Source organism: Kocuria subflava (genome assembly GCF_012163155.1).
GTDB lineage: Bacteria > Actinomycetota > Actinomycetes > Actinomycetales > Micrococcaceae > Kocuria > Kocuria subflava.
Genome location: NZ_JAAVUN010000001.1, coordinates 173,015 through 229,840 on the forward strand (window position 1 = coordinate 173,015; position 56,826 = coordinate 229,840).

General features: G+C 64.3%; 53 protein-coding genes and 2 tRNA genes (2 of these 55 only partly in view). 25 read left to right on the top strand and 30 right to left on the bottom strand.

Going from position 1 to position 56,826, the window contains the following annotated elements:
- The 4 genes from GTW58_RS00760 to tadA all read right to left on the bottom strand — a co-directional run.
- Positions 1-296: the 5' portion of an FAD-binding and (Fe-S)-binding domain-containing protein gene (locus GTW58_RS00760; RefSeq protein ID WP_198673399.1), read on the bottom strand. It extends 2,575 nt beyond the left edge of the window; only the first 296 of its 2,871 coding nucleotides appear in the window; it begins with the start codon at positions 294-296; the stop codon falls past the left edge of the window.
- 174 nt (positions 297-470) lie between these two features.
- Entirely contained in the window at positions 471-803 is a 333-nt protein-coding gene (locus GTW58_RS00765; protein ID WP_047692593.1) for a 2Fe-2S iron-sulfur cluster-binding protein, read from the bottom strand.
- Between the two features lie 262 nt (positions 804-1,065).
- A tRNA-Ser gene (locus GTW58_RS00770) sits at positions 1,066-1,155 on the bottom strand.
- A 67-nt stretch (positions 1,156-1,222) separates the two neighbouring features.
- Entirely contained in the window at positions 1,223-1,774 is a 552-nt protein-coding gene (gene tadA, locus GTW58_RS00775; protein WP_119932142.1) for a tRNA adenosine(34) deaminase TadA, read from the bottom strand.
- Between tadA and upp the strand changes: the two genes are divergently transcribed.
- From upp to GTW58_RS00795, 4 genes are all read left to right on the top strand, one after another.
- Positions 1,773-2,408, top strand: a complete 636-nt coding sequence (gene upp / locus GTW58_RS00780; protein WP_119932143.1) for a uracil phosphoribosyltransferase — start codon at positions 1,773-1,775, stop codon at positions 2,406-2,408. The two genes, tadA and upp, sit on opposite strands and share 2 nt — an antisense overlap.
- 581 nt (positions 2,409-2,989) lie before the next feature.
- Entirely contained in the window at positions 2,990-3,805 is an 816-nt protein-coding gene (locus GTW58_RS00785; RefSeq protein ID WP_119932144.1) for a winged helix-turn-helix domain-containing protein, read from the top strand.
- A 40-nt stretch (positions 3,806-3,845) separates the two neighbouring features.
- On the top strand, positions 3,846-4,400 hold the full coding sequence (locus GTW58_RS00790) for a SixA phosphatase family protein (protein WP_119932145.1): 555 nt from the start codon (positions 3,846-3,848) through the stop codon (positions 4,398-4,400).
- 75 nt (positions 4,401-4,475) lie between these two features.
- Positions 4,476-5,474, top strand: a complete 999-nt coding sequence (locus tag GTW58_RS00795) for an aldo/keto reductase (protein ID WP_232817914.1) — start codon at positions 4,476-4,478, stop codon at positions 5,472-5,474.
- 166 nt (positions 5,475-5,640) lie between these two features.
- Here GTW58_RS00795 and GTW58_RS00800 read toward each other — a convergent pair.
- From GTW58_RS00800 to GTW58_RS00825, 6 genes are all read right to left on the bottom strand, one after another.
- Positions 5,641-5,713 (bottom strand) — tRNA-Arg (locus GTW58_RS00800).
- 114 nt (positions 5,714-5,827) lie between these two features.
- Positions 5,828-6,799 carry a siderophore-interacting protein gene (locus tag GTW58_RS00805; RefSeq protein ID WP_119932146.1) on the bottom strand — a complete coding sequence of 324 codons (972 nt, stop codon included), beginning with the start codon at positions 6,797-6,799 and terminating at the stop codon, positions 5,828-5,830.
- Between the two features lies 1 nt (position 6,800).
- Positions 6,801-7,646: an ABC transporter ATP-binding protein gene (locus GTW58_RS00810; protein ID WP_119932147.1), complete on the bottom strand. Its 846-nt coding sequence runs from the start codon at positions 7,644-7,646 to the stop codon at positions 6,801-6,803.
- Positions 7,643-8,686 (bottom strand): FecCD family ABC transporter permease, encoded by a 1,044-nt coding sequence (locus tag GTW58_RS00815; protein WP_232817915.1) that lies wholly within the window; start codon positions 8,684-8,686, stop codon positions 7,643-7,645. Before GTW58_RS00815 ends, GTW58_RS00810 begins: the two co-directional genes overlap by 4 nt.
- Entirely contained in the window at positions 8,683-9,720 is a 1,038-nt protein-coding gene (locus tag GTW58_RS00820; RefSeq protein WP_119932148.1) for a FecCD family ABC transporter permease, read from the bottom strand. The genes GTW58_RS00815 and GTW58_RS00820 overlap by 4 nt, the downstream gene beginning before the upstream one ends.
- Positions 9,717-10,814: an ABC transporter substrate-binding protein gene (locus tag GTW58_RS00825; protein ID WP_119932149.1), complete on the bottom strand. Its 1,098-nt coding sequence runs from the start codon at positions 10,812-10,814 to the stop codon at positions 9,717-9,719. The genes GTW58_RS00820 and GTW58_RS00825 overlap by 4 nt, the downstream gene beginning before the upstream one ends.
- Before the next feature lie 368 nt (positions 10,815-11,182).
- Between GTW58_RS00825 and GTW58_RS00830 the strand changes: the two genes are divergently transcribed.
- Together GTW58_RS00830 and GTW58_RS00835 are read left to right on the top strand one after the other, a co-directional pair.
- Positions 11,183-13,036, top strand: coding sequence for a phosphoenolpyruvate carboxykinase (GTP) (locus GTW58_RS00830; RefSeq protein ID WP_119932150.1), 1,854 nt, complete (start codon positions 11,183-11,185; stop codon positions 13,034-13,036).
- A 175-nt stretch (positions 13,037-13,211) separates the two neighbouring features.
- Positions 13,212-14,687, top strand: a complete 1,476-nt coding sequence (locus GTW58_RS00835) for a sugar ABC transporter ATP-binding protein (protein WP_157980416.1) — start codon at positions 13,212-13,214, stop codon at positions 14,685-14,687.
- An 82-nt stretch (positions 14,688-14,769) separates the two neighbouring features.
- Here GTW58_RS00835 and GTW58_RS00840 read toward each other — a convergent pair whose 3' ends face one another.
- Both GTW58_RS00840 and GTW58_RS00845 read right to left on the bottom strand, forming a co-directional pair.
- Complete coding sequence (locus tag GTW58_RS00840) at positions 14,770-15,138, bottom strand: roadblock/LC7 domain-containing protein (protein WP_119932152.1); 369 nt, start codon at positions 15,136-15,138, stop codon at positions 14,770-14,772.
- A 212-nt stretch (positions 15,139-15,350) separates the two neighbouring features.
- Positions 15,351-16,748: a phosphomannomutase/phosphoglucomutase gene (locus GTW58_RS00845; protein ID WP_119932153.1), complete on the bottom strand. Its 1,398-nt coding sequence runs from the start codon at positions 16,746-16,748 to the stop codon at positions 15,351-15,353.
- A gap of 198 nt (positions 16,749-16,946) precedes the next feature.
- Between GTW58_RS00845 and manA the strand changes: the two genes are divergently transcribed.
- From manA to GTW58_RS00860, 3 genes are all read left to right on the top strand, one after another.
- Positions 16,947-18,116, top strand: a complete 1,170-nt coding sequence (manA, locus tag GTW58_RS00850) for a mannose-6-phosphate isomerase, class I (RefSeq protein ID WP_119932154.1) — start codon at positions 16,947-16,949, stop codon at positions 18,114-18,116.
- 137 nt (positions 18,117-18,253) lie between these two features.
- A complete protein-coding gene (locus GTW58_RS00855; protein ID WP_119932155.1) occupies positions 18,254-19,135 on the top strand; it encodes a shikimate dehydrogenase in 882 nt (293 codons plus the stop codon).
- Positions 19,136-19,239: 104 nt separating this feature from the next.
- Positions 19,240-20,346, top strand: coding sequence for a hypothetical protein (locus GTW58_RS00860; RefSeq protein WP_119932156.1), 1,107 nt, complete (start codon positions 19,240-19,242; stop codon positions 20,344-20,346).
- A 10-nt stretch (positions 20,347-20,356) separates the two neighbouring features.
- On the opposite strand, the gene GTW58_RS00865 is transcribed toward GTW58_RS00860, so the two are convergent.
- Complete coding sequence (locus tag GTW58_RS00865; RefSeq protein WP_157980417.1) at positions 20,357-20,539, bottom strand: hypothetical protein; 183 nt, start codon at positions 20,537-20,539, stop codon at positions 20,357-20,359.
- A gap of 249 nt (positions 20,540-20,788) precedes the next feature.
- Here GTW58_RS00865 and GTW58_RS00870 point away from each other — a divergent pair, with 249 nt between their 5' ends.
- The 3 genes from GTW58_RS00870 to GTW58_RS00880 all read left to right on the top strand — a co-directional run bounded on the left by GTW58_RS00870 (position 20,789) and on the right by GTW58_RS00880 (position 22,835).
- Positions 20,789-21,328: a type 1 glutamine amidotransferase domain-containing protein gene (locus tag GTW58_RS00870; RefSeq protein WP_119932157.1), complete on the top strand. Its 540-nt coding sequence runs from the start codon at positions 20,789-20,791 to the stop codon at positions 21,326-21,328.
- Positions 21,329-21,503: 175 nt separating this feature from the next.
- A complete protein-coding gene (locus GTW58_RS00875; RefSeq protein ID WP_119932158.1) occupies positions 21,504-22,331 on the top strand; it encodes a DsbA family protein in 828 nt (275 codons plus the stop codon).
- 183 nt (positions 22,332-22,514) lie between these two features.
- A complete protein-coding gene (locus GTW58_RS00880; protein ID WP_119932159.1) occupies positions 22,515-22,835 on the top strand; it encodes an acylphosphatase in 321 nt (106 codons plus the stop codon).
- A gap of 4 nt (positions 22,836-22,839) precedes the next feature.
- On the opposite strand, the gene GTW58_RS00885 is transcribed toward GTW58_RS00880, so the two are convergent.
- Positions 22,840-23,613 (bottom strand): spermidine synthase, encoded by a 774-nt coding sequence (locus GTW58_RS00885; RefSeq protein WP_119932160.1) that lies wholly within the window; start codon positions 23,611-23,613, stop codon positions 22,840-22,842.
- 267 nt (positions 23,614-23,880) lie between these two features.
- On the opposite strand from GTW58_RS00885, the gene GTW58_RS00890 reads away from it, so the two are divergent.
- Both GTW58_RS00890 and GTW58_RS00895 read left to right on the top strand, forming a co-directional pair.
- Positions 23,881-24,711: a di- and tripeptidase gene (locus GTW58_RS00890; RefSeq protein WP_119932161.1), complete on the top strand. Its 831-nt coding sequence runs from the start codon at positions 23,881-23,883 to the stop codon at positions 24,709-24,711.
- A 390-nt stretch (positions 24,712-25,101) separates the two neighbouring features.
- The gene (locus GTW58_RS00895; RefSeq protein WP_119932162.1) at positions 25,102-25,995 is read left to right on the top strand and encodes an FAD:protein FMN transferase; all 894 of its coding nucleotides are present in this window, start codon (positions 25,102-25,104) and stop codon (positions 25,993-25,995) included.
- A gap of 100 nt (positions 25,996-26,095) precedes the next feature.
- Here the strand turns inward: GTW58_RS00895 and purB are convergent, their stop codons facing one another.
- Positions 26,096-27,565, bottom strand: coding sequence for an adenylosuccinate lyase (gene purB / locus GTW58_RS00900; RefSeq protein ID WP_119932203.1), 1,470 nt, complete (start codon positions 27,563-27,565; stop codon positions 26,096-26,098).
- A gap of 74 nt (positions 27,566-27,639) precedes the next feature.
- Here purB and hisC point away from each other — a divergent pair, with 74 nt between their 5' ends.
- The 4 genes from hisC to GTW58_RS00920 all read left to right on the top strand — a co-directional run bounded on the left by hisC (position 27,640) and on the right by GTW58_RS00920 (position 32,754).
- Positions 27,640-28,755 (top strand): histidinol-phosphate transaminase, encoded by a 1,116-nt coding sequence (hisC, locus tag GTW58_RS00905; protein WP_119932163.1) that lies wholly within the window; start codon positions 27,640-27,642, stop codon positions 28,753-28,755.
- 104 nt (positions 28,756-28,859) lie between these two features.
- Positions 28,860-30,119, top strand: a complete 1,260-nt coding sequence (locus GTW58_RS00910) for a thiamine pyrophosphate-dependent enzyme (protein WP_119932164.1) — start codon at positions 28,860-28,862, stop codon at positions 30,117-30,119.
- The gene (locus tag GTW58_RS00915) at positions 30,116-31,120 is read left to right on the top strand and encodes an alpha-ketoacid dehydrogenase subunit beta (RefSeq protein ID WP_052209319.1); all 1,005 of its coding nucleotides are present in this window, start codon (positions 30,116-30,118) and stop codon (positions 31,118-31,120) included. Before GTW58_RS00910 ends, GTW58_RS00915 begins: the two co-directional genes overlap by 4 nt.
- Before the next feature lie 68 nt (positions 31,121-31,188).
- Positions 31,189-32,754 (top strand): dihydrolipoamide acetyltransferase family protein, encoded by a 1,566-nt coding sequence (locus GTW58_RS00920; RefSeq protein WP_047688383.1) that lies wholly within the window; start codon positions 31,189-31,191, stop codon positions 32,752-32,754.
- 95 nt (positions 32,755-32,849) lie between these two features.
- On the opposite strand, the gene GTW58_RS00925 is transcribed toward GTW58_RS00920, so the two are convergent.
- From GTW58_RS00925 to GTW58_RS00940, 4 genes are all read right to left on the bottom strand, one after another.
- Positions 32,850-33,467 (bottom strand): DNA-3-methyladenine glycosylase I, encoded by a 618-nt coding sequence (locus GTW58_RS00925; protein ID WP_156125288.1) that lies wholly within the window; start codon positions 33,465-33,467, stop codon positions 32,850-32,852.
- A 164-nt stretch (positions 33,468-33,631) separates the two neighbouring features.
- Positions 33,632-34,732, bottom strand: coding sequence for a hypothetical protein (locus GTW58_RS00930; RefSeq protein ID WP_157980418.1), 1,101 nt, complete (start codon positions 34,730-34,732; stop codon positions 33,632-33,634).
- Positions 34,732-36,015 (bottom strand): sensor histidine kinase, encoded by a 1,284-nt coding sequence (locus tag GTW58_RS00935; RefSeq protein ID WP_168023440.1) that lies wholly within the window; start codon positions 36,013-36,015, stop codon positions 34,732-34,734. Before GTW58_RS00935 ends, GTW58_RS00930 begins: the two co-directional genes overlap by 1 nt.
- A 79-nt stretch (positions 36,016-36,094) precedes the next feature.
- Complete coding sequence (locus GTW58_RS00940) at positions 36,095-36,811, bottom strand: LuxR C-terminal-related transcriptional regulator (RefSeq protein ID WP_047690912.1); 717 nt, start codon at positions 36,809-36,811, stop codon at positions 36,095-36,097.
- A gap of 272 nt (positions 36,812-37,083) precedes the next feature.
- On the opposite strand from GTW58_RS00940, the gene GTW58_RS00945 reads away from it, so the two are divergent.
- The 3 genes from GTW58_RS00945 to GTW58_RS00955 are packed head-to-tail and all read left to right on the top strand — an operon-like array spanning position 37,084 to position 40,893.
- A complete protein-coding gene (locus GTW58_RS00945; RefSeq protein WP_119932166.1) occupies positions 37,084-38,829 on the top strand; it encodes a long-chain-fatty-acid--CoA ligase in 1,746 nt (581 codons plus the stop codon).
- A gap of 9 nt (positions 38,830-38,838) precedes the next feature.
- Positions 38,839-39,741, top strand: a complete 903-nt coding sequence (locus tag GTW58_RS00950; protein WP_119932204.1) for a LysR family transcriptional regulator — start codon at positions 38,839-38,841, stop codon at positions 39,739-39,741.
- 51 nt (positions 39,742-39,792) lie between these two features.
- The gene (locus GTW58_RS00955; RefSeq protein WP_119932167.1) at positions 39,793-40,893 is read left to right on the top strand and encodes a mandelate racemase/muconate lactonizing enzyme family protein; all 1,101 of its coding nucleotides are present in this window, start codon (positions 39,793-39,795) and stop codon (positions 40,891-40,893) included.
- A gap of 123 nt (positions 40,894-41,016) precedes the next feature.
- Here GTW58_RS00955 and GTW58_RS14435 read toward each other — a convergent pair whose 3' ends face one another.
- The 8 genes from GTW58_RS14435 to benA all read right to left on the bottom strand — a co-directional run bounded on the left by GTW58_RS14435 (position 41,017) and on the right by benA (position 48,450).
- Positions 41,017-41,136, bottom strand: coding sequence for a LuxR C-terminal-related transcriptional regulator (locus GTW58_RS14435; protein ID WP_231559437.1), 120 nt, complete (start codon positions 41,134-41,136; stop codon positions 41,017-41,019).
- Positions 41,137-42,825, bottom strand: coding sequence for a tetratricopeptide repeat protein (locus tag GTW58_RS14440; RefSeq protein ID WP_232817916.1), 1,689 nt, complete (start codon positions 42,823-42,825; stop codon positions 41,137-41,139).
- An 18-nt stretch (positions 42,826-42,843) separates the two neighbouring features.
- Complete coding sequence (locus GTW58_RS14445; protein ID WP_232817917.1) at positions 42,844-43,641, bottom strand: hypothetical protein; 798 nt, start codon at positions 43,639-43,641, stop codon at positions 42,844-42,846.
- 33 nt (positions 43,642-43,674) lie between these two features.
- On the bottom strand, positions 43,675-43,848 hold the full coding sequence (locus tag GTW58_RS14450; RefSeq protein WP_232817918.1) for an AAA family ATPase: 174 nt from the start codon (positions 43,846-43,848) through the stop codon (positions 43,675-43,677).
- 37 nt (positions 43,849-43,885) lie between these two features.
- A complete protein-coding gene (locus tag GTW58_RS00965; protein ID WP_280842248.1) occupies positions 43,886-44,758 on the bottom strand; it encodes a 1,6-dihydroxycyclohexa-2,4-diene-1-carboxylate dehydrogenase in 873 nt (290 codons plus the stop codon).
- On the bottom strand, positions 44,755-46,356 hold the full coding sequence (benC, locus tag GTW58_RS00970) for a benzoate 1,2-dioxygenase electron transfer component BenC (RefSeq protein ID WP_119932206.1): 1,602 nt from the start codon (positions 46,354-46,356) through the stop codon (positions 44,755-44,757). The genes GTW58_RS00965 and benC overlap by 4 nt, the downstream gene beginning before the upstream one ends.
- A gap of 109 nt (positions 46,357-46,465) precedes the next feature.
- Positions 46,466-47,008, bottom strand: coding sequence for a benzoate 1,2-dioxygenase small subunit (gene benB / locus GTW58_RS00975; RefSeq protein ID WP_047692646.1), 543 nt, complete (start codon positions 47,006-47,008; stop codon positions 46,466-46,468).
- Positions 47,009-47,067: 59 nt separating this feature from the next.
- Positions 47,068-48,450, bottom strand: coding sequence for a benzoate 1,2-dioxygenase large subunit (benA, locus tag GTW58_RS00980; RefSeq protein WP_047692645.1), 1,383 nt, complete (start codon positions 48,448-48,450; stop codon positions 47,068-47,070).
- A 290-nt stretch (positions 48,451-48,740) separates the two neighbouring features.
- Here benA and catA point away from each other — a divergent pair, with 290 nt between their 5' ends.
- Positions 48,741-49,625 carry a catechol 1,2-dioxygenase gene (gene catA / locus GTW58_RS00985; RefSeq protein ID WP_047692644.1) on the top strand — a complete coding sequence of 295 codons (885 nt, stop codon included), beginning with the start codon at positions 48,741-48,743 and terminating at the stop codon, positions 49,623-49,625.
- A gap of 516 nt (positions 49,626-50,141) precedes the next feature.
- On the opposite strand, the gene GTW58_RS00990 is transcribed toward catA, so the two are convergent.
- Both GTW58_RS00990 and GTW58_RS00995 read right to left on the bottom strand, forming a co-directional pair.
- Positions 50,142-50,591: a MarR family winged helix-turn-helix transcriptional regulator gene (locus GTW58_RS00990; protein ID WP_047692210.1), complete on the bottom strand. Its 450-nt coding sequence runs from the start codon at positions 50,589-50,591 to the stop codon at positions 50,142-50,144.
- A gap of 176 nt (positions 50,592-50,767) precedes the next feature.
- Entirely contained in the window at positions 50,768-51,487 is a 720-nt protein-coding gene (locus tag GTW58_RS00995) for a hypothetical protein (protein WP_156125551.1), read from the bottom strand.
- Between the two features lie 183 nt (positions 51,488-51,670).
- On the opposite strand from GTW58_RS00995, the gene GTW58_RS01000 reads away from it, so the two are divergent.
- Both GTW58_RS01000 and GTW58_RS01005 read left to right on the top strand, forming a co-directional pair.
- Entirely contained in the window at positions 51,671-52,768 is a 1,098-nt protein-coding gene (locus tag GTW58_RS01000) for a glutathione S-transferase family protein (protein WP_047692211.1), read from the top strand.
- A 161-nt stretch (positions 52,769-52,929) separates the two neighbouring features.
- Positions 52,930-53,778: an HpcH/HpaI aldolase/citrate lyase family protein gene (locus GTW58_RS01005; protein WP_119932170.1), complete on the top strand. Its 849-nt coding sequence runs from the start codon at positions 52,930-52,932 to the stop codon at positions 53,776-53,778.
- Between the two features lie 29 nt (positions 53,779-53,807).
- Here the strand turns inward: GTW58_RS01005 and GTW58_RS01010 are convergent, their stop codons facing one another.
- Entirely contained in the window at positions 53,808-54,518 is a 711-nt protein-coding gene (locus tag GTW58_RS01010; RefSeq protein ID WP_119932171.1) for an HAD family hydrolase, read from the bottom strand.
- A 68-nt stretch (positions 54,519-54,586) separates the two neighbouring features.
- Here GTW58_RS01010 and malQ point away from each other — a divergent pair, with 68 nt between their 5' ends.
- Positions 54,587-56,826, top strand: partial view of a 4-alpha-glucanotransferase gene (gene malQ / locus GTW58_RS01015; protein WP_119932207.1) — the 5' portion only. The gene runs 88 nt beyond the window's last position; the window shows 2,240 of its 2,328 coding nt (coding positions 1-2,240); it begins with the start codon at positions 54,587-54,589; the stop codon falls past the right edge of the window.

Here is a 56,826-nt window from a genome sequence, read left to right on the forward strand (position 1 = left end):
CGCAGCTGATCGCAGATCACGCCAGGTTCAATCACGGCGGTCTGGGACTGAGGGTCAATGGAGATGATGCGGTTGAAGTGGCGGGAGGTTTCAATCACCAACCCATCCCCCATGGCGTTGCCTGCCACAGAGGTGCCACCACCACGGCCCACCACGGACCACCCGCGCTCGCGGGCCAGGGCCAACAGGTCCCGGATCTCCTCCACCGATCGTGGCTCGGCAACGGCAGCAGGCAATCGCCGGTAGATCGAGGCATCGGAGATGTAGGCCGCGCGGGTGGTCAGGTCATCACGCAGAAGGTCCTTTGCTCGTGTGGCTGACTGCTGTGCCGGGGTGGTCTGTGCTGGGTAGCTGGTGGTCACGACTCGTGCTCCGTTCAGGGACGGTCAACCGGGACCGCCGAGTGTCCGAGTTTGGATGTTTCAACACGCCGCAAACGTCCAAAATCGGGCGCTGGGCAGTGCGGGTGATCACCATTCGGGGGCGATGGTCACCTCTGCCCCGTCCAGATCCTCCGACCACTCGACCTGGCAGGTCAGGCGGGAGTCCTCATGGCGGGTGTCATCCAGCATGTCCAGGACGTCTTCTTCCTCGTCACCGATCGGGGATTTGGCCCCGGCGGTCTGCGCGGAGGCGCCCAAGTAGCAGTGGCAGGTGGAGCAGGATGCGTTGCCACCGCAGGTTGCCAGGATGGGGAACTTGTTGCGCGTCAACGCCTCCATCAAGGACTCGTGATCCTCCCACTGCACACCCTCGGTGCGGGCGCCGTCGCGGTCGGTCACGTTCACGGTAATGCTGCTCACGGGCTGGATCCTCCTGGCGGCTGTGTCTGATCAGCCGTTGTTCCGGGTCAAAGGTGTTCATCCCATTCTAGGTCGCCGCCCGGAGACGGCGAACCTGCCGTTGCCCTGCTTTGCCTCCCGCCGATTCGGGCAAACCGTTGACAGTTTGGTACGCCATCGGCAGCTCATGGCGTACCAAACTGTCCCCGGCTTGCCGCCGGCCCCGGGCATGACAAAGGCCCCCGCCTCCCCGGAATCCCGGGGCTGCAGGGGCCTTTGTGACTGGCGGTGACGGAGGGATTTGAACCCTCGTTGGCTTTTACACCAAACATCATTTCGAGTGATGCACCTTCGGCCGCTCGGACACGTCACCAGCCCGAGAATCGTAGCGGAGGGGCATACGGGCTTCAAAATTTCTGCAAGTGCGCATCTGCACAGGCTCAGCGGTCTCGGTGCCCGCGAAAGAACTCTCGGATCAGCTCCCCACATTCCTCGGCCAGGACGTCCCCGTGCACCTGAGTCCAGTGATTCAGCGCAGGGTTGCGGACCACGTCCATCACGGATCCACACGCACCGGCCTTGGGGTCCCAGGCGCCCAGCACCACCCGCGGAATCCTGGCCAACACACTGGCACCTGCGCACATGGCACACGGTTCCAGGGTGACCACCAGCGTGCAGTGCTCCAGGCGCCATCGCCCCAGGGTGTGGGCAGCCTCCCGCAACGCCAGGAGTTCGGCGTGCGCGGTGGGGTCACCGTCGGCTTCCCTGCGGTTGACGCCTCGGCCCACCACGGCGCCGTCGTCGTGAATGACCAGCGCAGCAATGGGTACGTCTCCGGTGGCCAGTGCAGTGGGGGCCAGGTCCAGGGCGGAGCGCATCCACGCGTGGTGCTGGGTGGAGTGGGGCTGGTGATGAGGACTCACGGGGCGGGCTTCCTGGTGCAGGTGTGCGGGGAGGGCAGTCAAGGTCTGCCTCTGATAATTTTGCGGCATGCGCGTCACAGTCCTGGATCACCCCTTGGTTGCCCACAAACTCACGGTTCTCAGGGACCGGAACACTCCGTCGCCGGTTTTTCGCCAGTTGGTGGAGGAGCTGGTGACCCTCATTGCCTACGAGGCCACCCGTGAAGTTCGTGTGGAGCCTGTTGAGGTGACCACTCCGGTGGCCACCGCCACCGGTACCGCTCTGAGCTCTCCGCGTCCGTTGGTGGTCCCCATCCTGCGTGCGGGTCTTGGCATGTTGGAGGGCATGACCCGTTTGGTGCCCACCGCAGAGGTCGGCTTCCTGGGCATGGCCCGTAACGAGGAAACCCTGGACATCGTCACCTACGCCGAGCGCCTGCCCGATGACCTCAGTGGCCGTCAGGTGTTTGTGCTTGATCCCATGCTGGCCACCGGCAGCACCTTGGTGGAGGCCATCAAGTTCCTCCGCAAGCGCGGCGCAGCCCAGATCACCTGCCTGTGCCTTCTGGCGGCCCCGGAGGGCCTGGAGGCCTTGGAGTCCAAGCTCGATGACGACGACGTTCACGTGGTGCTTGCCGCAGTTGACCAGAAGCTTGATGACCGTGCCTACATCATTCCGGGCCTGGGTGATGCCGGTGACCGCCTGTATGGGGTTGTCGACTGACCTGAGACAGGGGTGACCGTGCCCTGATGTTGAACAGGACCCCTGTTCCGGAAGATCCCGGAGCAGGGGTCCTGTTCTGTGTTGTCCAGCAACACCTGGTGGTGCACAGCGTGTGCTGGATTGTCTGCGGGTGAGTATGAAAAGCTACTCATACGTATCTCAGATAGTGAGACAAGCATGATTTATTGTGCAACTCATTGACCGGTAGTCATGGTTTTGTTAGCCAATCGTGATTGGGGTGCGAGCCTGGAGAAAACGCCGTACATGCGCCCAAATAGGCGATACCGCGCGACTCATTAACTCCACAAAGGTGGCGATTTCCAACTTGTCCCCAATTTGCCGTTGCCGTATCTCAGAATATGAGACGATCACCTAATTGTTACTTGCTCTTTCTGGGGGTAAAGCATGAAGATGGTTGTGCTGCATTCAGTGAGCGTTCAGGTTTCGGCGTCGTTCGGAACGTCTTGCTTGTGGGAGAGATGGGACAGCCTGCGCGTGCGCCCTGCAGCAACTGGGTATCGGCCCAACTTTGGGCTGCCTGTGGTGGACCCCTGATGGGGTCACAAATTTGAGGAGCAGTAATGGCGGGTGCATCCGGCTACGTCCACATCTCGCAGCGAAACCGTGCCGCAGCTGTGCGGCACCAAGCCGCCATGGGGGAGGGCCTGGCGTCCGGGCAACGTCCCCATACAGGACCTGCCATGCGCTCCATGGTCAACGGTGCACCAGGGGATGTGCAGACAGACCGTCGGCTCGCCCCCCATGAAGCTCCCGTCCAGGCCCCGGGCAATGAGGCTCGCGGATTCGTGCTCTACGTCGGTCTGGATGAAACCAAAGCGGCGCAGGACGGCACCACGTTGGTGGAAGTTGTCCGGCACTTGCGGCGCGCCGTTGCCGAACTCTCCCCGCAGGCTGACACCTATGCCGCCGTTGCCCTGGCCCAGGCCGGTGCCCAGGGAACCGACCTCCAGGTGGTCCGTAACGCGTTGGGGGATCCCACCACCGGATACAACCGCGCTGAGCAGGTGGTTCCCAACAGCGCCGTCGTCGACTCTGAACCCCGTGCCCCACAGTCTGCCGGCGTCCTGATCGACCTTTCCCGTCGGGAGGTCCTCCTGGACGGGGACGTGCTGAACCTGACGTACAAGGAGTTCGAACTGCTGAACTACCTGGTGGAGAACGGGGCACGCACGGTGGGACGTGGAGAATTGATCGGCAACCTGTGGTCAGGTGCTGAGGACGTTCCCAACGAACGCACCATCGACGTTCACATCCGGCGCCTGCGTTCCAAGCTGGGGCGGTTGGCCAACACCGTCCGCACCGTGCGCGGTCAGGGTTACCGCTTCTACGACCACCCGGAAGTAGTGGTCTGGGCGGCTCCGGAATACTCCATCTGATGCACGGGGCCGGGTGCCGGCCTCGTGAGAACATGGCGGCATGAGCACTCGAGCAGATGCCCCACGTCATGACGAACGCGTGCTGATCCTCATGCGTCACGCAACAGCCGGAGCCGGCTGGGGTGTGGATGATCATGAGCGGTCTCTCAGCCCTGACGGGGAGGCGGATGCCCCCCTGGCAGGTCAGTGGTTGCTGGAGAACAATCTGGCACCGGAGATGATCCTGTGCTCCTCCGCGTTGCGCACCCGCCAGACCTGCACCTGGGTGTCCTCTGAGCTGGGGGACCTGGCGCCCACCGCAAACCTTTCGGAGCGGCTGTATGAGGCATCCGAGATCCAGGTTCTGGCGGAGATCAATGCCGTCCCGGATTCAGTGCAGACCCTTATGGTGATCTGCCATCAACCGGCCGTGCAGGATGTGGCCATGCGTCTGTCCGGCGCGGACTCGGACATGGACGCCGTGATGGACCTCTCAGGTGGATATCCCACCAGCGGCATGGCCGTGTTGCGAACCACCCAGAATTGGGATGCCCTGGACGGGGCAGATGCCCGCCTGACTGATTTCATGGTGCCCCGCGCTGAAGGATCCTGGTGAGGTCAAGGCAACTCACCGGCGTCGTGTTCCGGTGGAAGTGGCCATCAGCTTGTGGCCGTTCAAGAAGGAGATGCCGTGAAGAACACCGTGTTCACTCCCACCGGTGACCCTGTTGGGGCCGTGGGCTTCGGGGCCATGGGGCTCAGTTGGATGCTGGAACGCACCGGGCTCACCGAGCGGGCCAAACAGGATGTGCTGCGTGCCGCAGTGGATTCCGGCATGAACTTTGTGGACACGGCAACGTTGTACGGGGGCGGGGCCAACGAGGAACTGGTGGGCGCTGCCCTGCATGACCGTTATGACCGCACGTTCTTGTGCTCCAAGGTGGGGCTGCGGGCCGAGCAGCTTGATCCGCCCAAGACTGAACGGTGCGGGGACCCGGACTACATTCGCCAGGCCATTGACGACACTCTGCGGCGGTTGCGGGCCGAGACGATCGACCTCTACTACGTCCACCGCATCGATTCCGATGTTGCCTTGGAGGACACCTGGGGTGCCATGGCCGAGTTGGTGCAGGCCGGCAAGGTGCGCTCGATCGGGCTTTCGGAGGTCTCCGTTCAACAGCTGGAGCGTGCGCAGACCATCCACCCTGTGGCTGCGGTCCAGTCCGAGTACTCGTTGTGGACCCGCGACCCGGACGGCTCAGGCCACACCTCGGACGGGGATCCCGCCGGAGACGTGATCGGCTGGTGCCGGGAGCATACAGCGGTGTTCGTGCCGTTCTCCCCCGTAGGGCGTGGCTACCTGAGCGGTGCCCTGGCAGGGCGGAAGTTCCCGGAGGGTGATTTCCGCGCCGAGAACCCCCGGTTCACGGACCAAGCCCGCTCCACCAACGACGACGCCGTCCTGCCGCCCATCCGTGCCGTGGCCGACAAGCACGGGGTTCCCATGGCCGCCGTTGCGATTGCCTGGACCATGCTGCCCTCCCTGGACGGGGGAGTATCACTGCCGATTCCCGGCACCAGTAGCTTGGAGCATCTGGCGGAAAACGCGCAGGCTGCGGACCTGCAACTGGACACTGAGGATCTTGAGGTCCTGGCCGCCATCCCGGCCGCCAGCGGTCAGCGCTACTGAGAATTCGCTCTTCGTCGAGGCCCCACGGGGTTCTCGAGTTCCCACAGAACGTGCGGTTGCCCACCGTGTGACCGGTGATCTGGCACCCCGGTGGGAGCTCGGCAGAGCGGTGGGAAACAGAAACGGCCTGACCCGGATCGCTCCAGGTCAGGCCGCACATTAAAAGTGCGCCACGAGGGATTCGAACCCCCAACCTTCTGATCCGTAGTCAGATGCTCTATCCGTTGAGCTAGTGGCGCATGGTCAGCTGATTGCTCAGGCAAACCAGAGTTCGCGTGCCGTTGGCGTCGCGAACAGGTGATTACATTACGCGCGTTGGGCCGGGTGGGCAAATCGGAGGGGCGTAGTTGTGCTCACGATTCTGCGTGTCCGCGGCGCCAGTAGCCCATGAAGGACACGTTCTCCTTGGGGATGCCTGCGGCGTCAACACACAGCCGCCTCCAGGCTTTGACGCTGGCCGCCTCACCGGCCAGGAAGACGTAGGTGTCACGTTCGGCTTCAGGGTCAGCCACCTCCCACATCTGCTCCGGGTCCACAGTGGGCACCGAGCCGGTCACCCGCTCGGGGCGGCGTCCGGCCAGGACGTCGGCAACGCAGAACGTGGGCAGCTCCAGGACGTGCGCCAGTTCGCGTACCGATCCGGTGCCGTGCGCGCCGGAGTCGGAACGCGCCAGGGTGTGAACAGTGGTCTCCGGTGGCACGACGACGTCGGGGAGGTCCGCTCGCGTGGGTACTTCCACGATTACGTCCACACGTTGTGCGGTGGTGTTCTCCTGGAGTTCTTCGATGATGGACAGCAGGGCAGGGGCTGCGGTTTCGTCCCCGACCGCCACGATTCGGCGTGCCCGCCCCGGTCCCCAGGAGGCCCATGCTGGTTCATCCTGGCCAGGACCCAGGATGAAGGCGGTCTGGCCCACCTCGGCGTTCAAGGCCCAGGTACCGCCCGGACCGTGGTCCTCCGCGTGGAGAACAAAGTCCAGGGTCAGTTCCGGCACGTGGGTTTGGCCCCAAGCAACCCATTCGGCGCAGCGCACGGTGTAGGTCCGCAGGTACCCGCGCTGTTCCTGCGGTTGAGCGAACCACGCGCGGTAGCCCATGGTGAGTTCGGGCCGGGAAGGCTCTGCGTCCTCCGGCGCCACCAGGAGTTTGATGTAGGCGTCCCGGCAGGTGATCCGCTCACCTGTGCCCACCACGTTGGTGGAGAACTCGGCCAGTTCAGGCCCGGCCACCGTGATGCGCCGGAACGTGGGGGAGAGCTGGTGGACCCCGGTGACGGTCACTTGCGCGCAGATCACGGTGGGTCCTGATGCGGTGGTCTGTGTCATGTCAGCTCCTTTCACCAACCAGCGGATCTTCGGGGAGTGCAACCAGTGCCGACTCTGTGCGGCCTCGCGGAAGAATCACCGGGTGGCCTTCGGTGGGGTCCTGGATCACGTCGGCCTTGAGATCGAACACGTCCTGAAGGACCTCCGGGGTGAACACCTGGGACGGTGTGCCGGCCAGTGCCACGCGACCATCCTTGAGGGCGATCACCCGGTCGGCAACCCGGGCGGCAAGGTTCAGTTCATGCAGCACGGCCACCACGGTGGTGCGGGTCCCGTCCGGTCGGCGCAAACCACGCAGCAGGTCCAGCAGCTCCACCTGGTGGGCCAGGTCCAGCGCGGCCGTGGGCTCATCCAGCAGCACCGTGGGGGTGTCCTGCGCCAGCACCAGGGCGATCCACGCGCGCTGGCGTTGACCGCCGGAGAGTTCATCCACGGGCCGCTCGGCCAGACCGGACAGGTTGGTCATGGACAGGGCTCGGGCAATGGCGTCGTCGTCCCCGGGGGAAGGTGCGCCCCACCACCGCCGGTGGGGGTGGCGTCCGCGGGCCACCAGTTCAAGCACTGTGAGTCCCTCCGGTACCACCGGGGCCTGGGGGAGCAGGGCCACCTGGCGGGCGTAGGCCTTAGGGCGCAGGCTGTTGAGCTCCGTGCCGTTGAAGCGGATGGAGCCGGTGCGGGCCGTGAGTTGGCGGGAGAGGCCCTTGAACAGGGTGGACTTTCCGGAGCCGTTGGCCCCGATCAGCACCGTGGTCTGGTTGGGGGCGATGCTCAGGTCCACATCAGTCACCGCAACCCGGCTGCCGTAACCCAGGCTGAGCCCTTGTGTCTGGAAGATCGGTTCGATCATGACTGCTTTCCTCGCCGTAGTTGCACCAGGAGCCAGAGCATCACGGGCGCGCCGATGGCACCTGTGATCACTCCTGCCGGAAGCCGGGCCTCCCCCAACATTTCAGCCCCCACCATGTCCGCCGCAACCACAATCAATGCGCCCACGGCCCCACTGGCCAGAACGGAGATCTTGCCGCCGTGCAGTGCTGCAGCAATCGGAGTGGAGAGCAGGGCCACAAAGGCCAGTGGGCCCGTTGCAGCGGTGGCGACGGCGGCCAGGGCCACTCCCAGCCCCAGCGCACCTGCCTGGGCCACCCCGGGTCGGGACCCCAGGCCCACGGCCAGCTCGGTGCCGAGCCCGGCCGGTTGCAGCGAACGCTGCACCAACACGGCCAGGGGAACTGCCAGCACCAGCACGGCAGCCACCAGCGTCAGCCGGTCCCAGGTGGAGGAGTTCAGGGAACCTGCGGTCCAGACCGCGGCGGTCTGGGCGTTCTGGGTGGACAGTCGGGTCATCAGCCCCATCACCACGGCCTGGGCCAAGGCGGCCACACCGATACCCGCCAGCAGGAAGCGCTCGCCCACTATGCCGGAACGGCCGGTTCCCGCGCCCAGGGACGTGGAGACCGCAGCAATCAGGCAGGCGGCTGCGATGCCCCCGGCCAGCGCGGCCCAGGCCAGGCCGGTGCCGGCGGCACCCAGGAAGTACATGGCGGTCACGGCTCCGGCAGCCGCACCGGCGTTGATGCCCAGAACGTCAGGGCTGGCCAGTGGATTGCGCAACACGGAGCGGAACAATGCCCCGGCAATGCCGAAGGCCAGCCCCGCGGCCGCACCCAACAGGGCCCGGGGGAGTTTGTCCTGCATGACGATGAACGTGGCACCCGGGATGCGTTCGCCGCCCAGGATGCGGAAAAAATCAGGGATGGTCACGGTGTACTGCCCCAGCAGGACGCGCATGGCCATCATGGCCAGCACGGCGGTGAACAGTCCCACCAGCAGCAGGGTGTGGCGTCGGGCCTGGCGACGGCGAAGGGTGTGGACTTGTGCAGCTTTCACAGGGCCATCCCCTTCCTGCGGCGCAGCAGCACCAGTAGGACGGGGACTCCCAGGACCACCGTGGTGATGCCAACGTAGATCTCCTGCGGCGGGGCCACCACCCGTCCCAGGGTGTCCGCAATCAGCAGCAGGGAGGGTCCCAGCAGCAGACTCAAGGTGATGATCCACCGGTAGTCGCCCCCCACAATTCGCCGGATCGCGTGCGGGATCAGCAATCCCACAAAAGCAATCGGCCCGGCCACGGCGGTGGCAGCCCCCGCCAGAATGACCACACCCACAAACACGGCGGTGCGCTGCAGCCCCAGGTTGACTCCCAACCCGTGCGCCAACTCGTCACCGAGCGCCATGGCGTTCAGTCCGGAGGCACCCAGCAGGACCAGCAGAATCCCCAGGGCGATCAGAGGTGCCGTAGTCAGCAGATCGGTGGTCTCCGACCTGGACGCCGAACCAACGTTCCAGTACCGGAAGCGTTCCAGAACTGCCTGATTGGTCAGCACCACGGCAGAAGTCACCGCCACGAATCCAGCATTGACCGCGGCCCCGGACAAGGTCAGGCCAATCGGGGTGGGCGCACCCCCGCCGGCCTGGGAGATGCCGAAAACCAGCAACGCGGCCAGTGTGGAACCGGCCAGCGCGGCCACTGCGATCTGCCAACTGGTGTGGATTCCCAACCACCCCAGGCCCAGCACCACCCCTGCAGCTGCTCCGGCGGAGAGCCCCAAAAGCCCAGGATCTCCCAACGGGTTGCGGCTGATCCCCTGCATGCCTGCCCCCGCAACTGCCAGGGCTGCGCCCACCACAATGGCGGTGAGTGTTCGCGGAATGCGCGCCAGGACCACGGCTGTGTCCATCTCCGCAGATGCCCCGGAATCCTGACCCATCAGAATCCCGGGCACGCGCAGCAGAACCGAGGTCACGGTGCTCGGTTCAATGGTGCGAGACCCCCAGAACAGCGACGCGGCCGTTGCGGTGATCGTCAGGACCACCGCAACGGCCAGCGCAACCCACGGAGTCATCCGTAGGGCAGTGCTCATGCCGTGGGGCTTGCGCTCTCTGTTGGGGCCAGCACCTGGGCGATCTGGGGAACCACGTTCTGGATAGCCCACGGGATGCTCAGCGGAGAGGCTGCTGAGACGGACAGCGTCTCCTGGCCGTCGGTCTGCAGCACCAGGCGGTCATTGGCCACGGCCGGGATCTTGTTCAGTAGATCATCGGACTCAATGGCATCACGTGCGGATTCGTCAGCGGCCCAGGACACCAGGACGTCTGACTCGAGTTCATCCGCACGTTCTGGCGACCACCCGATGAAAAAGGCATCCGGCTGCTCGCCTTCGGCCTCCACCACCACGGGTGCCTGTTCCATGCCCAAGGCCTTGAGGAAGCGGGGCCGGTTGTCCACATCCGTGTAGATGCTGATCTGCTCTTCGGCAGACGGATCCACGGTGCCGTAGATGAAGGTCTTGCCCTCCAGCTGCGGGTTCTCCTCAGCTGCTTGGGACAGCTGCTCCTCCACGGAGCTGATGAGGTCCTCGGCTTGGTCGTCACGTCCCAGGGCCTGACCGATCATGCGGGTGGTCTCATCCCAGGCAGCACCAAAGGCTGCGGTGTCCTTGGGCGGGGCAATGGTGTCGGCGATCTCGGAGAGACGGTTGTAGTCCTCCTCCGTCATCCCGGAGTAGACGCCCACAATCAGGTCGGGCTCCGCTGCGGCGATGGCCTGGAAGTCCAGCCCGTCGGTCTCGCTCCACTTGGTGGGCACTTCGCCACTGTTCTCGGCCAGGGCGTCGTCGAACCAGTCCGTGGACTGGTTGTCGTTGCCGCCGAAATCTGTGGCAGCCATGCCCACGGGAACCACGCCCAGGGCCAGGACCACGTCCTGGTTGACCCAGGCAATGGTGGCCACACGCTGCGGGGCTTCGTCAATGGTGGTGGAACCGTAGGCGTGCTCAACCGTGCGCGGGAAGTCACCTTGGGCATCGTTGGCGGCGTCGTCATCCGAGGACGGCCCCGTCTGGCAGCCTGCCAACGCCAGCGCGCCAAAGGCTGCCAACCCGGTCAGGGCAGAACGCCGGGAGAAGGAACCAGTGCCAAGGTTCCGGGCCTCAGTCAGGTACTGCGAGTCGGTCATGGTCAACCCCCGTGGTCAAAAGGCATACAAGAATGGGTCAAAGCTCAGGTTAGGCAACCCTAACGTTGTGCGGGATCACTCTAGAGCGTGATCAACCACATACGCAAAACAATCATGCGCTAATTCTGGTGAGTGTTCACACCCGCGTCAGCGCAGGGATCGGGAGTGGTGTGGGGGTGCCTTTCAGGGTCATAACAGGCATCATGGGGGACAGTGAACCCCGCTGTGGTGACGTAGGGAACAGGTAGACTTTCATCACACCAAAGCTCGGCCAGCTCGACCCGGCGCCCGGCAGGGTGGGGGACCTCAATGGTGAGGTCTGAGAGGTGGTTTTGATCAACACACGGCCTCAATGAGGAGACACGTCCATGGCTCAGAAGCCCACCGACACAACGCAGGAACTCTCCGCGGAGGCTCAGAAGAGTCTTGACCAGGCGCCCACCACGCACCAGCGGTTGTTGACCTGGGTGCGTGAAGTCGCTGAACTCACCCAGCCGGAGAGCATCCACTGGGTTGACGGGTCTGAGGCTGAGTGGAAGTCCCTGACGGAGGAGATGGTTGAGGCCGGCACCTTGGTGCGGCTCGACCCGGAAAAGTTCCCCAACTCATTCGCCGCTTTCTCTGATCCGGATGACGTTGCCCGGGTGGAGGAGCGGACCTTCATCTGCACCAAGACCGCCAAGGCTGCAGGCCCCACCAACAACTGGGAAGACCCGCAGGAGATGAAGGAGATCCTGCGGGATCACTTCCGTGGTTCCATGCGTGGGCGCACCATGTACGTGATCCCGTTCGTGATGGGTCACCTTGATGCTGATGACCCCAAATACGGCGTGGAGATCTCTGACTCCCCGTACGTGGTCTGCTCCATGCGCATCATGGCCACCATTGGTGCGGACGTGTTGAAGAAGATGGATGACACCAACGCGTTCTTCGTCGAGTGCTTGCACTCCGTGGGTGCTCCACTGGAACCCGGCCAGCAGGACGTGGCCTGGCCGTGCAATCCGTCCAAGTACATCGTGCACTTCCCGGAGGACCGTGCCATCTGGTCCTTCGGTTCCGGCTACGGCGGCAACGCCCTGTTGGGCAAGAAGTGCTACGCGCTGCGCATCGCCTCTGCCATCGCACATGACGAAGGCTGGTTGGCCGAGCACATGCTCATCCTCAAGGTGACGGATCCGGACAACGCCACCAAGTACATTGCCGCAGCCTTCCCGTCTGCCTGCGGCAAGACCAACTTTGCCATGATCGAGCCCACCGTCCCGGGGTGGAAGGCAGAGATGGTGGGGGACGACATCTCCTGGATTCGCTTCCGCGGGGACCAGGCCTACGTGACCAACCCTGAGGCCGGTCTGTTCGGTGTGGCTCCCGGGACGGGATGGTCCACCAACCCCAACGCCATGAAGGCCATTGCCGCCGGCAATACCATTTTCACCAACGTGGCTCTCACTGATGACGGCGGTGTGTGGTGGGAAGGCATGACAGATGACGTGCCCGAACACCTCACGGACTGGAAGGGCAATGACTGGACCCCGGACTCCGGGCGCCCTGCAGCCCACCCCAACTCCCGGTTCTGCACGCCCATCAAGCAGGCGGAGATCCTGGCTGCCGAATACGACGACCCCAACGGTGTGCCCTTGTCCGCCATCGTCTTCGGTGGTCGCCGCAAGACCACCGTGCCGCTGGTCTCGGAGTCCTTCGGATGGGAGCACGGTGTCTTCCAGGGGGCCACGTTATCCTCAGAAACCACCGCTGCCGCCAAGGGAGCTGTGGGCGTGGTCCGCCGCGATCCCATGGCCATGCTCCCGTTCATCGGCTACAACGCCAATGAGTACCTTCAGCACTGGCTGGACCTGGGGGAGAATCACGGCGCGGAGAACATGCCCAAGGTCTTCTATGTCAACTGGTTCCGCCGCACGCCGGACGGCGGCTTTGCATGGCCCGGTTTCGGGGAGAACAGCCGCGTGGTCGAGTGGATCTGCCGCCGTGTGGACGGCACTGCCGGAGGCGTGGAGACCGCTGTGGGAGTTGTGCCCAACCCTGAGGACCTGAATCTGGAGGGCCTGGAGATCACCCCGGAGGAGATCCAGGCCGCCCTGGCCGTCGATGCTGAGGAGTGGTTGGAAGAACTGCCCGGCATCGAGGACTGGTTTGCCAAGCTCGGAGACGTTCCGGAAGTCCTCACCGAGCAGGCTGCGGGTTTGAAGGATCGTTTGAGCAAGTAATCCGCAACAGCCCGTGTAGGCATTTCTGTACCCCAGTGGGCCTTTCTGTACCCCGTAGCCGAGGTGAATTCGGTTGCGGGGTACAGTGTTTTCTGGCGTCGGCAGGGTCCTCCGCCATATCTCAGGGCATGGGGCGTCAGTAGCCGCCCATCAAGTTTTCGGGGGAGAACAACCGGTGAATGAACTGTTGTCCGTACGCGGTCTGGTCAAGAACCATGGTCAGGTCCGGGTGCTCAAGGGCGTGGACCTAACGGTGTCCCAGGGGGAGATTGTTGGTCTGGTGGGTGGCAATGGTGCCGGTAAATCCACCCTGATCTCCGTTCTGGCGGGGGCCACCCAGCCCAACAGTGGTGAGATTCTGCTGGGCGGGGAGCCGTATCGGCCCACCGGTGACGACGACGCCCGTCGTCGCGGAGTGGGTGCCGTGCACCAGCGCTTAGGCCTGGACCAGGACTTGACCGTGGTTCAAGCCATTGCAGCCTTTGACCTGGGTGCCCCGGATGACTCTGAGGCCGCACTTCAGAGGGCACGGGAAATTTTGGCCGATTCGGGCGTGCAGATGGATCCCGAAACTCCTGTGCATGAACTCATGCGCGCCGAGCAGGCCATTGTGGGGGTGTTGCGCCTTCAATTCCAGAACCCGCAACTCATGCTCCTGGATGAGGTGGCTGCCTCCTTCAACGACCAGGAAGTGGCCCTGGTCCATTCCGTGCTGCGCGGCTTGGTCCGTCAAGGTGCCGGCATCATTTACATCACGCACCGCATTGATGAGGTTCGTTCCCTGGCCGACCGGATCCTGGTCATGCGGGAGGGGCAGATCAAGGATGAATTCACCCCGCGTGAGGTCAAGGTGGATGACATCGTCTACTCGATGTTTGAACGCCGGATTGCCCAGCCGTCTCGCCCCGGCGCGGTGGAAGGCCCCCAGGAGGAAGTGTTGCGGGTGGAGGGTGCATCCACCTCCCGCGGGCTTTCTGACGTCTCTTTCGAGTTGCACCGCGGTGAAGTCCTGGGGCTGACCGGGCTGCGACGCGCGGGCATGAGCGAGCTGGTCTCCGCCTTGGTGGGTGCAGGTTCGGCGCAGTTCCGTACTCTGCAGGTCAAGGGCCAGGACGTCACCATCGACTCCGCGGATGACGCCGTGAACCTAGGCATCGGATACCTCTCCGACACCGACGACGAACTGGAAGCCGCCCTGGAGATCTCCGTTGCGCGTCGATTGATGAAGGAGAACTACGATCCCCAAGCAGGGTTTGTCCGGGAAATCTCCGCGTTGCGTGATGTGGCCGCCCAGGTGAAAACCCTGCGGATCCAGACCCATGACATCCAGTCGCAGGTGGGGGATCTCTCCGGCGGAGACCAGCAGAAGATCGCATTGGCCCGGTGGATGCGCAGTGAGTGCGACATCTTGATCCTGAACCACCCCACGCGGGGGATCGACATCGGGTCCAAGGGGGATGTGTACGACATGCTGCGGGAACTCACGGACCGTGGCACAGCGGTGTTGTTGATGTCATCCGAGATGACGGAACTGCTGCAGTGGTGCCATCGGATTCTGGTCATGCGCGACGGGCGGATCGTGGCGCATCAGCACAATGAACACGCCACGGAGGACACCTTGATGAGTGCGGCACTGGGGGATGCCTGGTGATCGACAGTCCCCGCTGACCCATCAGTTGAGGCCCGGTTCCACATGGAACCGGGCCTCAACTGATGGTGTGACTGAATTCAGATCACAGGCTGATCTTGCGGGCCACGCCGGTGAGCTTGTGGCGGGCCAGGGCCAGGTTGGAGCTGTTGCGATCCAGCACCAGGTAGACGAACAACCCGGAGGTTGCCTCCGTGTTCAGAACGTTGATCAGGTGGTACTGGTTGCCCAGAGTGATCATGATGTCCTCGATCTCACCCTGGAGATCGATTTCCTGCATGGTGCGCAGCTTTGCGCGGACCACGTTGGAGTTGCCGGCTGCAGCCACGTTGAGGTCGAATCCCGGGTTGCCACCGGATGCCAGGGCCATGCCGCTGGAGATGTCGACGATTGCTGCACCGGTGGCGCCGTCGATGGTCAGAAGTTCCTGGATCGAGCTGTCCAGCTGAGACATGGTGTGGTTTTCCCCCTTGACGTTGAAACTCTAGGTCATGCAGATGCAGGAGTTCTGGCGCACCTCTTCGGCACCCAGAACCATGCGATCCAATATGAATTGTGGAGGAGTTGCGGGGTAATTGTGTGCCAACGGCACCAACTGTCCGCTCAAGAGCGGACGGTTGGTGCCGTCGACACCATGTGGTGTCCAGCCCCGCCGGGATCAGGGGATCACGCGCGAATGATGCTCAGCACGTTGTCCCGAACCTGCTCCATGGTGGCCTGATCCGCAGCTTCCACGTTCAGGCGCAGGAAGGGCTCCGTGTTGGACGGGCGAAGGTTGAACCACCAGTTCTGGGACTCGGAGGTGAAGGTGGTGCCGTCGGAGTCCTCAACGGAGACGTCCTGGCCCGCGTAGGCCTCACGCACGCGGTCCACAGCGGCCTTCTTGTCCTCGATCTCCGAGTTGATCTCACCGGAGGCGACGTAGGGCGAGTAGCTGTCCATGAGTTCGCTGAGCGGGCCCTCCTGCTCACCCAGGGCGGCCAGGACGTGCATGGCGGCCAGCATGCCGGTGTCTGCGTTGAAGAAGTCCCGGAAGTAGTAGTGCGCCGAGTGTTCACCGCCGAAAACGCCACCCTCAGACGCCATGACGGCCTTGATGAAGGAGTGGCCCACGCGGGTCTTGACCGGGCGCCCACCGCGAGCAGTCACCAGCTCAGGAACTGCCTTGGAGGTGATCAGGTTGTAAATGACCACGGGTTCCTGCTCGCCGTCGGCCTGGGCCCGGGCGATCTCGCGCTCGGCCACCAGAGCGGCAATGGCAGAGGGGGTGACCGGGTCACCGTTGTTGTCGATCACAAAGCAGCGGTCGGCGTCGCCGTCGAATGCCAAGCCGATGTCCGCGCCGTGCTCAACCACGGCCTTCTGCAGGTCCACCAGGTTCTCCGGCTCCAGCGGGTTGGCCGGGTGGTTGGGGAAAGTGCCGTCGAGCTCGAAGTACAGGGGCACGATCTCCAGGGGCAGTCCGGTCAAAACTGTGTCGCCCAGCACGGCGGGGGTGGTCTTGCCGCCCATGCCGTTGCCGGCGTCCACAACCACCTTCAGGGGGCGGATGGCGGAGAGGTCCACCAGCCCACGCAGGAACTCGGCGTAGTCCTTGAGCACGTCACGCTCCGTGACGGACCCCGGGTTCTCCACGGACTCGACGCCCTCGGCAAGGTAAGCCTGGGCGCGATCGCGGATCTCGTAGAGACCGGTCTCCGAGGACACAGGCACGGCACCGGCCTTGGACATCTTCATGCCGTTGTAGGCGGCTGGGTTGTGGCTGGCGGTGAAGGTCACCCCAGCTGCATCCATCACACCGCAGGCAAAATACAGCTCGTCCGTGGAGATCAGCCCGATCTTCACGACGTCGGCCCCGCGGGCTGTGGCGCCTTCTGCAAAAGCGTCAATGAATTCGGGGGAGGACGGGCGCATGTCCCCTCCCACCAGAACAGTGGAACCTGCCAGGCCCAGAACGTCCACGAATGCGGCACCCGTGGCGCACACGGTTTCGGCGGTGATGCTCTGGCCCACGATCCCGCGGACGTCGTATGCCTTGAATGACTCGGAAAGCTCAATTGTCATAGTTCGAACCTTAGTTCACGGTGACTGGTGATCCGTTGCTGTGCCCGTTGGTTGCGCGCCACAGTCCTGTCCGTGGCACCGGCAGGGGACTCACATCGGGGGACAAGGGGGTGCCCGTGGGTGTGAGTCTGGTAGCAATCCCTCCCGCAGGACGTGCCACACCAGGATGCCCGCAGGTGGTTGTGCTTCCATGGGCCCATGGCTGAGTTTTTTGCGACCACTGACCCGATCCAGGACTATGCGTGGGGTTCACGATCCGTGCTGGCACGCATGCAGTCCCGGGAGGTGCCGTCAGCAACACCTGAGGCCGAACTCTGGGTGGGTTCGCACCCGTCCGGACCGTCCGTGGTGAGCGTTGACGGCCGGGAGGTCACGGTCATCGAGTTGTTGCAGGAGGACCCCGCCCGCCTCCTGGGTTCGCTGACCTCAGCCCTGCAGAGCGACGGCGATCTCCCCTTCCTGCTCAAGATCCTGGCCATTGACGCTCCTCTGTCCATTCAGGTCCACCCCTCGCCCGAGCAGGCCGAGGAAGGGTGGCAGCGGGAGGAAGCCGCCGGAGTGGAGTTGTCCGCCTCCACTCGTAATTACAAGGATCGCCAGCCCAAGCCGGAGATCGGCGTGGCCGTGACCCGGGTGGAAACTCTCAGCGGTGTGCGCAGCAACGCCGAGTTGGCCGTTCTGGCCGAGGCGCTGGATCAGCAGTGGCTGCGGGAGATCCTGGCAACCGGGCGGCCTGTGCTGCCAGAGGTGCTGCAGCTTCCCCATGACCAAGCCCAGGTGGCCCTGGCGGATTTGATGCACGCCGTTGATCGCCTGCCCACCCATGACGAACTGGGCGCACTGTTGCGCTACATCTCCGGGCGGCACCCAGGGGATCGCGGACTGTTGGTGGCGCTGTGCATGAACCACGTGATCCTGGAGCCGGGACAAGCCATCTTCACCCCGGCCGGTCAACTGCACGCCTACCTGCGTGGCACCGCCGTGGAACTCATGGCCTGCTCGGACAACGTGTTGCGTGCCGGACTGACGCCCAAGCACATTGATGTCCCGGAACTGCTGGCCATCGTGAACCCTGAGCAGGAGGACACCGATCCCATCGATGCTCCTGCCGGCGCGGACGGTCTGCGCCACTACCCGTTGTGGGACGACCGCCTGAGCCTTGTCTGCGCCGTCGTCGCCGGTGGCCAGGACCGTGAATTGCCGGGCAACACCTGCGTGGTTCTGTGCACGGACGGGGAGTTGACCTTGGAGGTGGATGGACTCAGCCACCACCTCACCGCAGGGCACTCCGTCTGGTGCCGTACTGACGGCTCCTCCGTGAAGGCCAGCGGGCAGGGCACGGCTTACGCAGTGGGGCTCAACGGCTGACCTGACCCACGGTCCGACGATCGTGCGGCGGGACCGATGCGAACAGCCTGCAACAACTGGGGTGATGGCGTGACCGGCGTCATAACGTGTGGGTCTGCCTGCAGGAACTGTCTGACACGATGCGAGGTCCAGCTGCCATGAGCACAGTTCACGAGTCCTATCTGGTCGGTCTGATCGGTGATGGCATCACCCAGAGTCTGACCCCGCCCATGCACGAGGCAGAGGGTGCCGCCCAGGGGCTGCCGTACATCTACCGTCCAGTGGACCTCACCGTGATCGGGCGCCCCGGCGATGACGTCGGCGAGTTGCTGCGGGCCGGACGGGACCTGGGATTCAACGCGTTCAACATCACCCATCCGTGCAAACAAACCGTGTTGCAGCACTTGGATCAGGTCTCCGAACGTGCTCAGGCCTTGCAGGCGGTCAACACCGTGCTCATCCGGGATGGCAAGTTCATGGGACACAACACGGACCAGACCGGGTTCTCCGCAGCGCTGGCTGCTGAGCTCCCGGAGGTGCCCAAAGGTCGTGTGGTGCAGTTGGGCACAGGTGGGGCAGGATCTGCGGTTGCCTACGCCCTGTTGGATTCGGCGGTGGAACACCTCAGTTTGTTCGATCTGGACCAGGACCGCGCGCAGGAACGCGCCGCTGCCCTGAGCCGTTACTTCCCGGACGCAGTCATCGAGGCAGTGGGGCAGGAAGACCTGGCCTCCCACGTGGCCCAGGCCAACGGGGTGGTCAACTGCACCCCCATCGGGATGCACCATCATCCAGGTGCGCCCATCGATCTTTCTCTGGTCACCGCCCAGCACTGGGTGGCAGACGTGATCTACCTGCCCGTGGACACCCCCTTGATTCGCCACGCACGCTCCCTGGGGTGCCCGGTTCTGGACGGCGGTGCCATGGCCGTTGGGCAGGCGGTGGACGCCTTCCGCCTGATCACGGGACAGGAGGCTGACCGGCAGCGGATGCGCCACCACTTCCTGTCCCTGTTGGCAGCCCAACAAGGTGGACACTGATCTGTTCACGGGTTCCTGCCCACTATCCTGAGGGTTGCAGTGCACCTGAGGGTGTCTGCGTTCCACGCCCACGGGCATCTGCGCCCAGACGTCAGGATCCACGCATGAACTCGCACTCGGCCCGGCACGTGGCATCGGCAGGTCGGTGGTTGACCGCCGGCACCTTGGTGCTGCTTCCCCTGACGTTGAGCGGTTGCCAGGACAGCGCTGAGCACAATGCGTCAACGGAAGAAATTGCTGCTCCACCCAACCGCGAAACACCGGAACCTGTGGTGGCGCAGGGTGTGGAGCTTCCTGCCTGGGGTTACAGCGCGGGTTGCGACCAACCCCGCCCCAACGCTGACGACGACGGCCTGGTCAGACCGGACCCCATAGCCGGCGACGACGACGTCCCCGTGTACGTTCCGGGCGTGGAAGAGGTGCTGTGCAAGATCAACGGCGTCACCTCCGCCTCTGTGATGGGCACCTACACGGATTCGGAGGCCGGGCGGACGGGCTCTGCTGACATCGGTGTGGTGATGAGCGCTGAAAGCAGTGAAGAGAACATTCGTTCGGTGAGGCAGGCGGCGGTCACCGCTTCCGAACAACAGGGTCTGGCCGCTCAGGGCATCTCTCTGGGGGAGATCACCATCTACCTCTCCGATGGCAGCCACGTGACGGGACCGAGCCAGGGGCTGGTTTCCGATCAGTCCATCACCCTCACGGGGGCTGGCATCCAGGCGTTGGACCAACTCAGGGAAGCCGGTGTGGGCGAGCGGTGGGCGGTGGAGGTGGGCGATCATCTGAGGCTGACCACCTATCTTGAGGCGGACCCGTCGCAAGATGCCACTGTCCAGCAGGTTCAGTCCGCCTTGGAGAGCTCACAGTCCGTCCAGACACCTGCCATGACCCCCACGCGCGTGGATCAGGTGGTGGTCCAGCACAACAACCTGACGTTGACCTACACGGAGGATCAACAGCGCAGCTTGAGTGGAGTGTTGGTGGAGGATCTGCAAGAACTCAGCCAGGCCGATGGTGTGCAGACGGTCAGTGCCAAGATCGTGACCGACCCGCGGGAGGCGGAGGTGCTGCAGGTGGAGATCGAGCCCAGGACCCCCGGTTCGGAACCGAATGCGGATCAGATCCGCCAGGACCTGGAACGAGTGGCAGGTTTGCGGGGCCTGCGGGTGGAGGAAACCGTGGTGGGCCTGCCTCCCAAGAGGGCAGCCTGAGCGGGGCACCTCAGCGGGTGTGGTGGGACTCCCTGGCGCGCGCTCGCAGGGCTATGCCCAGGCCTGTCACGGCCACGGCGGTCATCAGGCCACCGATCAACAGCAGCAGTCCGTCACCGATCACGGCTCCCAGAACCACAACCAGGAGGCCGACGACCGTCAGGCCGATCTGCAGGGGAATCATTGGTGCCACGGATGGAACTCCTAGGGCTCGAGCAGTGGATCGCGGTTGCTGCCCGGTGAGGACCCGGGGCACACCAAGCAGAAAGTGTGATCCACCCACCTGGTGCGGCGCAAGGTGGTTCTTGGACGGCGGACACAGCTGCGGATCTGGTTCTGGGGTGAGAACATAAAGCAAGCTGGCCATTTCTGGTGGAGGGCGCCGACTGCGCACCCCATGTTCCAGAGGCCTGATGTCTACGACGACTAGGACGTGAATGCCATGACCTCCCTGAACGGTAAGAAGATCGCCTTCATCGCCACCAATGGTGTGGAGGAACCGGAGTTGACGGAACCGTGGGCCGCCGTTCGCCAATCCGGTGGAACGCCCGTGCTGCTCTCCACGGAAAAAGGTCAGATCACCGCCATGCAGGGTGACTGGGAACATTCCGGAAAATACGACGTCGACGAAGCCTTGGAGACCGTTGAGGCCGCCGATTTTGACGCCCTGGTGCTGCCCGGTGGCACGCTGAACGCGGACACCATGCGCCTGGATCAGGAAGCTCTACGGCTGGTCAAGGAGTTCGATGCCGCCCAGAAGCCCATTGCCGCCATCTGCCACGCTCCCTGGATCCTGATTGAAGCCGGCCTGGTCAACGGCCGGACCATGACCTCCTACACCTCGGTTGCCACGGACCTGCGCAATGCAGGTGCTGAATGGGTGGACCGTGAAGTTGTGGTGGACGGCAACCTGGTGACCTCCCGCAACCCCGGTGACTTGGAGGCCTTCAACCGTGAGCTGGTGCGGTTGACTGCCGACTGACCTGCGCGACGCTGCAGGGGTGGGCAATCGGGCCGCTGCGATTGCTGGCGCCGGGGCCAGGCCACGTTCGGCAACCACCCCGGCGTCGGTAAGCCCCACATGGTTGACTGCTGGTGAGGCCACTGCCACCTGGCGGGCCCCACCGTGATTGATCACGCACTCGAAAGGACGTCCCATGCCCAGCATCCCCGCACTGCGGATTCCAGGTCGCCATGCCAGAAGTGCTGCCGCACTGCTCGGTGCCTCTGTGTTGTTGCTGACAGCTTGCGGTGGAAACGGGACCGATGGTTCGGGGGATGCCGCTGCCACGCAGAGCGCTGCGGAGCAGACTGCCGGCACCACGGAGCAACCTGCGGCCTCTGATCCACAGGCAGGTGGCGACGGCGCCTCCCAAGGCCAGGATTACGTGGATGAGGCCATCAACTCCGGGTACGCGTTGAACACCGTGGATGACCTTCCGGTGGTCACCATGTACACGGACTACGAATGCCCCGCGTGCCAGTCAGCGCATCCGCTGGTGGAACAGGCTGCCGAATCCCTGGACGGCACCGTCACGGTCATGGTCAAGAACTACCCGCTACCCATCCATGACAACGCGGTCCCCACGGCGCGTGCAGTGGAAGCCGCGGCCATGCAGGATCAGGCTCACGAATATGCCTCACACCTGTATGAGAACGCTGAGGACTGGACGCCGCTCAGCGGCGGGGAGCTGGACGACTATTTTGTGACCACGGCCGAGGACTTGGGGCTGGATGTAGACCAGTTCACCGGGGACTACAGCTCCGGCGCAGTGGCGCAGATCGTGGATGCTCACTCCCAGCAGGCCGGTGAACTGGAGCTGCCGGGAACCCCGAGTTTTGTGGTGGCGGATCAGCAAGTGGACCTGGAGAATGTGCGCACGGCCGATGACTTGGCAGGCGCGTTCGAAGACGCCACGGACTCTGCGGGCTCGGATGCCGCCACTCCGGCAGGCGGAACGGCTGAACCCACGCCGGGCAACTGACCCGCGCACGTCACCCAGGATTGAGGTCCGAACATGTCAGAACACGCATCCCAGCCCGGAGGCGGGCCACTCGGGTGGTTGTCACGACTAACGGGACGTAAGCAGCGCCCGGCCCCGTTGCAGCATCCGGGGCAGAACTTCTTGGGTTTCAGGCCCGGGGCAAAGGCCAACAGGTCCCAGGACATGGCCAGTGCATCCCAGAACCATCAGGAGCAGACCTTGGACACCGAACAACCCATCCGCGTCACCGCAGTGGTGCAAGGCACCGTCCAGGGGGTGGGCTTCCGGTACTGGACCTGGAAACAAGCGGAGAAGCTCGGGCTCAGCGGATCGGCCGTGAATGAATCGGATGGCTCAGTCCGCGTGGTGGCGGAAGGCCCCAGGTGGGCAGTCCGTGACCTTCTGCGCAGCATTCAGGGATCAGATGCACCCGGAGCCGTGTTCACGGTTGATGCTCATTACGAAGATGCCCGTGGGGACCTGAACACCTTCACCACCGGGTGACGGTTCACCTCTGGTGCTCAGCGAGCCATTGGCTCAGGTCCCATCCGTCCAGCACGGCTGCCGGATGGGGGCCTGCCGCCATCAGGTGTTCCTTCCACCACCCCGGTAGTGGTTGGCTGGATGCCACCAAGATCAGGTTGCCTGCGTGGCGGCCGGAGGTCATGGTGGCCTCCGTCAAACACCACACGTCCTGGAACACCGGCTGCGAGCCCCTGTCCTCGGCCACACTCAGTGCGCGGGCTTGCTCGCGAAAGAATGCCAGTCCGGGATCATCGCCCACGTTGACCAACAAGATCCCGTGCGGTGTCATGACCTCGCGAATCTCCCGGTAGAAGGAGCGCTCCCGTAAGTGTTGCGGTGCGCCGTCGCCTGCAAAGACGTCCAGGACCACCACATCCACCGGTGTTGCGCCAACCTCCCGCAGACGGGGAAGGGACTCACGGGCGTCCCCGGTCAGCACCTGGATCTGCGCTTCCGGCGGCAACGGGAGATGCGTGGTCACAAAATCTGGGAGTTCCCGGGCCAGCTCCACCACGATCTGCCGTGAGCCTGGCCTGGTGGCGGTCATGTACCTGGGTAGCGTCATGGCACCGCCGCCCAGATGAACGGCTTGCACCGGGACCCCCGGGTCCTTGACCACATCCACCACGTTGGCCACACGCTGCAGGTATTCGTAGAAGACCCGGTGCGAGTCCTCCAGATCCACGTGGGACTGTTCGGTCCCGCCGATGCTCAGGATCCAACCGCGAGTGGTGGAGTCGTACTCCACGGTGGCCACAGCATCCAGGTCCTTGAGAAACCGTTGAGGGATCGAGGAATCAGGTGATGAAGGCAGGAGAACTCCTCAAGCTCAGCTGTGGTCGGGTATGAATTGATGCTAGGACAGAGGGGAGCATTCTGTTCACCAGACAGTCCGCTGGAGGCGAACCCGGCAGTGTGCTGATGACTGGTGAAATAGCGTGGAGTTCAATGACGAGCACCGTGACCGGGCTAAGGTCATAGACGTGGTGGCTGAGCCGGTCACCTCAAGTGGAGGAGTCCTCACGTGGTTTTCAACCCCATCAAGAATGCATTCGACGATTCAGGCAAGCCCACGCAGGCGACCGCCAACTTCCTGGAGACAACCCTGCGCGTCCAGCGACCCGTGGTGCTGCACTGGGTCAAGCGCCAGCGGCGTCAGCATCCCAATGACACCCCCGCCCAGATCGCCAAGCGTCTGGAGAAGCAGTACGTCCGTGCCGTGACGGCAGGCGGTGGTGCCACTGGCGGTGTTGCCATGGTTCCGGGAATCGGCACCGTGGCCTCACTGGGTGTGTCAGCAGCCTCCGTGGGTGCCTACCTGGAGATGACAGCTCTCTACGCCCAGTCCATTGCAGAGCTGCACGGTGTCTCCACGGAGGATCCGGACAAGACTCGCGCCATGGTCATGGCCCTGATGCTGGGTGAAGACGGTGAGGCGCTCATGGGCCAGGTTTTGGCCAAGGGTGGCAAGGCAGGCATGGCCAACAGCAACTGGGGCCTGATGCTGGGTTCCGGTTCCGCCCAGGGCACCACCGTGACCCGAACGCTGCACAACATGTTCATCAAGCGTTTCCTCAAGCGTCAGTCCGGGGCGTTCATCGGACGTGCGCTCCCATTCGGTCTGGGTGCCATTGTTGGCGGAGGTGCCAACTACGCACTGGCCCGCACTGTGGTCAAGTCCACCCATGAGGCCTTCGGTGAGTTGGGTTCATCCTTCCCGCCGGTGTTGGCAGAGATTGACCGCGCTCCTAAGTTCGAGGATGACAAGGGCGGCAAGAAAGGCCGTGGTCGCCGGTCCAAGAAGGATGAATCTGCCGGTGAGTTGACGGGGGACAAGGCGGCCGGGGACAGCTGAGTCCAACTGGGAATTGCCTGTGTGATGCAAACGGGTGGGGTCCTTTGACCCCACCCGCTTTGTCATCCATGGGTACTTGGTGACGTGGTGCCGCCGCACCATGGGTACTCACATGCAGTCACGTACAGGTGGATTCATACGTATAGGTATCAGTGTGACTTATTGTTGCAGGTCAGCACGTAGGATGGCGCGCATACCTACAAGTTGGTTACATCACACGCGCTTGTGTCAGGCTGGGGTTCCCAGGAAGTTCCAAGTTCGGTATCTTCTGGGCTGACAAAATGTCTAGACGTTGAGCTTCAGGGGATCGATCGGGAGGTGCCTCTGATTCGGCTCACCGCCCGCAGTTCACGATCCGCTCATCCTCACCCCCCTCCAGAGGACCCCACCATGACCATCCCCGCGGTTCGCCGCACCAGCCGGTTGCTCAACGCCACCCGCGCAGTGCATGCCACGGAATCCCTGACTCGTCTGATTGCCTGCAGCGTGGCGGACGACGTCCTGGAACAACTCTCCACGGCGGTCGACCGGGACCGCGTGGATTCCGAGATCGCGCTGCTCAACGCTTTTGCCGCTCACGACGACGTCACCATGGACGTCTCCCCGGTGCTGTGCGCCATCCTTCTTCATGCCCAGGAAGCCTCGCGCCTCAGCGGTGGCCTGGTGGATCACGTCGTCGGAATGTCTGCCACGGGGTCAGCCGGCACCGCGGCTCGGACGGGCAGGGATGCGCCCTATGAGTTCGACGCCGACACCTCCACCCTGTACCTGCGCCAGGGCACCGTTCTTGACCTCTGGAACCTCGGCTGTGCGTGGGCGGCCGAGGAGATCGTGGCGCAGGTGATCATGCAGGACCCGGCGGCAAGCCTCGCCGTGGTGGTGGGCCCGGCGGTGGTCAGTGTGGGGGCTGCGTGGGAAATCAGTGACGCATTGGGGCAGGGGTTTGCGGCTCTGGAGTCTCCATTGCGCTGTGGGTTGAGGTCCTTTGCTGTGCTGCACACCCATGGCGTGGTGCCGACCGGTGAGAGCACCGGTCAGATGGAACCTGCAGAAGACCAGGCTGCGCAGAACACGGCACCCACTGCCTGGTGGGACCGTGTGGCCGTGGGCGCAGAGGATGCCGTCCAGGCCATCACGTTTGTTCTGATGGCGCAGCGCTTGGGGGATGTGGCCCAGGACCACTTGGCCCGAGCAGGAGCTGAAGCAGAGTTCGTGGGACCGCGCACCGGAACACCGTGGCGGCGGCGGGTACGTACGCCAGGATGGGTGCCCCGCGCTTCCTGACGCACCGGGTCGGTTGTCACCGGTGCAAAGAGTCACGGCGGGCCCGCGTTTCACTGGATGTGAAACGTGGGCCCGTCGTCGTCGTGCAGGGTGTGGGGCCTCAGTCCAGGTGGGAGACCAGGGAGGCAGCCCCACCTGTGTAGGTGGCCGGGCTCAGCTGACTCAGTCGCTGGTGAGCTGCGGGGCTCAGGCCCAGATCCGCCACGAACTCCTGCATGCGTGTGCTGTCCACACGGTGACCGCGCGTGAGTTCCTTGAGGCGCTCATAGGGGTCATCCATGCCGGGGGTGCCGGCAATGGCCTCGGCCCGCATCACGGTCTGGATGGCTTCGCCCAGGACCTCCCAGTTGGCTTCCAGATCGGCGGCCATGACGTCATCGGCAACATCCAAGCGCTCCAGGCCCTTGGCCACGTTGGAGATGGCCAGCAGGCTGTGGCCGAAAGCGGTGCCGATGTTGCGCTGGGAGGAGGAATCCGTGAGGTCACGCTGCCAGCGGGAAGTCACCAGGGTGGCACCCAGGGTGTCCAGCAGCGAACACGAGATCTCCAGATTGGCCTCTGCGTTCTCGAACCGGATGGGGTTGACCTTGTGCGGCATGGTGGAGGAGCCGGTGGCACCGGCCACGGGCACCTGGCGGAAGAATCCGATGGAGATGTATGACCAGACATCCGTGCACAAGTTGTGCAGGATCCGGTTGAACCGGGCCACGTCCGCGTAGAGCTCTGCCTGCCAGTCATGGGACTCGATCTGCGTGGTCAGCGGGTTCCAGGTCAGCCCCAGCGACTCCACGAACTGACGTGAAATCTGCTGCCAGTCGGCATCCGGGGCAGCAACGCTGTGGGCTGCGTAGGTGCCGGTGGCGCCATTGATCTTGCCCAGGAACTGTGTGGTCTGAACGCGCTGGATCTGGCGGTTCAGACGGTGGGCGAACACCGCCAGTTCCTTGCCCAGCGTGGTGGGGGTGGCCGGCTGGCCGTGGGTCCGGGAGAGCATGGGCACCTCCGAGGACTCCCGGGCCATACCGGAGATCTGCTCCACCAGGGCGCGGGCTGCCGGCACCCAGACATCCAGGACGGCATCCCGGATGCCGACTGCGTAGGCCAGGTTGTTGATGTCTTCTGAGGTGCACGCAAAGTGAACCAGGGGCTTGAGGTCATCCAGTCCCAGGTCGGCCAGCCGACGCCCGATGAAGTACTCCACCGCCTTGACGTCGTGGACCGTCACGGCCTCGATCTGTGCCAGTTCGGCAATCGCTGCGGAGTCGAAGTCCAGGACGATCTGGCGCAAACCGGAGGCCTGCTCCGGGCTCAAGGTGGGCAGCCCGGGCAGTACGGAGTTTTCGCAGAGGTGGATGAACCACTCGACCTCCACGTGCACCCGGTTGCGATTCAACGCAGCCTCGGACAGATGATCCACCAGAGCCGCCACGGCGGGCCGGTAACGCCCGTCCAGGGCGCCCAAGGCCACGGCGGGTTCAGCCTGGGCCAGGGAAACCCGTCCCGAGTCCAACAGGGTGGGTTCCAGGTAGAGGGAGTCGGATGCTGCAGGTGCTGAAGGGGTCTGAGCCATGCGGAACATTCTTCCACCATCTTCCGATCCGCTCTTTGAAGTGACCCCGATGGCGCGGGCGTTACAGTGAGGCCATGAGCCCCATTCGACCCCGCGCTGCACTGAGTGCGCTGCCCTCCTATGCCGCAGGCAAACCCCCGGTTCCCGTTGAGGGCCTGGTGGCCTACAAGCTCTCCTCCAACGAGAACCCGTGGGGGCCAGTGCCCGCTGCCCAGGAGGCCATTGCCCACGCTGCAGCTGGTGTGCACCGGTACCCAGATCCGGCCACGGTCCGGTTGCGGGAACAGATCGCACAAACTCTGGGGGTGCCTGCCGAGGACGTGGTCACGGCAGCCGGCAGCCTGGGGGCACTGTCCCAGATCATCGCTGCTTTTGCCGGGACCGGTGCCGACGGGGTGGCCGATGAGGTCCTCTACTCCTGGCGGTCCTTTGAGGCCTACCCGATCCTGGTCACCACGGCGGGTGCGGCCAACGTCCAGGTGCCCAACCGCCCGGACGGTTCCCATGACCTGGAGGCCATGCTGGCCGCCGTCACCGAACGCACCCGGGTGATCCTGTTGTGTTCACCCAACAACCCCACCGGCCCCTCCCTGAGCCAGGCGGCAGTGGATGATTTCCTGGCCAAGGTGCCCGACGACGTCGTGGTGGTGGTGGACGAGGCCTACCGGGAGTTCCAGTCCGACCCTGATGTGGTGGAAGGAGTGCGCACCTACCAGGCCCATCCCAATGTGGTGGCGCTGCGGACGTTCTCCAAGGCCCACGGGCTGGCCGGACTGCGGGTGGGATTCAGCCTGTCTCAACAGCCCATCACCCAACAACTGCGCAAGGTCACCGTGCCCTTTGCCGTGACTGAACTGGCCCAGGCGGCCGCGGTGGCCACCTTGGCCAACCCGGATCAGGTGGCACAACGGGTCAACCGGATCACCGCCGAACGGGACCGTGTCCAAGCAGAGCTTGCACAGATGGGCTGCTGGGTCCCGGGCACTCAGGCAAACTTTGTCTGGCTGGATCTGGGGGAGGATTCCGAGCGGTTTGTGGCCGCCTGTACGGAGCAGGCGTTGGCGGTGCGGGGATTCGCCGGAGAAGGTGTGCGCGTGACCATCGGAGAGCCAGAGGCAAACGACCGTTTCCTGCGAGTGTGTCGGAACTTCTCACCCCTGCCTTCCGCACCCGGGCACCCCGTCCCGTAAGCTCCTGACTCATACCAACGTGCCACGTCGCGGGTCCTTCCGAGACCCGGCCGGGTGGTGCGGCAGCCGATCCTCACACCACTGTCACACCAGGGGGCGTCCACATGACACCAACGCCGAACACCTCCCCGCAGCTGCTGGATCCGCACGACGCCCGTGCCACCGCCGGCACGGGAGCGCACCCGGCAACGGTGGAATCCGCACTGGACGTGGTCCGTCTGCTGGATGAAAACGGCCAGCGGTGTGAGAACTCACGCTTTGGACCGTGGGTTGAGGACGTGGATGTTCAGACCGTGCAGAGCCTGTACCGCTCCATGTTCCGGGCCCGGCGGCTGGATGAGATGTGCACTGCACTGCAACGACAGGGGCAGATAGTGCTGTGGCCCCCACTGCGCGGCCAGGAAGCCGCACAGGTGGGCTCAGCACGTGCCGTGGGAGAGCACGACTACGTGTTCCCGTCTTACCGTGAGCACGCGGTGATCCTGGAACGCGGCGTACCGGCCGATCAGATGATGACTCAGTTCCGTGGCCATGCAGCCTCCAGCTGGAAGCCGTCAGAGACCAAAACACACATCTACTCCCTGGTGCTGGGCTCCCAAGTGCCCCACGCCGTGGGGTATGCCATGGGCATCACCCAGGACGCCACGTTGGCGCAACTGGCCGGTGAATCACAGCCTCCGGAAGCTGCTGTCCTGGTCTACTACGGCGACGGCGCATCCACCGAAGGTGAAGTGCACGAATCCATGGTGTTTGCAGCCTCCTATGACGCCCCCGTGGTGTTCTTTGTGCAGAACAACCAGTGGGCCATCTCCGTGCCCTTCTCCACCCAGTCCCGCGTACCGCTGGCCACACGTGCGGCGGGCTACGGTTTTGAAGGTGTCCGGGTGGACGGCAACGATCCGCTGGCGGTCCTGGCCGTGACCCGATGGGCCGTGGCAGAAGCCCGCGAAGGACGCGGCCCCGTGATGATCGAGGCCGAAACCTTCCGGCTCGGAGCACACACCACCGCCGATGACCCCACCAAGTACCGCCGTACGGATGAAGAACAGCGGTGGGCCACACGGGACCCCCTGCTGCGCACCAAAGCTCTGTTGAACCACGAGTACGGGGTGGATCAGGACTACTTCACCGATCTGGAGGCCGAGACCGACGCCTGGATCAAGGAAACCCGTGCCGGGATCCTGGACGGTGGACCACAAGACCTGGAGCAGCGCTTTGACGTGGTCTACGCAGCCCAGCACCCCCTGGTGGAGGAAGAGCGCCAGTGGTATCGCGACTACCAGGACTCCTTCCTGACAGATGGCGCCGACCAGTCCCTGGCGGGCAGTGATGATCACTCAGTTACGGAAGCAGGGCGGGCATGAACCAGCTCGACGACTCGGAGTCCACGTTGCGCACCACCATGGCCAAGGCCCTGAACCTGGGCATGCGCCGAGCCCTGACGGATGACCCCAAGGTGCTTCTGATGGGTGAGGACATCGGATCCCTGGGCGGGGTGTACCGCATCACGGAAGGTCTCAAGGGAGATTTTGGGGCCCACCGGGTACGGGACACACCCCTGGGTGAGGCCGGGATTGTTGGCACGGCGGTGGGCATGGCCATGCGCGGCTACCGGCCCGTGTGCGAAATCCAGTTCGACGGTTTCACCTTCCCTGCCTTCAACCAGATCACCACCCAGCTGGCCAAGATGCACGCCCGCTCCGACGGCGACGTCCCCGTTCCCGTTACCATCCGCATCCCCAGCGGCGGGGTGATCGGCTCCGTGGAACACCATTCGGAGTCCCCGGAAGCCCTCTTTGCCCACACCGCCGGTTTGCGGATCGTGATGCCCTCCACCCCGCAGGACGCCTACTGGATGATCCAGCAGTGCATCAGCAGCCCGGACCCGGTGATCTTCCTGGAACCCAAGCGGCGGTACTGGCTCAAGGGCGAGGTGGACCTGCTGCGTCCCACCACGGAGGATCCTTTCACCGCCCAGGTTGTCCGCGAAGGTGACCAACTCACGCTGGTGACCTGGGGTCCCTTGGTGCCCGTGGCCATGGCCGTGGCAGAAGCTGCGGCACAGGACGGAAAATCCGTGGAAGTGGTGGATCTGCGCTCGCTGTCCCCGATCGACTTTGACACCCTGGAGGCCTCCGTGAACCGCACGGGTCGCATGGTGGTTGCCCATGAGGCCCCCGTGTTCGGTGGGCTGGGCGCAGAGATTGCGGCCCGCATCACGGATCGTTGTTTCTACAGCCTGGAAGCGCCCGTACAGCGGGTTGGTGGATACCACCTTCCGTACCCGCCGGCGGGCATGGAAGAGAATTACGTCCCCGATCTGGACCGCATCCTGGATGCGGTGGAACGAGCATTTGCGTACTGATCTGAGGACTGGTTCAAGGACCTGTGCACCCCGGGACGGTGCGCGGAACGAACCGAAGGGAGACTGCAATGTCTGAGGTTTTCGCCCTCCCCGACGTCGGCGAGGGACTGACCGAGGCTGAAATCGTCAGCTGGAAGGTCACGGCCGGTCAAGACGTGGCCGTGGACCAGGTGCTGGTGGAGATTGAAACCGCCAAATCCCTGGTGGAACTGCCCTCCCCCTGGGAAGGCACCGTGCTGGATCTCCTGGTGGACGAGGGCCGGACGGTGGAGGTCGGCACCCCGTTGATCGTGATCGGGGACAGCTCGGAAGCCCCCGGCAACGTCCCTGATCCCGGGTACACGGGCGGGGCTGATCAGGCCTCCCGGGCCTCAGCCCGCTCGGGGGACAACCAGGACGGCAAGGCCGGTTCCCACCAACAAGCCGTAGAAGGTGCGGACAGCCCGGGAACCCAGGCACTGGTCGGCTCCGGCCCCAAGGCGGATCCCGTGCTGCGGCGTCGTCGTAAGCCCAGGCAAGCCACGGAGGTGCAGCCACCCACGCCCGCCCCTGAGCCCGCTGCCCCGGCAGCCCCGTCCGCGGGACGGCCCAGTTTAGGGGAAGGAATCGCTGACCTGATCTCCCGCACCCGTCTGGGGCAGTCCGGCTCCGAGCGCGGCCCCTGGTGGAACACCAAGCGTCAGGACGCAGCCTCCGGTGCCAAGGCGACGACGACGGAGGCCCCAGCCGCGGATGCCGCAGACGTTCCGCGGCGCCCTGCCCTGGCCAAGCCTCCCGTGCGCAAGGTGGCCAAGGAAATGGGTATCGATCTGGCTGACGTGGCAGGCACCGGTGACTCCGGCCAGGTCACCAAGCGTGACCTGCTCGCCTACGCAGCTCACCTGCGGGAAATCCCGGACGGACCTGACTCCTTCTGGGTTTCCGGCAACGCCCCCGGTGCAGGGGATCGGACACAACGGATCCCCGTCAAGGGTGTACGCAAGCTGACCGCGCAGAACATGGTCAAGAGTGCGTTCTCCGCTCCGCACGTCTCGATTTTTGTGGACGTGGACGCCTCCCGGACCATGGAGTTCGTCAAGCGGCTCAAGGAGGCTGACTACTTTGACGGCGTCAAGGTCACACCGCTGCTGATCCTGGCCAAAGCCATCATTTGGGCCACCGCCCGTAACCCCCAGGTCAATGCCACCTGGACGGATTCGGAAATCATCATCAAGCGCTACATGAACTTGGGCATTGCAGCCGCCACCCCGCGTGGCCTGATGGTCCCCAACATCAAGGACGCCCAGGACATGTCCCTGCGCGAACTCGCGGTGGCGCTGGATGACCTGACCAAAACTGCACGCGCCGGCAAAACGCAGCCGGGGGACATGCAGAACGGCACCATCTCCATCACCAACATCGGTTCCCTGGGCATCGACATCGGCACGCCGATCATCAACCCCGGTGAAGTTGCGATTGTGGCCTTTGGCACCATCAAGCAGAAGCCATGGGTGGTGGACGGAGAAATCATCCCGCGGTGGATCACCACCCTGGGAGGCTCCTTTGACCACCGTGTGGTGGATGGTGACCTTTCCGCGCGGTTCATGGCGGATGTGGCCAAGATCTTGGAGGAACCTGCGCTGCTGCTGGACTGAACAGCGGCGTTTCCTTCATCGCCCCTGCCAGAGGTGTTTCCGGGGAGGGCTGCCTACGCCCCACCAGGTTTCTGTCCGGGTGGCCGCCACGGAGGTCACTCGTGGTGGCACCCGGGAACATGCGCGGGCAGAACACCGGTGCGTGCCAGGAAGTGCTGTCCAATTCCGGGTCCCACATGGGCCACACCCAGCCCCCGCAAACGGACGGCCAACGATCGGGCCATTGCGTCCCGGTCCTGGGTGAGGTGCTCGCCGGCGCCGGGGGTGCACAGTTCCTCCCAGTCCTCCGTGTCCCAGGCCTGGGTCACGCGTGCCACCCCAATCACAGCCACCAGCTTGGCGCGATTACGGATCATACGTGGGTCCAGCAGGAGCTCGTCCACGTCGTCGTCGTCCAGCAGCGCGGCATCGTGAGGGGAGAATTCGCGGAAGGCCTCCCGCAGTGCGCCGTGTCTGCCCAGAGCTGTACCGGGGGCCAGCCCGGCCTGGAAAACCTCCAGGGCCAGGGCCTCGAACCACCCGGATGATCTAACGGGTGTGCGGCCCCACCGGGTGTCGTGGTCCTCCAGGATCACGGAGGAACTCAGTGCCCACGGGCAACGGGGCAGCCCGTCCGCACACAGAGCTGGTTGATCCAACACGGCTGCGGGGCCCAGCAGCGCTTGGGTGTGACGGGCGGGTGCGTGGCTGGTGAACGATTGTGTGGTGTCCATGACCGCACGGTACGGATCATCGCGAGCTGCATGCCGGGTGATGCCGCGGTGAACCCCATCATCCGTGGACGGTTCACTGAACCCGCGTGCCACCCATCGGTTGTGGAGGACTTAAGCGCTGGACTCCGGGTGGTCACATGAGCCGGAGTGCTCCAGAGGACCCGTCAAAAGACGGAGATCTCCCCGGTGTGCTGGGCGATCTCAATGGCCACGGCATCGGAGTCGTCATCGCCTGGATCATGAACGATGAACACGGCTGTTGGGTCATCCGGCGGGAAGGCGCGGATGGTCACGGCACCGGCCGTGGCGGCATCCAGCACCAGAATCGCCTGATCGGTGACCACCTCCATGATGGCCGGGGGCAGCAAGGCTCCACGTTCATCCAGAATGTCCACCTTGACCCCGCGGTCACGGGCATTGCGGGTGACCTCCAGCAAACGGGGATTGGCGATGGAGCGCCCACGGATCGAATCCCGCAGTTGTGCCTCCGTGAGGCGGAACTGGGAGATGTCGTAATCGGTCACCGGGGAGCTGTCGTGCGCAATCCGCTCCAACAACCCACCCGTCATACGGCGAACCTCCTGAACTCGGCGGATGGAGGCGTTCACGGCATCCTGGTTCTCCTCATCCGTTGTGCGGGCGGTCACGCCCAGGGACCATGCTTCACGGCGTCGTGTGAACAGACGTTCCATCTCCGCCACCAAAATCTGTGCTGCCACCAGCAGACCCACCAAGGAGGCCAACATCAAGGCACCGAACAACGGGCCCACCTCTGAACGCGCACCGTAGGTCACAGCCAGGGCGATGGAGATGCACAGGGTGGCCCAGGCCCATCCGGGGCGTCGTCGAACCACCAGGCAGGCCAGGTAGGCGTGGATGCCCAGTGAGTACCACGGTGCGCTCCAGGCATCGGCCGTCAACTGCAGTGCCTCAAAGGACACGGCCACGCACAGGACCATCAGCAGGGAGGAGGTGACCGTCTGCAGATCCCCCAAATGGCGCGAACCCCACGGGACGATCGCCAACAGCACGCTGATGCAGTAGAAGACCACAGCAGCCAGCTGAGCACTGGTGTTCTGAGCCTGACCCACCAGCGCCAGCCCCACGGCCACCGGAGGAAAGAACAACAGGGTCCCGGCGGCATACATCCACGGATGTTCAAAGGCGGCGTCGAATCCGCCGACTGATCTGCGGCGCCTCCAACCGCTCAGCAGCCGACGCCGCAGTTTGGAGCCTGCTGAGTGCTTACTGCGCGAGTTTGGCATCACGGGGCCAGGTGATCATCACGTGCGTTCCACAGTGCAGGGGGGGAATTGATCTCCACGTCCCCGCCCACGTTGCGTACGTTGCCGACAATGGAGACGCGCACACCCAACCTGCGCTCGTCCATGCTGCGCATCAAGAAACCGCGGCCGTGGTCCTGGATGTCGAACCCCAGATAAAAGCCTTGCGGGTTGATGGGCGTTGGGGGGCAGGAGCCGCCGCTGACTGTCACGTACGTGACGTCCGCCCCGGAATGGCGAGCGCTGTTGGCCACGGCCTCAGTCACGGCCTGGACCAGTGCCTGAGCGATTTCCGTGGACAGGAAGGCCCGTGGTTGGCCCACCGGGCGGATGTTGGGGGTCAGGGAGGTGAAGCGGACGCGGGAGCGCCACGGAGTCAGCGCCTCCAACAGCTCGTCCTCCAGTACATGGACCAAGGTGGTGGCGGTGCCGGAGGCCCGCTTCTCCTCAAAGGCCAACACGCCCAAGGCGCGTTGGGCCAGTTCTTTGGTCCGTTTGGACACGACGCCGGGGGCGCGTGAGGCATCCAGAAGGGCTGCCATCACGTTGTCGTGGATCAACCGGTCCAGTCGTTCCTGGTCCTCGGCCTGGCTGTGTGAGCGCTTGGAGGCTGTGGCCTGGGCCAGAGCATCATTGTAGGCCTCATCGGCGTTGTCCCCCACCTTGCGAATGGTGGAGATCAGCATGATGGCCACCACCATGAACATCAGCCGGGTCAGACTGGCCTCCCAGGGCAGGCCCTGCTCCACGGAAGAGTCCAGCACCACGCTGAACGTAGCGTACAGGGCTGTGCAGACACCGGCGTAGACCAGTGCCGTGACCACGCCCCAGACGTAGACCACGGCAAGGGAAGCCACCATGAAGAACGACGGGATCCAGGGGTTCTGCGTGGCCACCGTGTGGGGTGTCATCAAGGGCATGCAGGCCACGGCGGCAAACCCCAGGACCGTGAGCACCACCAGAGGCCAGATCACCACTTTGCGTTGGATTCCCACAAACAGGATCACCACGGTGTTGACCAGGTGCAGGAACAGGAAGCCGAAACTCCAGGAGTAGAAACTCTGCCCCAACTGCTCCAACCGCGGCAGGCTTTCGATGATCAGACTGAAGGAGAAAACTGCCAGACAGATCTGACACAACCAGTACAACCGGTAGGCGTAGGGCCCAAGTGCGGTGGGGGAGGTGATGGAAGGTAGCCCAGAGCGGCGCAGGCGGGAGGGCACGCGCTTGTAGTTGAGCTGGGGGCTGATGGCGGAGTGGCTCACGAGGGGGTGGGGTCCCTAACGTGCAGAAACGACAACGCGGGGCAGTGCGAGGCAACCGCAGCACCGCGGGAACAAGGATCTAGAGGCGCAATTCCACGGAATTGACGTCAGCCTCCGGTTCCACCAGACCGTCTTCGATCGCACGGATGCGCAGGTCGATCTTGGTGGGGGCGGGGCGACCGATGCGTGCGTACTTCTCACGGATGCGGTCGATATTGGTTTTCACAGCGGACTGCTTGATGCCCATACGGCGGGCCACCTGGACCTGGGCGAACCCGGATGCGTAGAGGCGCAACGTCTCCTGTTCGCGGGGAGACAGGTTGGCGCGGGCGAATTCGACGTCGCCGTCAATGGCCGCTGCCAGCTCCTTGGTGATCACCGGTTTGCCTTCGGCAATGTTGCGAGCTTCCTCGATCGCGTGCTCCAGGGGCTCGGACTTGCGGACCAGGCCCAGTGCGCCGGCGCGCAGTGCCTCACGGATCAAGGCGGCGTTCTCACCCACGGAGAAGATCAAGACCTTCATCCCGGCCTGGCGCAGTTTCTCCACATTGTCCGAGGGGCGGGAGCGGTCCGTCAGGGAGAGGTCCAACAGGACCACCTCACACTCGATGCGCTTGGCACCGCAGGCGGTCAGTGCAGCGTTCTCTGGGTCCCGACCCAACTGGTCCAGCAGCGCGGGCACGGTTGCAGCGGAGCCCACCAGCTTGACGTCGGCCTGGGACGTCATGGAGACCAGACGAATGCCCTCACGGACGACTTCGTGATCGTCGACGACGGCAACAAGAGTGGACGGCATGAAGACACCTCGGGTCGATTTGGGGGAGCCGTACGGTGCCAGGGTGTGGGGTCCCCGGTGGCGCCGAAGACTTCGACTTCATCGAGCCCCCACGGCTCCGTCCGCCTCCTAAGCGGGTGGATCCGATCTCGTGGATACCCTCACTATACGGTGCCGGATGCCGCCACGACGTGCCCAGACCCCCATCTAGATGAAATTGCCACAAGATTCTTGGGGTGTGGGGGTGGTCCTGACCGGGACCTGGCGGCACTGCCCCAGGTAGGCTCGTGCGTATGCCTGAGCACAATCCCGCCTCCTCGTCATCGGCTCCCGGAACCTCCCGAGAGTTCCTGGCCGCCCGGCCCTGGCAGGCCAGCTACGACGCCGGAGTGCCCCATGATCTGGACCTTGCGGAAACCTCTCTGAGCCACATGTTCGAACGCTCGGTGGCGCAGTTCGGTCCCAAGCCGGCTGTCAGCTTCTTCGGCGCGGACGTGACCTACGAGGACCTCGGCAAGGACGTCGAGCGGGTGGCTCAAGGGCTGAAGGACCTGGGTGTTGAGGCAGGGGACCGCGTGGCCATCGTGCTGCCCAACTGCCCACAACACATCGTCGCGTTTTATGCAGCCATGCGTCTGGGTGCCGTGGTGGTGGAACACAACCCGCTCTACACCGCTCCTGAGTTGCGTCACCAGTTCGAGGACCACGGTGCGCGGGTGGCCATCGTGTGGGACAAGGCTGCGGCCGCAGTGCAGTCCTTGCCCAAGGACCTGGGTCTGGAACACATCATCTCCGTGGACATCACCCAGGCCATGCCCCGCCTGATGCGCACAGCACTCAGGCTGCCGCTGAAGAAGCTCAGGCAACAGCGGGCCAATCTGACGGCACCGGCCACAGGCACCACGCCGTGGAAGGAATTGGTCAATCACCCGCCGATCGCCCACGATCACCCGTACCCCACGGCACACGACCTTGCCGTGTTGCAGTACACCTCCGGCACCACCGGCCTGCCCAAGGGCGCCATGCTCTCCCACCGGAACCTGGAGTCCAATGCCGTCATGGGGCGGGAGTGGTTGGATTCGGGGTCCAAGGAAGTGGTCTACGGTGCGCTGCCGCTCTTCCACGCCTTCGGGCTGACCCTGGGCATGACCTTTGCCATGTCTTTGGGGGCCACATTGGTGCTGTTCCCCACCCCGCGCCCGGATCTGATCATCGGGGCCATGAAGAAGCACCGGGCCACCGTGCTGCCCGCCGTGCCGCCGGTCTACCAGAAGGTCATGGAAGCCGCTGATGAGAAGGGTGTCTCCCTGGAGGGAGTCACGGTGGGTGTCTCCGGTGCCATGGCACTGCCGGTTCACCTGGTGGACGAATGGGAACAGCACACCCACGGCATGCTGATTGAAGGCTACGGGCTGACCGAATGTTCCCCCCTGGTCTCCTGCAACCCGCTCAATGACCACCGGCGGGCCGGATCCATCGGCATTCCTTTCCCGTCCACGCAGATCCGCACCGTGGACCCGGAGACCATGCAGGACGTGGACAAGGGACAAGAGGGTGAGCTGTGGGTCCGGGGCCCGCAGGTTTTCCAGGGTTACTGGAAGCGCCCGGATGCCACCGCCGAATCCCTGCGTGACGGTTGGTTGCGCACCGGGGACATCGTGACCGTGGACGACGACGGGTTCATCACCGTGGTGGACCGTCTCAAGGAAATCATCATCACCGGTGGCTTCAACGTGGCCCCCAGCGAGGTGGAAACCGCTCTGCGGACCAGCGACGCCGTGGAGGACGCCGCCGTCGTGGGCCTGAAAACCGAGGACGGCACGGAAGTTGTGGTGGCCGCGGTGATTTCCGCGGAGGGGCACAGCTTTGACGAATCCGCGCTGCGCGAGCACTGCTACGCCAAGGTGACCCGGTACAAGGTTCCCCGGCGCATCGTGGAGGTGGAGGACCTGCCGCGCACCATGCTGGGCAAGATCCAACGCCGACTGGTGCGGGAGGACCTCCAAGGGCGTGGAATCGACCTGAGCCACAAGGGCTGAGGGGTGGCCGTGGACCTGCGCCAGCTCAACTACTTCATTGCCGTGGCCGAGGAACGCCACTTCGGGCGAGCGGCAAAACGACTGCACATTGCACAGCCCCCGCTCTCCCAGCAGATCCGCCAGTTGGAGGAACAGTTGGGCGTCAAGCTGTTTGACCGGACCACCCGGCGGGTGGATCTGACGGCAGCGGGGGAGTTGCTGCTTGATCGTGGGCGGGCGATCGTCAACGACGTCGAGGCGCTCAAGGCGGACGTCTACCAGGTGGGTGCAGGTGCCACGGGCGTGCTGCGCGTGGGGTTCTCAGGATCGGCCACCTACAGTGTGATGCCGCAGATCGTGCGCGCTGCCGGGCAGGCTTATCCGGGGCTGAACGTGGATCTGCACGGGGAGATGTTGACCCCCGCCATGGAATCCGCCCTGCTGGACCGGAGTCTGGATGCCGCCATTTTGCGGCCGCCGGTCACCAGTCAGGAGATCGAGTACCGGATCATGCAGCGCGAGCCGCTCATGGTTGCCATCCCGTCCCACTCGCCGCTGGCAGAGGATCGGCCGGTGTCCATGCCGGAACTGACGGACCAGAAATTCGTGACCTATCCGCCGGGCTCGGTGGTGTATCGCGAAACCGTTGAGCTCTGCCGTGCTGCTGGGTTCAAGCACCGGGTGGCCCACATTGCGCAGGAAACCTCCACGGTGCTTTCTTTTGTGGCAGCTGGTGCGGGGGTGGCGGTGGTGCCGTCCAGCGTGCGCGCGGTTCAGTTGCAAGGGGTGCACTACCGCGAGCTGGAGAATGCGCCAATTGTTGAGCTGGCAATTGCCTGGAGACGTGAAGGACGCTCGCAACTTCTGGCGAATTTCGTCACACTGGTCACTACTGATATTTCCGACCATGATCCAACCGGGGATTCAGTATAGAAACCAGAACAATGCGCTGGCCACAGCTCTGAATGAAAGGCCTCTTCAGCGATGAAGATCGCGGCCGTCCAGGCGATCCCCTACGCCATTCCCTACCGCACGCCCCTGCACTTCGCCTCCGGGGCCGTTCACGTCGCCGATCACGTCCTGATCAAGATCACCACCGACGACGGCGTGGTGGGCTGGGCGGATGCTCCTCCGCGTCCCTACACCTACGGAGAGACGCAGAAGTCGATCGTGGCAGTGGTGCAGGACGTCTTTGCCCCGGAGCTCATTGGTCTCTCGGTTTTCGACCGGGAAAAGGCCCAAGCCGTCATGGCGCGCACCATTCACAACGAATGCGCCAAGGGCGCGGTGGACATCGCCATGTGGGACTGCATGGGACAGATTCTGGGGCAACCGGTCAGCACGCTCCTGGGCGGGTACACAGACCACATGCGGGTGTCCCACATGCTGGGTTTCAAGCCCGCGCAGGAACTGTTGGACCTTGCCCTGGGGTTCCGTGAGCAGTACGGAATCACCACGTTCAAGCTCAAGACCGGGCGGCACCCCGTTGGCCTGGACGTGGAGGCCGCACGCGTGCTGCGTGAAGGGCTGGGCCCGGAGGTTGAGATCTACATGGACGCCAACCGCGGGTGGAGCGCCAACCAAGCAGCAGAGGTTTTGCGCCAGATCGCGGAGTTGGGACTGACCTTTTTGGAAGAGCCTGATGATGCCAGGGAGGTCCTGGGGCGTCGTCGTCTGGTGACGCAGTCGGCCATCCCCATCACTGCAGATGAATCCGCTCCCAACCTGGGGGAGGCAGCCCGGGAAATCCTGACCGGAGGTGCCAACATGCTGGCGGTGAAGACCGCTCGGACAGGGTTCACCGAATCAGCCAAGGTGGTGGCCTTTGCCGAGGCCGCCGGGGTTGACGTGTACGTAGGCAATCAGATCGACACCCAGGTGGGCACGGTGGCCTCTGTGGTCTTCGGTGCCGCGTTGGCCCACACCTCCCGCCGGGCGGGGGAACTGTCCAACTTCCTGGACATGGCAGATGACCTGCTGGCTGAGCCGTTGCAGATCCGCGACGGCGCGATCGCGGTACCCACCGTGCCTGGTGCAGGCACTCAGATCGACCCCGAAAAGCTGGAGAAGTACCGCGTGGACTGAGTGGTGACGTGTTCCGCTTACCTCCTCCGAGCAGTGACTTGTGCCGCTGATCAGTGCCGATGGGCGGCGCAAGTCACTTCTCGAGGGGGAAGTGTCTCTGATGGGCGGCGGAGCCTCTAGTGGTCAGCTGTCGGCGCGGTAGCGGGCGGCCAGTTCGCTGCGGGAGCGGATGCCGTATCTCCCGTAGATCCGGGTCAGGTGGTACTGCACGGTCTTCTCCGCGATGAACAGGGCCCGTGCCACCTATTTGTTGGTGGTACCTCTGGCCACGAACTGCGCCACGGCCTGCTCCTGTGCGGTCAACTGCACGGTGTCCTGGGATTGAGTGCTGCCGGGAGCATCTGCCCCCAGACCCTGGGTCAGCACGCCGGCCTCTGTGTCCACTCCGGCTGCCTTCAACTCTCGATCACAACGGGTCACGTAGGTCTTGGCGCCGAGTGCCACGTACAGTTCCCGGGCAGTGCGCAGAATGGAGGAGGCCAAGCGTCGCTTGCCGGCCCGGCGCATGCTCTGACCGTAGGCGAAACAAATCCGCGCTTTCAGATACGGCCGGTGGTGTGCGTTCAGGCATTCCAGGGCCTTGTCAAAGTGCAGCCGGGCATCGTCAGCCTCACCGCGGGCCGCCAACAACCGCCCCCGAGCCCACGCCAGACGGGCACGGTCCGTGTCCGAGCCCGGAACGGATGCCAGAGCCTCTTGGGTCTTAAGAAACTCCTCGGCCTCATCCAAGCGGTCCGTCATCACCAGCACATTGACCATGGTGTCCTGCCAGGGCCAGAACGATGATCTGTCCACGGACTGGGGATCAGTGCTCAGCAGTGGGTACATGGCCTCGTAAGCACTCTCGTAATCCGCACGAGCCTCGTGGTAGCGGGCACGCGCCAGAGCGGAGGGGACCGCCATGGCGCGGTAGCCGTCGCTGGGCGCCGTGGTGAGTTGGACGTAGTGCTGGGCGCGGTCCCAGTCCCCCCGAATGGCGTAGAGCTCGGCTGCGGTCCAGTACAACAGCGGTCGCATGAGCCGCATGCCGGAGGACTCCAGCCGGACGGAGGCCCGTGCAATGGTGGCAGCAGCCGCGTCCCAGTCACCCAGCACCAGTTGGCACCGGGCCAGCCAGGCCTCGGCCCACAGGGAGATGCGCAGGGAGCCGCCTCGGGACTCCGTGGGGATGGCGGCCTCGAAGTGCAGGTGAGCGGCCTCGACGTCGTCGGTGCGCAGGGCGAACCACGCGTAGCCCATCTGAATGCGCTGCTTCTGGGCAGTCTCTGCGGCCTCCGTCATGCGGGTGCGGTAGACCGTTTCCGCGGCCTGGACCTGCTGGCTGGCAAAGAGCCCCAGACCGTGGATGGCTTCTGCCGCAACCCACACGGGTGCCGCGCGATCCACCAGTTCCAGAGTCTTGTTGGACCACTCCACCATGGCCGCACCATCCCAGTTGGCCAGACCGTGCAGCACCTGCCGTTGGGCGATTCGGGCCGCTGTGGAGGGATCGTGTTCAGGGCGTACGGTGCGCCAGGCCATGTCCAGGTGAGCCTTGGCACTGGCGAACTGCCCCGTGACCACCGCCAGATGGCCCAACACGGAGGAGCGCAGGGGAGAGGACGGGAAGGACTCGATGGTGCTCAGATAGGTGGCAGCCTGCGTCAGGTCACCGGAACCGATCGTGGCGTCCACGGCGTGCAGCAGCCGCAGGTCACGTTGTTGGGGTTGGTCGGAGAGCCGGGAGGCGGCAAGCATGGCTCGGGCAACGGCGGACCAGACACCGGCGCGCGCCTGGTCACTGGCGTAGTCCTCCAAGGCATTGGCCAGCTGAGCGTCCGGCCCGGGTGTGGCAGCCACCCGGTGGCTCAACTGCACACCGGGGTCGGAGACCACGGAAGCCGCCGTGCGGTGCAGCCAGATGCGCACCGTGGGCGGGATGGAGTCGTACACCGCCCTCTCGGCACCAGGTTAGGTGAAGGTCACGTGGCTCTGGGTCTGGGAGACCGTGAACTTCAACAATTGAAGTTCGTGACCCTCGTCCAGGGCGCTCAGGACGTCCTGCACCTGAGCCAGTTCGGAAACTGCTTGCAGCTCTGCCCCGGGCCCAAGAACTGCCACGGCGCGGGCCACGTCCACCAGCTGTTGCGAGCCCCGGGCCAACTGGGACCGGATTCTGGCCCGTACCCGGTGGCCTGGCGGAAGATGAGGCAGCCTGCCCTGCCATGCCTCGTTCGGAATTTCCTGCAGGAGCTCCACCAGGCGCAGAGGCAGGCCCGCCGTGTGGTCAATCAACGTTCGCACCGTCGTCACGTCCAGATCCGTGCCCAACAGGTGCCGGCCCAGCTGGCCCACGGCCTCCACCGGCAGGGGCGGCAGCACAAGACGGCGCACCTGGTGGCCGGAAACGTAGTCCAGAACACCCACGGGGACGTTCTGGGACTGCTCAGAGTCCAGGGTGAACAAGAACATCACCTTGGCTCCATGCAGGCGGCGCGCGGTGAAGATCAGGATGCGCAGCGTGGCCTCGTCCACCCACTGGAGGTCGTCGATGACCATCAGCACCGGCCCGCGGCGTTGCAGTTGACCAAGGTGCACCTGCAGGGTCTGGGCGTAATTGACGGCTTGGTCCGGGCTCAGTTGGGTGTGGATTCTCGACGGCGGCAGCTCGCCGCCGTCGAATCCCTTGCTGCTGCGCAGAGGTGCTGTGGACATCAACTGGGTGTAACCGGCCAGGGAGAAGGAGGACTCCCATTCATCGCCCACCATGGAGAGCACCGTGGTGGAACGGGTCTGGGCCTCCTAGAGCAACTCGTCCAGGAGCCGGGACTTGCCGCTGCCCAGCGCCCCTTGAAGCACCACGGAACGGCAGCTTCCCTTCCTGACCTCTTTGAACACCTCCCGCAGCACACCCATTTCGGCCTCGCGGCCCACCAGGGGGTAGTTGTGCTGTGGGGGAGATGCTTCGTCGACCATGAGCCAGATGGTATCGACAGTGACAGGTGCCACGATCTCAGCCCTGGTCGCCACCACCCACCGGCAGGACCGAGCCGGTGATGTAGGAGGCTTCATCCGATGCCAGGAACACGATCGGTGCTGCCTGCTCCGCCAACGTGCCGTATCGCTTCATGTAGGAGGAGGAGACCGTCTGGTCCACGATGGCCTGGTACCAGGCCTGTTCCTGTTCTCCTTCCGGGCCCGGGCCGCGCTGCACCTTGCGGGGGGGTGCCAGGGTGCCACCGGGGGCGGTGGCCACCACACGCACCCCCAGTTCCGCCACCTCCAGGGCCAGCGCCTTGGTCAGGGCATTCACACCACCTTTGGATGCTGCGTACGGCACCCGGTTGATCCCACCGGTGGCAATGGAGGAGACGTTCACAATGGTTCCACGGCCGGCCTCCAGCATGGTGGGCAGTGCAGCGTGGCAGGCGAATAGGGTGGGGAACAGGGAGCGGCGAATTTCCTTCTCGATCTTTTGGACGTCGTACTCCTGGTACGGGCGCGCCCAGATGGTGCCGCCCACGTTGTTGATCAGTACGTCAATGCGGCCGTACTCCTTCAGGGCCACCTCCACGAACTGACGTGAGCTGCCCGCATCCTCCAGATCCAGACCGCCCAGGGGCAGGGCGTAGCCGTAACCGTCCGTGCCGGCGGCACGTTCGTTGATCTGCGCAGCAACCTCCTCCACCACCTCGGAGCGGTCCACCAGCGGCACCTCGCCGCCTTCGGCAGCGATCCGTTCCGCCACCACCTGACCGATTCCCTGGGAGGCTCCCGTGACGACGACGGCCTTGCCCGCAAACCGACCCGGGGTGATCAGAGTGGGCGCGGTGGAGGTTTCAACGGTGGGCATCCCGGAGACGTCGGTCCCGGTGCCGCCGGTCATGAGTTCTCACCGCTGACCATGGGCATGGTCCTGGTCTCCACGGCCACGACTGCCTCTTCCATGGTGCCCTTGGCCGCGGAGGTGTGTGCCTGCACGATGTCCAAGGCCCGGGACAGGTCCTGGGCGCGGAAGGCCTCCACCAGGTCGTGGTGGTCACGGGCCACGGATTCAAAGATCGGAGAACCGTTGCTGATGGTGGCAGACATCTGCCCCCGTGTGTCCAGGCCGCGGTAGGCCTCCAGAAGCACCGGGTTGTTGGCCACGGTGAACAGGTATTCGTGGAAGGCAAAGTTGGTGCGCACGAACTCCTTGGCATCCGTGACCACGCCGTCTTGGACCGTGGAGTCCACATCCGTGGCCAGGCGATCCCAGTTGTTGAGCTGCTCCTCTGTCATCTTGGAAATCATCAACTGCACCACGGCAGTCTCAAGTCCCGCGCGGGCATCCAGGTGTGCTGCCGTGTCTGCTGCCCCGAACTGGAGCCGCCCGGTCTGCATGGAGGACACGGCCTCGGCCCCGCTGATCTGCTCGCCAACAGCAGCCACCGTGTCTGCGGAGACCGGTGCCCCGGTTTCGGCGTCGCCGCCGGTCTTCTCCTTGGGGGCGAATCGCTCGAAGTAGAAGTTGGCGGGCTGAACCCCTTCAGCATCCAGCCAGGAGGAAACGGCGTTGACCATGGGTGGCGGTCCGCACAGGTAGATGTCGACGTCGCCGTCGTTGAGCTGTTCCGGGGTGATGATCTGGGTGACGTAGCCCGTGTGAGGCGCAGAGGTGCCGTCTTCAGAGGCGATGAGGTCCCAGGTGAACTGGCTCAGGCGGGACTCGTAGTCCTTGAGCCAGTCCAGTCCCACAATGTCAGCTTCGCGGGTCACGCCGTAGATCAGGTGCACGGCCTGACCGGGATCCTTCTCCGTGAGCTTCTCCAGGATGGAGGTCAACGGTGCCAGGCCGGTGCCACCGGCCAGTAGGAGCAGGGGTCGCTTGGGTTCTCGCAGGAAGAACGAACCGTAGGGTCCGGAGAACTCGATGGTGTCCCCGACTGCCGCGCGATGGCGCAGGTACTCGGACATGGCACCCTGCGGGGTGATGCGCACCATGAAGGAGGCATCGTCCACGTTGGGTCCACTGGACATGGAGTAAGAGCGCACGTCCTGGGTGCCGGGAACCTTGATGTTCACGTACTGACCGGGCAGAAAGGCCAGGTCCTCCCGGTTGTCCACGTCCAGGGTGAAGGAAATGGTGGACTCGGAGTGCTTGTCCAAGGCCTTGATGGTGGAGGTGAACGATGCGGCAGAGGTCTTGGCTGCCTCCGAGGTGCCGGGAATGCTGATGGACATGGCCGATTCCGGCAGGGCCTGGCAGGTCAGCAGATAGCCCTTGTCCAGCTCGTCCTCAGTCATGGCGTCATCCACAAAATCTCCCGGATCAAAGGAGCCGGAATCGCAGAAGGACTTGCATGTACCGCATGCACCGTCACGGCAGTCGGAAGGAATGTTGATCCGGGCCTTGTAGGCCGCGTCCATGATGGTCTCGAAGTCGCCGACGCGAATCACCTTGGTGACGCCGTCTTCAAAGTTCAGTGCTACTTGGTGTGCCATGTCAGTCTCCTGGAGCTTGGTGGAACCGGTTCCGTGCACGCCCGCCCACCAGGAGGTCTGCCTCGGGCAGCAACGTTCTCCGGGCGGGCGAGCGTGTGAATGGGATCGGTCAGATCATGTAGATGTCGATCACCTGGTGGATGTAGTCGTTCTTCAGAACGATCTTCTTCTTGGTGATCTGCAGAGCCGGGCCGCTGAGATCGATGTCCACTTCCGCGTAGCCCCAGTAGTACATGCTGGTGTTGTAGCGGAAGTAACCGGTCAGCCAGTTGTAGCGGACGTGCACCACGTCCCCGTCACGTCCCAGAACCTCGATGTCCGTGAGGTTGTGGTTGTGCCGCGGTTCCGGCAGGGAGGTGGCTGAGGAGCGGTCGGTCTTGATGCGGAACACCCGGTCCTCCAGGCCACCCCGGTTGGGGTAGTAGATCACAGAGATCTCGGTCTGGGGATCGGAGACCAGGGAGTCGTCCACGTCCCAGGACGGCATCCAGTACTCGGCATCCGGGTGATAGCACTCGATCCAGGAGTCAAAGTCGCGGTCATCCAGCAGGCGCGCCTCGCGGTGCAGGAAAGCGCGGACCGTCTCCAGGACCTGAATGTCCTCGATGCTCATCAAGGTGGAGGTCTTCTGCTCTACGGCGGTGTCAGTCATGGTGTCGGTTCCTTCGGAGTCAATCTTGGTGAGGTCTCCCTCAGGCAGGACGGATGGATTCAGGCCGTGGTGGTGACGTCGTCGGCAGTGGCAGCTTCTTCGGCCTGCAGCCCCGACTCCATGACCTGGTGCCAGTAGGAGTGCTGGATCGGGTAGAGACCCTCGTCCTCGGTCTTGACACCGGATGCCAGCACCCGGTCCATGCCCAGGGCGGCGGCCTGCTCATCCGGGCCCTTGATTTCGTGCTCCATGCCGCGAGTCATGTCGTTCCACGGTGCTCTGGCGGCCCAGTAGGTCTTGTAGCAGGAGCGGAACTCCTCCAGGTCATCCGGGGTGGCCATGCCGGAGGCGTTGAAGAAGTCCTCGTACTGACGGATGCGGTTGGCGCGGTTGGCTGCAGACTCACCCTTGGGTGCGATGCAGTAGATCTCCACCTCGGTCCTATCCGCGGAGATGGGACGGAACTTGCGGATCTGTGAGGAGAACTGATCCATGATGTAGACGTTCGGGTCCAGGCACAGGTTGCGGGAAATATTGACCATGAAGTTGACCATTTCCTCCCCGTACTTCTCCACCAGTTCCTCACGGCGGTCCCACAAGGGGCGGTCCTGCGGGTTGCCCCACTCCTGCCACAGCAGCAGGTGGCCGTGTTCGAAGGAGTAGAAGCCACCCTTCTGCTTGCCCCACTTGCCGGCGTCCATGGCCTTGGTGGTGTTGGTGGAATCCCCGGATGCGCGACGGGAGGTGGTGGCTGCGTAGTTCCAGTGCACGGAGGTCACGTGGTAGCCGTCTGCGCCGTTCTCCGCCTGGACCTTCCAGTTGCCGTCAAAGGTGTAGGTGGAAGCACCTCGCAGCACCTCCAGGCCGTCGGGGGACTGGTCCACGAGCGAGTCGATCACCTTGGTGGTGTCACCCAGGTGCTCCTCCAGGGGCTTGACGTCCGGGTTCAGGGAGCCAAACAGGAACCCGCGGTAGGACTCGAAACGGGCCACCTTGGTGAGATCGTGCGAGCCCTCCTTGTTGAAGGCCTCCGGGTAGGCGCCGTTGCGGCCGTCCTTGACCTTGAGCAGCTCACCGGAGTTACGGAAGGTCCAGCCGTGGAATGGGCAGGTGAACGTGGTCCGGTTGTCGGTCTTGCGCCGGCACAACATGGCACCGCGGTGGGCACAGGCGTTGATCAGGCAGTTGAGGTTCTCGTCCTTGTCCCGGGTGATCACCACGGGGGAACGGCCGATGTAGGTGGTGTAGTAGTCACCCACGTTGGGGATTTGGGATTCGTGGGCCAGGTAGATCCAGTTGCCCTCGAAGATGTACTTCATCTCCAGCTCGAAGACTTCCTCGTCGGTGAAGATCTCGCGCTTGGCCTTGATCACGCGGTTCTCACGGTCATCGACGACGGCGTCGTTCAGGACATCGCGCAGGTGCGTGAAGTTCTCGGTCATGTCTGCCCCCTGGGTCAAGGTTCTTCGGCTGGTGGTCACCCAGGGGAGCCCCTGGGTGACCGTTGCCCGTTGAGAGACCAGTCTGGAAGGGTGTGATCCCAGGCACATCAGGCGAATACCTAGTGGGTACCCAGGGGGTACCGGGAGGGGTTTTTGAGCATAAATGCAGCGCGATTGATATTTGTCCCATGGGCAATGTGGCTCGTACGCTCGATGTAGTCCGCATCACATTTAATCCGACGAATCCGAGCCCTGCGTGGCTCCGTAGCAACCATGACGTGGAGGACGACATGAGCGAGTCCAGCACTGACACTCGGCATGAAGACGAAGACGCTGCCGTCGAGGCCGGCACTCTGGCCACCCAACGTTTCAACGAATCCGGGAAGCTGCACAGCATGGAGGTCTCCAAGGAGCGAGTCTCCGCCATTGCCGGGGAAGTGATCCAGGCGATCAACGACGTCGCCGTGAAGCACAGCGTCACCTATGACGAGTACAACGCCCTCAAGGCCTGGCTGATCAAGGTCGGCACCGACGGCGAGTGGCCGCTGTTCCTGGATGTTTGGCTGGAGCACACCATTGAGGACATCAACTCCGTTGAGCGTCCCGGCGCCGTGGGCACCATCGAGGGTCCGTACTACGTTCCCAACGCACCGGAGATGTCCACCCCGGCCACCCTGGAGATGCGCGAAGACGAGGCGGGCACCCCGCTGAAGTTCACGGGCTCCTTCAAGGACACCTCCGGTGAGCCGCTGAAGGACGCCGTGATCGAGATCTGGCACGCCGACGCCTTGGGTTTCTACTCCCAGTACGCGCCCGAGCTGCCCAAGTGGCTCTTCCGCGGCGTGGTCCTGGCGGATGAAGACGGCAACTTTGAGATCAACACCATGCGTCCGGCGCCCTACATGATCCCGACCGACGGCGCGTGCGGCCAGCTGATCGAGGCTGCCGGCTGGCATGCATGGCGTCCGGCTCACATCCACATCAAGGTGCATGCGCCCGGGTACCAGCTGGTCACCCAGCAGCTCTACTTCCCGGGGGACCCGCACAACGAGGACGACATCGCCTCGGCCGTGAAGCCGGAGTTGATGCTGGATCCCAATCCGCGTACGGACGGTGGAGAGGGCGAAGAAGCCCACTACGACTACGTCCTGGCTCGCGAAGGGGAAACCCGCTGACTCCAGGCTGCAGCCAGTCAGTGCAGTGAGGATTGATTCTCTCCGCAACAGGTGGGGCTCATCACTGAACAGTGATGAGCCCCACCTGTTGCCGATTGTTGCTTTCCAGGCAAATCCCGCCTTTAGAAGTTTATGAAGAACTATCAACATGTGGGGAGCCTCGGTGTGAATCAGCTGATGGACCCGCGTTTGAGGGGGGATTTGCTCCCGCATGGGGCGTTTCAGGCTCCGCGCACGTGGGGCGTGGATTCCGAAGGCTCCACGAGTGGAGAACTGATGATAAATCGACCACTTGTGTGGGGACAGCTTGTCCCCTATATTGAAGGTGCTGCGCGTATCGGCCCGGTTGCGATCCCCAATGTGCTTCCGGATGATTCCCGCGCGCGGTTGACGTCCTGTTCCCCCGATATGGACGTTTTGACGGGCCCTGCCATTCCCCAAGTGGCAGGGCCCGTCCCTATGTCACGGGCCTGTCTCACCGGCCAAGCGATCCCCGCTGTGAGAGCGGGTGGGCGCTCAGTCCAGATCCAGCTCCCGCAGCCGTGCCGACAACTTGGTCTGGATGCTGTTGATGGCCCGCGCTTCCTCTGCTGTGAGGTCGTCCATGAGGGCCGTCCGGACCAGGTCAAGATGGGTCGGTGCTGCGGCCTCGATCGCCTCGCGCCCGTTCGGGGTGATGGCCACGTCCAGGCCGCGGGCGTCGTCGTCGCAAGGATTGCGTTCAATCAGCCCGCGCCGGTTCATGCGGACCAAGAGGTGGGAGAGACGGCTGCGTTCCCACCCCAGGAATTCCAACAGCGCTCGCGAGCGCAGAACACCACCCGGTGCTTCTGAAAGGGGGACCAGGACCTCGTACTCCGCCCCGGAGAGATTGCTGTCCCGTGTGAGTTGTTTGTCGATGGCACGCAGCATGGCCCGGGCGCCGAACAAGAAACTGCGCCACGTCTGCTGTTCCTCGTTGCTCAACCACCGTGGGGTGTTCGCGGAACTCGTCTCTGCTGGCGTGGAATCGGGTGCGGGCATGAATGATCACTTTCAGCTGCCACGCTCACGGGGCAGTGGTCTCAGGCTCAGACCCGCCGATCATCAGCTACGGCGCAGGCAACGTTCAGGCGGGTTCGGGGTTGCACCAGAATGGCACATCAGGACTCGTCAGGCTCATTCGGCGTTCGCTGTGTGTGCGATTGTGACGGCCTGGGTGTGCCCGTGATCCAGGAGGAGTCGTACAGCCGTCCCGGATCAGTGGGCTGATCGGGGTAGCGCCTGGGGTACTCCCGATCCCAGTCGACTTTGCGCAGGGGTGCGTCGTCGTGGTCCGGGATCGTCAGACGAGATGCCGCCACCAGGCCAAAGCCCAGGCCGCCGGCCGTGAGCAGTGTGGCTGCCGTGACCAGCCAGAGGATGGTCCAGGGGCTTCCCGTCTCCGGTGCCGTCCCGTCTGCGACGAAGGCAGCACCTATGGCCGCCAACCCCAGGGCGCTCAGACCAATGGGGGCCCACCACCATCCGCGTCCGGGGCGGGCAACGTGTGCATGCGGAAACCGCAGAGTTGTGGGAATGCCCAAGTGAACGGCCACAAACCCTGAAAGGCCGACCAGAACTGGAATGGCGCCGATTCCACCCACCCATGGCTGCCCCAGTGCCGCCAGGCCGAAGCCCAGGAGAACCCCCAGCATGATCAGAGCGAATGACAGGCCCCGGACGGCACGACGGCGCGCCGCCACCGCGCGTGCCGAGGTTGCGGGAGTGGGCTGGGTTGTCGGGGTTGGGGGCTTTGAGGTGTCCCCAGCCGGCCGCATGCGACCCCATTGGGGCAAGGGTTGCTGGCTGCCCGGGTCTGTGGGGTCGTGATGGGGGCTCATGGGTCTCTCCTGATGCGGTGCCCACGATTGGGTCGGCCGCTGTTCTCAAGGGTACTGCGCAGTTCAGACGACGGCGCGGGGTCCTGAGCGATCAGTGGGAATTGTGGGGTGGAGGGTCTCGACGATGAGATTTTGGTGACGTATCATCAAATGGAGATGGTGAGTGGCAATCGAGAGGACACCGTGAGCGAGCACAGCAACGATTCACGCGAGCACAGCAACCAGTCGGATGCATTCAGCACCACAGGCGCCTACGTTCACGCCGGCGAGTCCTTTGACCGCGACACCAACTACATCGAGGACCGCATTGTGGCGGATCCCGACACCGCAGAACTCTCCGAAGGTGCTACGGCATGGCCGGTGGAAGCCGGCCGCTACCGTTTGGTGGCCGCCCGTGCCTGCCCGTGGGCGAACCGAACGTTGATTGTCCGGCGCCTGTTGGGTCTGGAGGATGCCATCTCCATCGGTTTGCCCGGCCCCACGCACGATTCACGGTCCTGGGACTTCCAGCTGGACCCGGAGGGCAAGGATCCGGTTTTGGGCATCGAGCGGCTGCAGCAGGCTTACTTCGCGCGGTTCCCGGAGTATCCGCGGGGCATCACGGTCCCGGCCATGGTGGAGATCTCCAGCGGCCAGGTGGTGACCAACAACTTCCCTCAGATCACGGAGGACATGGCCAAGGAGTGGACGGCGCACCACCGTGAAGGTGCTCCCGACCTCTGGCCGCAAGAACTTGAGGCTGAGATGCGCGATGTCATGAAGCGCATCTACACGGAGGTCAACAACGGGGTCTACCGTTGTGGGTTCGCCGGCTCCCAGGAGGCCTACGACCAAGCCTACGAGCGGCTGTGGGTGGCCATGGACTGGTTGGAGGAGCGGCTGTCCACTCGGCGGTACCTGATGGGCGAGCACATCACGGAGGCGGACGTTCGTCTGTTCACAACACTGGTGCGTTTTGACCCGGTCTACCACGGTCACTTCAAGTGCTCGCGGAACAAGCTCACCGAGATGCCCAACCTGTGGGCCTATGCCCGGGATCTGTTCACCACCCCGGGGTTCGGGGACACCGTGGACTTCCAGCAGATCAAGGAGCACTACTACGTGGTGCACACGGACATCAATCCCACACAGGTTGTGCCGGTGGGACCTGATCTGCAGAACTGGTTGGAACCGCACGGTCGTGAGGCATTGGGCGGCAGCCCGTTCGGTCAGGCCACGGCTCCCGGCCCGGTGGCAGAAGCCGAACGCGTGGATCCGGAGCACACGCCACTGCGCGGATGAGCGTGGCGCGCCCTGCCCATTGGTCACAAAGATCCACGCGGAAGGCGGGACCCGTGCTACACAAGGCGAAACCCGTAACATGGAGGGGCCCGCCAGGGGCGCACCACGTCAGCTCCTGAGCGCGCTCGCCTCGTGAGTCGTTTGCCGTCAGAGGGAAATTCGTGAGCCCGTTCCGTAATCAACGTGCCGCCGCACTGCCCGCTCGCCTGTCCCGGTCAGTTCTGCTGGTGGGGGCCTCCGATCCCTCCACGTTTCCCGCAGCCCTGGCCTCGGAAGCCGATTCGGTGATCTTTGACATCGAAGACGGTTTGCCGGAGGAGCAGAAAGCCGAAGGTCGTTCCGCGGTGGTGGAGGCCATCAACGAGGGCGCAGGCGCGTGGGTGCGCATTAATGACATCACCTCGGATCATTGGCGCGAGGACCTGGAGGCTCTGGCTGAGGCCAAGAACCTGCGTGGCCTGCTGTTGACCAAGACCGAACACCCGGATCACATCACCCGCACCGCCATGATGATGCCTGCAGGCACCCCGGTGATCGCCTTGATCGAGTCGGCTGTGGGCCTGGTCAACGCCAATGACATCGCCCGGGCTCCCGGCGTGTTCCGCCTGGCCTTTGGCGTGGGCGACTTCCGCCGGGACACCGGCGCATCCGATGACCCCATGGCGTTGGCTTATGCCCGCTCCGTCCTGGTGGTGGCCTCCCGTGTGGGTCTGTTGCCCGGGCCCATTGACGGACCGTCCGTGGGTGCCCACGGGGATGACCTTGCAGAAGCCTGCCGCATCACCCAGTCCATGGGCATGACCGGCAAGCTCACGTTGGATCCCAACCAGACCGACGGCATCAATGTGGGCCTGGCCCCTTCCGAGCAGGAAATCGCCTGGGCCCGCGAATTGATCGAGAAGTTCGAAACCGGCGCCACCGGTTCCATGGACGGCAGCTACCTGCCCCGCTTGGCCCGCGCCCGCAAGGTCTCCGACCTGGCCAAGACCTACGGCCTCTGGAACCGCTGACCCTCAAGCCCCTCCTGCGGGTCCTCCGATCACCAGCCCCAGCTCTCCAGCAACTTCATCAACTGGGGCTTCTGCAGGCCGGTGATCAACAACGACGACGGAACGTGGGCGCCGTCGTGGGAAAGGCCCACCACCGTCATCCCCGCCTCAAGTGCGGCGGTGGCTCCTGCGGAGGAGTCCTCCACCGCCAGGCACCGCTGCGGGTCCGTTCCCAGGCGGCGTGCGGCCTCCAGGTACATGTCCGGGGCGGGCTTGCCCCGGGCGACGTCATCGGAGGACACCCAGGTCTGTACGTGATCAGCTATGCCGGTGCTGGTCATCTTGGTGTTCAGGATCCCGGAGGTGGAGTTGGAGGCCACCGCCGTGGGCACGGCGCGGGAAGCTCGCCGGACCAGCTCCAGCGCCCCTGCGATGGGCGGCATCCGCCCGGTCAGCAGCTCGGCTTCCACCTCCAGGATCCGGGCGCGCACCTTGTCAACAGTGACCGTGCCCTCCTCCCGGGTTTCGGCCCTCAAACGCGTGACTTCCTGGGCCACGTCTGCCGCTGACCAGCCCATGAGTCGCTGTTGGTCCGCTGGTCCGTACTCCAACCCGTACATGCGGAAGATCTCTGCCTGGACCTCGGCCCACGCGGATTCGGTGTCCAGGAGGACGCCGTCGCAGTCAAAAACCACCGCCAGGGGTGCTGTGCGCGGGTCCACGGCAGGTGGGTTCGGCCTTGTGTTTTCGGGTGAGGTCATGGATCCAGGATGCCCCAGCGGTGTGGGCGCTGTCAGGTGGCGGTCCCAGCCTCGTTAGTATGGAACCCATGCAGTCTTCCGCCTCAGAATCGGCATCATCCGCAGACCAGTCTCAGCCCGCGATCTCACCGGACGGTGTCTTGGCAGAAACCTTGGCGCAGCTGGCCGAAGCCCACGGTGTACGGACCCGCTACGACGGATTCGACGGCGGTGAGGTCACCGTGCCTCAGGAAACCCTGGAAGAGGTGCTGACCGCGCTCGGGGCAGATCTCAGCAGTGAAGCGGCAGCTCACGCCTCCCTGACAACCAAGCGGGACGAGCAGTGGACGGGATTGCTGCCCCCCGTGGTGGTCACCACCGAGGGCGTTGAAACCCTGATACCCGTTCACGTTCCGGCAAGCCTGGGGTCTGGAACGGCAGCACATTCCCGGATCAGGGTGGAACTGGCCGTGGATGGCACAACCCGCACTCTGGAGGCCGTGGACCGGGCGCCTGAAACGCGCGAGGTCGAGGGAAACACGGTTCAGCGCGTGCTCTTCCAGCTGCCCACGGACCTGGCCCCCGAGTGGTACCAGCTGACGGCCACCGTGGACTCGGATTCAGCGGAAGCCGGTCCCACCCAGAGGATCGAGGTGGCGGTCACCCCGGCACGCCTCACCACCACGGACCGGTTGAAGGGCCAATGCCGTTGGGGGTGGGCCGCTCAGCTCTACTCGGTGGCCTCCAACCGCTCCTGGGGAGTTGGCGACATCAACGACCTCGCCGCCCTTGCCGCGATCGGCGGGGAACAGGGCGCTGACTACATCCTGGTCAACCCCCTGCATGCCTCAGAGCCTGTCCCGCCCATCGAGCCCTCGCCGTATCTGCCCACCACCCGGCGGTTCTTCAATCCGCTGTACCTGCGGGTGGCCGATGTCCGTGAATACGCCTACCTGCGGCCCAGTGACCTGGAAGTGGTCTCCACCTTGGCGGCCATTGAACGGCGCAAGGTCTTGGATGCGGACACCATTGACCGTGACGGCATCTACGCCGCCAAACTCAAGAGCCTGGAGCTGCTCTACACCGTGCGCCGCTCCCCGCAGCGTCAGCAGCAGCTGGAGCGATTTGTTCGCGACGGCGGCCAACACCTCCAGGACTTTGCCCTGTGGTGTGCACTGCGTGAGGAACTCGGGGTGGACAACAACCTGTGGGACTCCGATGCCGCCACCCCGGACTCTCCCTACGCCGTGGAGGCCCGCGACCGACTGCGGGATCGCGTGAACTTCTACATCTGGATCCAGTGGTTGCTGGACAACCAACTCGGTGTCGCCCAGCGGGCTGCACAGTCCGCCGGCATGGAGATCGGGGTGATGCACGATCTTGCCGTGGGGGTCACCAAGGACGGTGCTGATGCCTGGACCTTGCACGACGTCCTGGCCCACGGGGTCTCCGTGGGCGCACCGGCGGACATGTACAACCAGCAGGGCCAGAACTGGTCTCAGCCGCCGTGGCACCCCCAGAAACTTGCGCAGGCCGGATACAAGCCGTGGCGGGAGATGCTGCGCACGATCTTCCGGCACGCCGGAGGCATCCGGGTGGACCACGTGATCGGGCTCTTCCGCCTCTGGTGGATCCCCGAAGGCAACAAAGCCTCCGACGGTGCCTACGTCTACTACGACCACGAAGCCATGGTGGGCATCCTGGCCCTGGAAGCACAGCGTGCCGGAGTGGTGGTGGTCGGGGAGGACCTGGGCACGGTTGAGCCATCCGCCCGGCAGTTCCTCTCCGAACGCGGAGTGTTGGGCACTTCCGTCCTGTGGTTCGAGCAGGAGGACCATGCACCCAAGGACCCGCGCACCTACCGGACCGAAGCATTCGCTTCCGTCGGCACCCACGACCTCCCGCCCACGGCAGGTTTCCTGGAAGGCATCCAGGTGGACCTGCGGGACGAGCTGGGGGTCCTGGAACGGCCGGTTGAGGTGGAACGCGAGCACGCGCAGCGTCAGGTCACCATGTACCTGGAGGCCGCCGCCGATGCAGGCATGCTGCCGGCTGACACCCCTGTGGATGATCTGAGCGAGCAACAGAGAATCGAAGGCCTGCACCGGTACCTGGCCCAGGCGCCGTCGTTGTTGCACTGTGTCCAACTGGTGGATGCCGTGGGGGAGAAGCGGGTGCAGAACCAGCCGGGAACCTCGGATGAATACCCCAACTGGCAGATCCCGCTGGCGGATTCTGACGGCAAGGTGGTCCTGGTGGAAAGCCTCCGGCGATCCGAGCGCGTGGCATCCCTGTCCAAGGTGATGAACGACGCACTGGGATCATCGGA

Coding starts and splice junctions, on each gene's coding strand:
- GTW58_RS14445 (WP_232817917.1), bottom strand. CDS start 43,641: ATGGTGGGCGATGAATGGGAGTCCTCCTTCTCCCTGGCCGGTTACACC.
- GTW58_RS00805 (WP_119932146.1), bottom strand. CDS start 6,799: ATGACACAGACCACCGCATCAGGACCCACCGTGATCTGCGCGCAAGTG.
- benA (WP_047692645.1), bottom strand. CDS start 48,450: ATGACCGAGAACTTCACGCACCTGCGCGATGTCCTGAACGACGCCGTC.
- GTW58_RS00930 (WP_157980418.1), bottom strand. CDS start 34,732: ATGCCAAACTCGCGCAGTAAGCACTCAGCAGGCTCCAAACTGCGGCGT.
- catA (WP_047692644.1), top strand. CDS start 48,741: ATGAGCGAGTCCAGCACTGACACTCGGCATGAAGACGAAGACGCTGCC.
- GTW58_RS00945 (WP_119932166.1), top strand. CDS start 37,084: ATGCCTGAGCACAATCCCGCCTCCTCGTCATCGGCTCCCGGAACCTCC.
- GTW58_RS00965 (WP_280842248.1), bottom strand. CDS start 44,758: ATGACCGGCGGCACCGGGACCGACGTCTCCGGGATGCCCACCGTTGAA.
- GTW58_RS00870 (WP_119932157.1), top strand. CDS start 20,789: ATGACCTCCCTGAACGGTAAGAAGATCGCCTTCATCGCCACCAATGGT.
- GTW58_RS00915 (WP_052209319.1), top strand. CDS start 30,116: ATGAACCAGCTCGACGACTCGGAGTCCACGTTGCGCACCACCATGGCC.
- manA (WP_119932154.1), top strand. CDS start 16,947: ATGGCTGAGTTTTTTGCGACCACTGACCCGATCCAGGACTATGCGTGG.
- hisC (WP_119932163.1), top strand. CDS start 27,640: ATGAGCCCCATTCGACCCCGCGCTGCACTGAGTGCGCTGCCCTCCTAT.
- GTW58_RS00790 (WP_119932145.1), top strand. CDS start 3,846: ATGAGCACTCGAGCAGATGCCCCACGTCATGACGAACGCGTGCTGATC.
- GTW58_RS00820 (WP_119932148.1), bottom strand. CDS start 9,720: ATGAGCACTGCCCTACGGATGACTCCGTGGGTTGCGCTGGCCGTTGCG.
- purB (WP_119932203.1), bottom strand. CDS start 27,565: ATGGCTCAGACCCCTTCAGCACCTGCAGCATCCGACTCCCTCTACCTG.
- upp (WP_119932143.1), top strand. CDS start 1,773: ATGCGCGTCACAGTCCTGGATCACCCCTTGGTTGCCCACAAACTCACG.
- GTW58_RS00845 (WP_119932153.1), bottom strand. CDS start 16,748: ATGACAATTGAGCTTTCCGAGTCATTCAAGGCATACGACGTCCGCGGG.
- GTW58_RS00955 (WP_119932167.1), top strand. CDS start 39,793: ATGAAGATCGCGGCCGTCCAGGCGATCCCCTACGCCATTCCCTACCGC.
- GTW58_RS00880 (WP_119932159.1), top strand. CDS start 22,515: ATGGCCAGTGCATCCCAGAACCATCAGGAGCAGACCTTGGACACCGAA.
- tadA (WP_119932142.1), bottom strand. CDS start 1,774: ATGCCGCAAAATTATCAGAGGCAGACCTTGACTGCCCTCCCCGCACAC.
- GTW58_RS00995 (WP_156125551.1), bottom strand. CDS start 51,487: ATGAGCCCCCATCACGACCCCACAGACCCGGGCAGCCAGCAACCCTTG.
- GTW58_RS00825 (WP_119932149.1), bottom strand. CDS start 10,814: ATGACCGACTCGCAGTACCTGACTGAGGCCCGGAACCTTGGCACTGGT.
- GTW58_RS00920 (WP_047688383.1), top strand. CDS start 31,189: ATGTCTGAGGTTTTCGCCCTCCCCGACGTCGGCGAGGGACTGACCGAG.
- GTW58_RS00855 (WP_119932155.1), top strand. CDS start 18,254: ATGAGCACAGTTCACGAGTCCTATCTGGTCGGTCTGATCGGTGATGGC.
- GTW58_RS00875 (WP_119932158.1), top strand. CDS start 21,504: ATGCCCAGCATCCCCGCACTGCGGATTCCAGGTCGCCATGCCAGAAGT.
- GTW58_RS00860 (WP_119932156.1), top strand. CDS start 19,240: ATGAACTCGCACTCGGCCCGGCACGTGGCATCGGCAGGTCGGTGGTTG.
- GTW58_RS00810 (WP_119932147.1), bottom strand. CDS start 7,646: ATGATCGAACCGATCTTCCAGACACAAGGGCTCAGCCTGGGTTACGGC.
- GTW58_RS00925 (WP_156125288.1), bottom strand. CDS start 33,467: ATGGACACCACACAATCGTTCACCAGCCACGCACCCGCCCGTCACACC.
- GTW58_RS00785 (WP_119932144.1), top strand. CDS start 2,990: ATGGCGGGTGCATCCGGCTACGTCCACATCTCGCAGCGAAACCGTGCC.
- GTW58_RS01010 (WP_119932171.1), bottom strand. CDS start 54,518: ATGACCTCACCCGAAAACACAAGGCCGAACCCACCTGCCGTGGACCCG.
- GTW58_RS00840 (WP_119932152.1), bottom strand. CDS start 15,138: ATGTCTCAGCTGGACAGCTCGATCCAGGAACTTCTGACCATCGACGGC.
- GTW58_RS00940 (WP_047690912.1), bottom strand. CDS start 36,811: ATGCCGTCCACTCTTGTTGCCGTCGTCGACGATCACGAAGTCGTCCGT.
- GTW58_RS00895 (WP_119932162.1), top strand. CDS start 25,102: ATGACCATCCCCGCGGTTCGCCGCACCAGCCGGTTGCTCAACGCCACC.
- benB (WP_047692646.1), bottom strand. CDS start 47,008: ATGACTGACACCGCCGTAGAGCAGAAGACCTCCACCTTGATGAGCATC.
- GTW58_RS14450 (WP_232817918.1), bottom strand. CDS start 43,848: ATGGTCGACGAAGCATCTCCCCCACAGCACAACTACCCCCTGGTGGGC.
- GTW58_RS00910 (WP_119932164.1), top strand. CDS start 28,860: ATGACACCAACGCCGAACACCTCCCCGCAGCTGCTGGATCCGCACGAC.
- benC (WP_119932206.1), bottom strand. CDS start 46,356: ATGGCACACCAAGTAGCACTGAACTTTGAAGACGGCGTCACCAAGGTG.
- GTW58_RS00830 (WP_119932150.1), top strand. CDS start 11,183: ATGGCTCAGAAGCCCACCGACACAACGCAGGAACTCTCCGCGGAGGCT.